Source organism: Pseudomonas sp. D8002 (assembly GCF_013385695.1).
In the GTDB taxonomy this organism is placed as follows: Bacteria; Pseudomonadota; Gammaproteobacteria; order Pseudomonadales; family Pseudomonadaceae; genus Aquipseudomonas.
The window spans coordinates 1-56412 of record NZ_JACAPM010000013.1 but is presented as its reverse complement, the minus strand read 5'-3'; the positions used below and the strand labels follow the sequence as shown (position 1 = coordinate 56412).

Below are 56412 nucleotides of genomic sequence, written 5' to 3'. Positions count from 1 at the left end.
TTGCCGTGCAAGGAATAGTGATGATAGTTATGAATCGCCGCTTTAACACCGCCGGGTGTCGCAATTTTTTCAGGAGGCCTGCATCAGGCTCTTCAGGTAATCACCGAAGCCGCCCTGGGCGCGACAATCCAGGCGGGCACTGGTAATCACCTGGGGCGAGTGGCTCCAGGCAATGGAAGCCCCGCAGCGCTCCAACTGGCGCACCAGCTCCACGTCTTCATGGCAGGGCAGGGGCTCGAAACCGCCGGCCCGCACGTAGGCGCCGGCACTGACGCCCAGGTTGGCGCCGTGGATATGCCGATGCCCGTCCCGGGCGGTGTAGGCCTGGTGATAACGGATCTGCGCCGCCGGGTCGAAGCCCTCGCTCCAGGCGTCCACCGTCACCGTGCCGCACACCGCATCCACGCCCAGGGCCAGTTGCGCCACCAGCCAATCGGGAGCGACGCGGCTGTCGGCGTCGGTGCAGGAAATCCAGCGCGCGCCGTTATTAAGCAGGTGCCGCGCACCCACGCCGCGCACGTGGCCCACGTTTCGCGCCTGCACTTCCAGGCTGTGCACCTGGTATTCGCGGGCGATCTTGGCGCTGCGGTCGCTGCAGCTGTCGAGCACTGTCAGAATCTGCACCTCTTCACCCAGCAGGCCCGGATGACTGGCGGCGACCATCGCAGCTTTCAGGCATTCGGGCAGCAGTTTTTCTTCGTTATGCACGGGTATCAGGATGCCGATCATCGCAGTCCCTCCAGGGTCGCAACCGTGGTGCCGTCGCGGCTCCACAAATCCAGTAGAAAATCGCTTTCGTGATGCTGCGCCAGATGTGGCATGCCCAGGCGCTGGCCGAGGCGCGCATGCACCTGTTCGGCGGTCTGCGGGCAGCCTTCGATGATCGGGCGCCAGTGGCAGGCGAGGATTTGTCCATCAGGCGTCAGGGAGGCGAGCGCGCGATCGATCAGCCCATCGAAATCCTTCGGGTTCAGGTAGTAGCAAAGCTCGCTGAGCACGATCAGCTCGAAGGTATCGCTGGGCCATTGCTGCGGCAGGCGGCTCTGCTGCACGGTGGCATGGCTGAAACCCCGCAGCCGCGCCTGTGCCAGGCTGACCGCCGCTTGTGCCGTGTCACAGCAGAGCAGGCGGTCACAGCGCGGGGCCAGCTCGAAGCTCAGTTCGCCATTGGCGCAGCCGGGTTCAAAGATCGAGGCATAGCGCGGCCGGGTCAGCAGCGCCAGGGTCAGGGCCCGCTTGCGCTGTTCATACCAGCGTTGCCGAAAGGCCCAAGGATCGTCGTTGCCGGCAAACAGCTCGTCGAAATAGGGCGTGGCGACACTCATACGAACACCACTTCAAAAGGTTGCAGCAGGCGCTCCAGCACATAGGGCGCGAGCACCGGCGGCAGGCCGATCTGCGGGTCGCCTTCCAACTGGCTGGCGAAGGCATGGATGGCGTGCCGTTTACGGGCCACGGCTTCAGGTGTCAGGGGGATTTTACGAGCGCGATCCCAGGGCACCTGGCTGTCTTCCGGGGTTGCCCAATGCCAGGTCCACACGGGCAGCTCGAGCAAGGTGGCGCCCACCGCCCGGGTCGCCTTGGCACTGGCACGGCCCACGGCCTCGTGGTCGCAATGGCCGTCTTCGCGCCAGGTGGTGAAGACCACGTCGCCGGGCTTGAGGTAACGCTCGATGAAGCGGCTCAGGTCTTCTTCACCTGCGGCGACCTGGCTGTCGCTGAACCCGGCCCGCAACCATTTCAGGCTGTGCAACGGCAATCCCAGCCGGTGCAGGGCCTGCGCCGACTCTTGCGGCCGCACCACGCTCAGGCGTTCCACCGGCCAGCGGCGCGAGCCGGGATGACTGGCGCTGCCGTCGGTGACGGAGATCAGCAGGATAGGGCGATCCAGCGCGGCAAGGCCTTGCAACAGGCCGCCGCAGCCCAGGACTTCGTCATCCGGATGTGGCGCGATGATCACGGCGCGGCTGCCTTCAGGCACCAGTTCGGCAATGTCTACGCAAGGCAGCTCGGCCAGTCGCGACGAGCTTTGCCACACATGCAAGGGCGTGCCCTGGCCGACGATTGGATTGATCTTCATAGTTCCCATCTCCCTGGGCGCTCATCGGCGACTTGTTGACCAAGGGCGGCCAGGTCGCGCTCGGCGTGACTTTGCCGCAGGTACACCGGCAAGTCGGCCATCAACTGGGCAAAATGCGGGTCCTTGCAATACGGCCCGGCGCCCAGTGCGCGGCCGACATGGTGAATCACCTGGTCGACGGTTTCTTCGATACAGGCCCGTGCCTGTTGTGCCAGCAGCCGGGCATCTGCCTTGGGCTGCCGGTCGATATGGGTGGCGCTGTCGCGCAGCACACAGGCCGCGCTGTGCAAGGCACTGTCGACGCTGCCAAGGTGCGCCAGGGCGTGGGGCTCCGGGCGTTTTGCGCACTGCTCGCGCAAGGCCTCCGCCAGGCGTTGTGCCGCGCCGTACCAGCAGGCGGCGATGCCGATGCCGCCTTGCCAGAAGCCCGGGCGCGCCAAATAGTCCCCAGGCTTGCCGATGGCCAGGCCAACGGTGTCCTGGAAAAGCACTTCAACACTGCCCGTAGCGGCCATGCCCACGGCCGCCCAGCCCTCATCGGTGACGGTTACGCCGGGCTGGTGCATTTGCACTGCAACCAGTTGCTGGCGATCCTCTTCATCCCACGCCGTGAGCAACCCGTGGCTGACCACCGCCGCGCCCGAACACCAGGCCTTGCGGCCCTCCAGCCGCACACGTTGGCCGTCACGCCGGATCCGCACCTTGGCGGTGGGCGGCTCGGCCGCCCACATGCCCCACGTGCTGCCAACCGGCGGCAAGGGGCTGTCGAGTTCAGCGATGATCGCCAGGGCGTCCGTGTGGCCCTCGAACAACTTGCACAACCGCAGGTCATGGCCGGCGACTTGCGCCAGCCGGCTGAAGCGTTCCAACGTTTGCCCGCTGCCCGGCAAGGGCAACTGGTCCAGGCCTTCCTCCACCAAAGCCCTTAGCGTAGCGCCAAGGGCCTGGGTGTCCGGGTATTCCCGGTAGCCGCGAAGAAACTCATGCAAGGCCATGTCACACCTCGTCCTCATGCTGCAATTCAAACAGCAGCAGCGAACGCCCGGTGACCGCGTATTCGTGATCGAAATCGAAGCGTTCCTGGCCACGCACTGCCGGCTGGTTGGTGTCGAGCATGCAGGTCCAGAAGCCGCCATCCGGCACCGGTGGCAGGCGGAAATTGACCATGTCGTGGTGGGCATTGACCACCAGCAACAACGTGGCATCGGCCCCCGGGCGGCGAATCCCGGTTTCCTGGGCGCGGCCATCCATCAGCATGCCCAGGCAACGGCCATGGCTGTCCTGCCATTGCTCGATGGTCATTTCATCGCCGCTCGGCGCGAGCCAGGTGACGTCCTTGACCCCGATATCTTCGTTGTAGTCGCCCACCAGGAAGCGCCCGCGACGCAGGATCGGGTACGCCAGGCGCAACTTGATCAGGCGCTTGACGAACTTGAGCAGGGCCTTGCCGTCTTCATCCAGTTCCCAATTGATCCAGCCGATCTCGCTGTCCTGGCAGTAGGCGTTGTTGTTGCCGTGCTGGGTCCGGGCGAACTCGTCACCGGCTACCAGCATTGGCGTGCCCTGGGCCAGCAGCAGGGTGGCGAAGAAATTGCGCATCTGGCGCAGGCGCAGCGCGTTGATTTCCGGGTCGTCGGTAGGACCTTCGACACCGTGGTTCCACGACAGGTTGTTGTTGCTGCCGTCCTGGTTGTTCTCGTCGTTGGCTTCGTTGTGTTTGTCGTTGTAGGACACCAGGTCGTGCAGGGTGAAACCGTCGTGGGCGGTGATGAAGTTCACCGAGCTGTACGGCCGGCGGCCGCGCTGGTTGAACATCTCGCCCGAGGCGGTCATGCGTCCGGCGAAGTCGGCCAGTTGGCCGTCGTCACCTTTCCAGAACGAGCGCACGGTGTCGCGGAAACGGTCGTTCCATTCCACCCAGCCCGGCGGGAAACCGCCGACCTGATAGCCGCCGGGGCCACAGTCCCACGGCTCGGCAATCATTTTCACCTGGCGCAGCACCGGGTCCTGGCGGCAGGCCACGAGGAAGCTGTGGCGCTCGTCGAAACCGTCGCGGTAGCGGCCAAGGATGGTTGCCAGGTCGAAGCGGAAGCCGTCGACATGCATCTCGGTCGCCCAGTAGCGCAACGAGTCGGTGACCATTTGCAGCACGCACGGGTGGCTCAGGTCGAGGGTGTTGCCGGTGCCGGAATCGTTGATGTAGAAGCGCTTGTCATCGGGCATCAGGCGGTAGTACGAGGCGTTGTCGATGCCGCGCATGGACAGCGTCGGGCCTTGCTCGTTGCCTTCGGCGGTGTGGTTGTAGACCACGTCCAGGATCACTTCCAGCTTGGCTTCGTGCAGGTGCGCGACCATTTCCTTGAACTCGGCGATCTTGCCGCTGGCCAGGTAGCGCGGGTCCGGGGCGAAGAAGGCGATGCTGTTGTAGCCCCAGTAATTGGTCATGCCTTTTTGCAGCAGGTGCTGGTCGTTGACGAAGGCGTGCACCGGCAGCAACTCGACCGATGAGACACCCAACTGGCGAATGTGCTTGAGCACATCGTCGACCATCAGCCCGGCGCAGGTGCCGCGCACTTCCTCAGGCACCGAAGGGTGGCGCATGGTGATGCCGCGCAGGTGGGTTTCATAAATGATCGTGCGATCCCACGGCGTGCGCACTGGCTGGTCGTTGCCCCAGGTGTGGGCCGGGTCGATGACTTTGCACTTGGGCACGAAGGGCGCGCTGTCGCGCTCGTCGAAACTGAGGTCGGCGTCCGGATGGCCGATGGTGTAGCCAAACAGGGCCTCGGACCATTTGAGCTCGCCCACCAGCTGTTTGGCGTAGGGGTCGATCAGCAATTTGTTGTGATTGAAGCGATGACCGTTGGCCGGGTCATAGGGACCGTACACGCGGTAGCCGTAGATCAGCCCGGGGTGGGCGTCGGGCAGGTAGCCGTGGAAGGTTTCGTCGGTGTATTCCGGCAGTTCGATGCGCTCCAGCTCGACTTCGCCGCTGTCGTCGAAGATGCACAGTTCGACTTTGGTGGCGTTGGCCGAGAACAGCGCAAAGTTGACCCCCAGACCGTCCCAGGTCGCGCCGAGAGGGAAGGGCAAACCTTCACGAATCCGCGACGGCTCGTTTTCCGGCGTCGAGTTGGGCTTGTTGGGTTTGCTCATTGAGATGCTCCTGCAAAAGGGTTTTTCCGGGCCGAACGGGGCCATTCCGGCGTGATGCCGGGTAGATATCGGTAGTTGGATAGCCTCCTGCGGTGCGGGCGCACCTGCAGGAGGATCTTTGGGTCAGGGGGCCTTGGGCTTCTTCGCAGCAGGCTTCTTCGCCGCCGGCACTGCGCTCGGCTTGGCTGCCGGTTTCGGCGCTGCCGCTGCGGGCTTGGCTTTTGGCTTGGCCTTGGCGGCGGCCTTCGGTGCCTTGGATGGCGTCAGCGCTTCGGCTTCCGCCAGTTTGCGCGCCATTTCCCAGTGTCGTGCGTCCTCGCCATGGGGTTTACCTTCAGATTCCCAGATCTGATGTGCCAATTCGCGGATGCGTTTGTCTTCAGTACTCATCGCAATGCTCCTCACAGAAAATTTCAGCTTTCTTGATCATCAGGATTGATAAAGACATTGACCGGGAAATCCCCCAGGGCAGCGCTGATCATGAGCTCCTTGTTTGGTGTGACTGCGCCTGTTCGGAAAAGTCCCTTCCAATTTTGGGTTGGAGCGGCGAACGGTAATCGGACCCGGGTATCGCCCCAAATCTGCGCGTTGATCAGGGGATACACACCGTTTTCAAGCAGCCGGTGAGGCCAGCGTGGCACCACCACCAGCAGTTGTTTGCCCTGGTATTCGCGGTAGAAAGCGACCACCCGCTCGGCGTGTTCGCCCACCACTTCCAGAGGCTCGTACGTGCCCTGGCGAAACAGTTGCGGATGCGCCTTGCGCAACCCCAGGACCTGGCTGATCAACGCCTGTTTTATACGCCCGTCATGCCAGTTGAACATCAGCTCGCCGATGTCCGGTGGTGTGTGCAGGCCCTGTCGCCGTGCGGGGTAGTCCACCGGGCGGCGGTTGTCAGGGTCTACCAATGTGAAGTCCCAGAACTCATCGCCCTGGTACAGGTCCGGCACGCCCGGCACGGTGAGGCGAAGCAAGGATTGCGCCAGCCCGTTGAGCGCGCCGGCCGGGGCGATGGCCTGGGCGGCCTCGCCGATGGCATCGCGCAGGGTCCTGCCGGCGTCCTCCAGCAGCAGCCGTGACAGGAACGCTTCGACACCTTGCTCGTACAACTCGTTGGGGGCGCTCCAGCTGCTGTTGAGCTTGGCTTCACGCAGGGCTTTCTGCTGCCACTGCCACAGGCGCTGGTGATAGTCCGCCAGGCCCTCGGTATCGTCGCGGTGCAGGTCCAGCGGCCAACTGCCCAGCAGCACCTGATAGAGGATCAGTTCGTCACCCGCGGACGGCGTGTTGGCATCGCTGCGCAGGCGGGCGGCAAGGGGGCGCCATTGCTCCACCTGCTCGGCATACCAGTCGGCGGCCTCGCTGAGCACCGCCAGGCGCGCACGGGTATCTTCGCCGCGCTTGTGGTCGTGGGTGGCGGTGGCCAGCAGGTTGTCGGGGAAGGTGCGCAGTCGTTGCTGGTTGACCGCGTGGAAGTCTTCCAGCGGGGCGCTGAATTGTTCGGTGCTGAAACCCACGTCATTGCGCGACAACAACACACCCGAGCGGTAGAACGCAGTGTCTTCCACGGCCTTGGCCGCCGCCGGCGAGGTCAGTTGCTGGAAGCGTACGCAGGCGTGCTTGAGCATCTTGCGTTTGCGGCCCAGGGGGCGGTCGCGCCAGGGTTGGCCGCCGAGCCATTTTTCCAGGTAGTCGAGCACCGGCCAGTCGCCTTCGCTCAAGGTGCTGCGGGCACCGGCCAGGGCTTGCAGGAAAAACACGTCATCCAGTTCGCTGCGGCCCCGGGCACTGATGTAGGTGCGGTACACCGGGAAATGCACGATCAGTTCCTGCAACGCGCGGCGAATTGCACCCAGGGTCAGGTCGCGGCTCATCACATCGTCCCGAGCCACTTGCAGCAGGGCCTGGGCCACACTTTCAAAATCCCCGGCCAGGGAACCGTTGAGGATCTGCTGCCGGGCCAGCCAGGCTTCTTCGATAAATGAAGACGGGCGCTCGGTGTGGCGGGTCCATAACTCGGCCAGGGGTTCGAAGCCCTTCGGGTCATGTTGCAGCAATGACAGCTGGTTCATGAATTCGTAGCCGGTGGTGCCGTCCACGCGCCAGTCTTCACGCAAGGTTTCGCCTTCGCCGAGGATCTTCTCGACGAAGATCGGCAAGTGCCGCCCACTCGCCAGCGAGTCCACCCGGCGGCGCAGCTTGCGGCAGTAACCGCGCGGGTCGGCGAGGCCGTCGATGTGGTCGATGCGCAGGCCGTCGATCAGGCCTTCGCTGATCAGCTGGAAGATCTTGCCGTGGGTCGCTTCGAACACTGCGCTGCGTTCAACCCGCAGGCCGCCCAGCTCGTTGACGTCGAAGAACCGCCGCCAGTTGATATCGTCCGCCGCCGTGCGCCAGCTGGCCAGGCGATAGCTTTGTTGTTCCAGCAGGTGGTGCAGGCGGGCGAAACCTTCGGGCTGGCGGGCGTCGTAGAGGTCGAGGTTCGCTTCGATGGCCGTCAGGATTTCGGGGTCGCGGGCGGCCTCGATCAGTTCCTGTTTCAGCGCGGCGGCCTGGGGATAGGCGTCCGGCTGGTAGGCCAGGCTGCTGAAGCGATCGGCCAGTGACTTGACAGGCACCAGCTCGCCATATTCCCGCGGGCAGATCGGAAAACGATGTTCGTAATGCTCGACGTAGAAGCTGCCGTGCAGCGGGTCGAAGCGCAGCGGCAGGGCACCCGACTGCAGGGCTTCGCCGTAGTCGCTGCCCAGGAACGGCATCAGCAGTTGGCCCTTGAGCAGCGGGTCTGGCGAGTGCCATTGAATGTCGAAGAATTCGCTGTAGGGACTCAGTCGACCCCATTCCAGCAAGTCCAGCCACCACAGATTATCGGCACCGCCGACGGCCATGTGGTTGGACACGATATCGAGGATCAGCCCCATGTCATGTTCGCGCAATGCCGCAACCAATCGCCGCAGCGCCGGTTCGCCGCCCAGCTCGGGATTGACGGTGGTGGGATCGACCACGTCATAGCCGTGCATCGAACCGGCGCGGGCGCTCAGCAATGGCGAGGCGTAGAGGTGGCTGATGCCCAGCTCGGCGAAGTACGGCACCAGCGGCACGGCGTCGTCGAGGGTGAAGCCCTTATGAAATTGCAGGCGCTGGGTAGCCCGAAGCGTCAATGCTTTCATCGGTCACGCTCTTGGGCCTGGATGCGCGCCACGGCCAGCAGCTCAAGGCGGCGGGCGGCATTGTCGTCATCGAGCAGGGTGGCGGCATCGCCCGGCAGGCGGCGGCGCCAGTTCGGGTGGGTGTCGGTGGTGCCGGGCAGGTTGGATTGTTCCTCGACCCCCAGGGCGTCCTCCAGCGGCAGCAATACCAAGGGTGCACGGGTGTGGCCCAGGTAGCGCACGCTGGCGTCGATGACGTGGTCGGTTTCGTTGCGCACTTCGTCGATGAAGTTCTGCGGGTCCTGGCTCAAGGCCTGGCGCAGTGCCTGGCGTTCCCGCAGGCGGTGTTCGCTCCATTGCTCGACGGTGGGTGCATCGATCAGGCCCAGCTGGATATTCCAGTCGATATCGCGGCTGTGCCACCAACCGTTGAGGGTCGGCAGGTCGTGGGTGCTGGTGGTGGCCAGCGCGTTGTCCGGCCAATCGAGGATCGGCTTGAACTGGCCGCCGTGGTCTTGTTCGAACAGCAGCACGCGCATCCCAAGGATTGAGCGCGCGATGAGTTTTTCCCGCAGGCCGTCGGGTACGGTGCCGAGGTCTTCACCGAGGACGATCGCCTGGTGGCGGCTCGACTCCAGGGCCAACAGCCGCAGCAGGTCATCCACCGGGTAATACAGGTAGGCGCCGTCCCGTGGCGAGGCGTCCATCGGGATCACCCACAGGCGTTGCAGGCCCATCACATGGTCGATGCGCAAGCCGCCGGCGTGGGCGAAGTTGGCCCGCAGCATTTCGATAAACGCGCGAAAGCCGTTGCGCTTGAGGCCTTCGGGGGAAAACGCGGAAATACCCCAGCCCTGGCCGGCACGGTTGAGGATGTCAGGTGGCGCACCCACGGTCAGTTCCGCCAACAGTTCATCCTGGCGGCTCCAGGCCTGGCTGCCGCCGCCGTCGGCGCCCACTGCGAGGTCGGCGATCAGGCCGACACCCATGCCGCTGCCGCGCGCCGCTTGTTGCGCGCGTTCCAGGCACCGGGCAATCAGCCATTGGCTGAAGGCGTAGAAGCCGATTTCGTCCCGATTGGCTTCGGCAAACTGCACCAGGGCCGGGCTTTGCGGGCTGTGCCAGTCCTCTGGCCAGTGGCGCCAGTCGAGGCTCTCGCCGTTGGCCGCGCGTTCGGCTTGTAAGGCTTCGAAGCGGCAGTGGTTTTCCAGGGCTTCACCGCCAGCCTGGCGGAAGCTCAGGAAGTCGGCATGTTGCGGGTGGTCGCCCTGGCGGAAGTCGTCATACAGGGTGCGCAACAGGCGCTGCTTGGCTTTGGCCGCGGCCGGCCAGTCGATCAGGCTTTGTTGCTCAAGGTCATACAATTCGTCGGCCAGCCCGCTGGCTTCGATGGCACTTTGCACGGCACGTTCGCCGAGGATGCAGCCGGGGGAGGCGTACAGACTGTTGAGGAACAGGCGGCTGGACGGGGAATAGGGGCTGAAGCGCTCGGTGTCGGCGCTGAACATCGCGTGCATCGGGCTGATGGCCAGGGCGTCGGCGCCGCGTTCGGCGGCGGCGCGGGCCAGTTGTTCCAAGGCCTGGGTATCGCCAAAGCCGCCGTCGCCGCTGCGGCGCAGGGAATACAGCTGGGCGCTCAGGCCCCAGGCGCGGGCGGTCTGGGTGTCGACCGCTTCTGCAACGGTGTAGCAATGCGTCGGTGCCACGGCCAGGGTGAAATGCTGGTCGGCAATATGCACTTGTTGGTAGCCGACGGGAATCGAGCCGGGCAACACCGCGTTCTCGTCCAGGCTCAGGTCCAGCACGCTGGAGTCTTCGAGGTGAATCTGGCACGGCGTACCGGGGGCGAAGTAGCGCGCCAGGTCCAGGCCGGCGCCGCTGTCGACGGTCATCAGGGGCGGCAGGTGCTTGTCTTGTTGCACGCGTTCGAGGTCCAGCAGGCTGGCTTCGATCTCGGCGTCGCTGTCGGCCGGGTGGCCCAGGCCTTTGAGCACGGCGCGCAGGGCGTCGGGCTTTACATGTTGCGGGCGGCCATTCGCGTCGATCCAATCGACGGCCAGGCCCGCTCGGCTGGCGAGTATTTCCAATTGCGCGTCGCTCAAGGGTGCTCTCCAACAGGGGAATGGGTGAGGCTGACGCGGGCGCTGAGGGGAGCCAATTGTTCGGCCCCGCTGGCCTGCGTCACGAATAGGAGGTGCTCGGCAGCCGGGTAGTTCAGAGAATTGGCGCTCAGGTTGAGGTCGATCTGCAACAGGCTGCCATTGCCCAGGCGCCAGCGCGCCGTGACCGCGCCCTCCGCCAGCACGTGCGCACCCAGGGCCATGCTGCCGGGCAGGTGCGGCACGATATGTTGGTGGCGCAGGCTCAGCAGGTGCCGGTAGAGCTGCGAGTCGCCGCAGTCGGCGAGGGCGGGTGCCGAGCGGCGGAAGGTTTGCAGGGAGTTGGGGTCGGGAATGCGTTCGCGGCGTTCGGGGTCGCTGAACGCGGCGAAGTCGGCAAACTCATTGCGCCGGCCTTCACGTACCGCCTCGGCCAGTTCGCCGTGATGGTCGGTGAAGAACAGGAACGGCTCCTCGGCGTTGACTTCATCGCCCATGAACATCAGCGGGATCATCGGCGACATCAGCAGCAAGGTCGTCGCGGCGCTCAGGGCCTGGGGCGAACACAGTTGATGCAGGCGTTCGCCCAAGGCGCGGTTACCGATCTGGTCGTGGTTCTGCAGGAACAGCACAAAGGCGCTGGGCGGCAGGTGCCCGCTGGGCTCGCCGCGCGTGTGGCCGTGGCGCGTGGTGTGGCCCTGGTAGATAAATCCTTCGCTCAGGCAGCGCGCCAGTTTTCCCGTGGGGTCCTGGGCGAAATCGCTGTAGTAGGCGTCGGTTTCGCCGGTGAGCAGCACGTGCAGGGCGTTGTGGCCGTCATCGTTCCACTGGGCGTCGAAACCGCTTTCCAGCAGGCTGGCCTGGTTGAATTCGTTTTCCAGCACCAGCCACACATGCCGCCCCGTGTCGACTTGCTGGCGTACTTTTTGCGCCAGCTCCTGCAGAAATTCGGGATCGTTGATGGCGTGCACGGCGTCCAGGCGCAGGCCGTCGAAGCGGTATTCCAGCAGCCACATCAGGGCGTTGTCGATGAAGAAATCCCGGACCTCCCGGCGATCAAAGTCGATGCCCGCGCCCCAGGGCGTGTGCACGTCTTCGCGAAAGAAACCCTTGGCGTAGGTGCCGAGGTAGTTGCCGTCGGGGCCGAAGTGGTTGTAGACCACATCGAGGATTACCGCGAGGCCATAGTGGTGCGCACTGTCGATCAGCTGTTTGAGCTGCTCGGGCGAACCGTAGGAGGATTGGGGAGCGTAGGGCAGGACACCGTCGTAACCCCAGTTGCGTTCGCCGGGGAATTGCGCGATGGGCATCAGCTCAATGGCGGTGACCCCCAGTTCGGCGAGGCGCGGCAGTTGTTTCTCGACCTCGGCGTAGCCCCCCAGTACGCCCACGTGTATCTCGTAGATCACCGCTTCGTGCCACGGCCGGCCTTGCCAGTGGCTTTGGCGCCACTGATAGGCCAGGGGGTCGACCACCACGCTGAAGCCGTGAACGTCCGTGGCCTGTGCCCGGGAAGCCGGGTCGGGAACGTCCTGTTCGCCGTCGATGTTGTAGCGGTAGCGGGTGCCCGGCGGGCATTGCAGCTGCACCACAAACCAGCCATCGGCCTGGGGCAGCATCGCTACCGATTTTCCTTCCTCAAATTCAACGCTGACATAAAACGCGTCTGGCGCCCATAACGCGAAGCGGGTGTGTTCCGCATCCAGCATGATCGCGCCGTGGGGCCAGGTTTCCAGAGTCCGTGACGGCATCTATGAAGACCTCTTTTTACTGTTTCCCCGATCTTCCCAGCGCTTTCGCTACCAGTTGCTCATAAAGTTCGGCATAGGGTTCCACTGCCTGGCACCAGTTGAACGGTGCGGCCATAGCCCGGCAACGCATGGCGTTGAGCAAGCCTGGGAAGGCGAAGACCTTGAACGCGCGGCTCAGGGCCGCTTCGTAGCTTTCGACAGTGGATTCGTTGAACAGGAAGCCGGTGACACCATCCTCGATAGTATCGGCCAGGCCGCCGGTGTTACGTGCAACCGGCAACGAGCCGAAGCGCTGGGCATACATCTGGCTCAGGCCGCAGGGTTCATAACGGGACGGCATCAGCAGGAAGTCGCTGCCGGCGAACATGCGGCGCGCGTCGGTCTCGTTGAAGCCGATGCGCACGCCGATCTGGCCGGGAAAGCGCAGGGCCAGTGCACGCATGGCTTGCTCTTCTTCCGGCTCGCCACGACCGATGATCGCGATCTGGCCGCCGTTTTCGACGATAAAACTGGAGACCGCTTCGGTCAGGTCCAGGCCTTTCTGGTAGACCAGGCGCGATACCACGGCGAACAGCGGGCCGGTGGAGTCATCCAGACCGAACAGGTTGCGTACATGGGCGGCGTTCTGTGCCTTGCCTTCCCAGTCACCGATGTTGAAGGGGTGAGTCAGGTGCGGGTCGGTGGACGATTCCCAGCTTTCATCAATGCCGTTGGGAATGCCGCTGAGCAGGCCTTGCTGGGTCTTACTGGCGAGGAAGCCATCCAGACCGCAGCCAAATTCGGGGGTGGTGATTTCCTGGGCGTAGGTGGCGCTGACCGTGGTGATATGGCTGGAATACGCCATGCCGGCTTTCAGGAATGACAGCTTGCCGTAGAACTCCATGCCTTCTTGCTGCAAGGCGTGTTCTGGAATACCCAGCTCCGGGCACGAGGCGAGGCTGACCACGCCCTGGTAGGCGAGGTTATGAATGGTGAACAGCGTTGGAGTGCGTGACCCACGCCAGTGCATATAGGCTGGCGCCAGGCCGGCGGGCCAGTCATGGGCGTGCACCAGGTCCGGGCACCAGTGGATTTGCGCCAGGTTGGCGGCAATATCGGCGGCGGCCAGGCCCAGGCGGGCGAAGCGGATATGGTTGTCGGGCCAGTCACGGCCGTTGTTGGCGCCGTAGGGCGTGCCTTCGCGCTCGTAAAGCTCGGGGCAGATCAGCACGTAGATAACCAGGCCGTCCTTGAGGTCCATGCGCCCGATCTTGCACGGCGGCAGCGCAGCGTGGCCGCCCAGCTCGCCGATGATATGGATGGGGTTGTCGCTTTCCAGCACCTGCGGGTAGCCGGGGATCAGCACGCGCACATCGTGCAGGTGCGCCATGGCGCGGGGCAGGGCGGCGGACACATCACCCAGGCCGCCGGTTTTCACCAGGTCAGCAATTTCGGAAGTGACAAACAGCACTTTTTTGCGATTGGGATTCACACGTGGGACCGGCCGCACCGTGTTGGGAAGGTCGGCCAATGAGGTCGGCCCGCCAACCGGCTGACTAAAACGCTCTCCCTGAGTATCTACAGCGGCACTGATCATAGTTCTCTCCCGAGTTCTGGTCGGCTGATGGCATATAGCAATCAGCGAAGGTTGACCGCGTCCTGCGGCCAGGCGCACAAGCGCTACACAGACTGGCAAGCCTTATGCCAGTTGTGCTGGAGTCTTAAATAGAGTGGATGGACGGGCGTTCGGTGGGAACCGTCAGCACTCGCCTTACCTTAAACCTGACCTGTGGCAGAGTTGGAAAGTTTCGATTTTTTGCGGGGTTTTTGTTTTGGATCGGACCCATCGGTCATGAGTCTAGGACAGATCCCAGAGCCTGTGGGGTCTGTGGGGTATTTTTGTAGGACAAATTTTTTTCATGAGCCCCGTAGCAGCTGTCGAGCGCGCTCCGGTTCAGGATCGGCAGTGCGCCCGACGCAGCCTCGCTGGGGCTCGACAGCTGCTACGGGGGGAGTGGGAGGTGAAATGTGTGCACTAGCTTAGTGCGCGAAGGGGCACTCCTTTGGCCCAGGCTTGGATGTCTTCGATCATTTGCTGGTAGAACTGGCGGTAGTTCTGCTCGCTGACGTACCCCACATGAGGGGTGGCCAATACGTTGGGCAACTGGCGGAATGGATGCCCGGCTGGCAGCGGCTCCTGGGCGTACACGTCCAGTGCCGCGCCCGCCAGCCGGCCATTGGCCAGGGCGTCAATCAAGGCGGCTTCGTCGACAATCGGCCCGCGTGCCGTATTCACCAGATGCGCCGTAGGTTTCATCCAGCCCAACGCTTCGGCGTCCACCAGCCCGCGGCTGCGGTCGCTGAGCACCAGGTGAATCGACAACACGTCCGCCTGTTCAAACAACTCGCGCTTGCTGACCCAGGTCACGCCGCTTTCGGCAGCGCGCTCTGGAGTAAGGTTTTCGCTCCAGGCAATTACGCGCATGCCGAAGGCCTGGCCAAATTTGGCGACCTTCTGGCCAATGCTGCCCAGCCCGAGAATCCCCAGGGTCTTGCCGTACAAATCGCCGCCCAGGCCCACTTGCCAACCCCCGGCGCGCAGGGAATTGGCTTCGGCCAGCAGGTTGCGGGTGGACGCCATGATCAGTGCCCAGGTCAGTTCCGGGGCCGCGTGCTTGTAACTGTCAGTGCCGCCTACCTGGATACCCAGGGCCTTGGCCGCAGGAATGTCGATGGCGGCGTTGCGCATGCCGCCGGTCACCAGCAACTTGAGCCTGGGCAAGCCTTGCAACAGAGCCTGGTCGAAGGTGGTGCGTTCGCGCATCACGCAGATCACCTCGAACCCCTGCAAACGCTCGATCAACGTGGCGGTGTCCGCCGGGTAATCGTGGAGGAAGTGCACCTGGCCGACCGACGCCAGGACTGACCAGTCCACCACGCCACTGGCCACATTCTGCCAATCATCAATCACTGCGATCTGTACCGACATTCACGCATGCCTCGAAAAAGGTTGGATTAAAGGGCGTTCAGCCCTTGCAACAGTGCCTTGTGAAACTGTGCCGGCTCTTCCATTTGCGGTGCATGGCCCAGGCCCGGGAATTCCACCAGGGTGGCGTGGGGAATCAGCTTGGCCACTTGCTTGCCCAGCACCGCGTAGTTGCCGAGCTTCGCCTTGACCGCCGGTGGCGCCAGGTCTTTGCCAATGGCGGTGTTGTCGGAGGTGCCGATCAGCAGCAGGGTGGGCATCTGCAGGTCCTTGAACTCGTAGTACACCGGCTGGGTGAAGATCATGTCGTAAATCAGCGCCGAGTTCCACGCCACCTGGCTGTGGCCGGGGCCTTTGTTCATGCCGGCGAGCATATCGACCCAGCGGTCGTATTCAGGCTTCCAGCGGCCGACGTAGTAGGTGTCGAGCTCGTATTTGCGGATGCCTTCGGCGGTCAGTTTCAACTCGCGCTCGTACCATTGGTCAACGCTGCGGTAGGGCACGCCGATGGCCTTCCAGTCTTCCAGGCCAATAGGGTTTACCAGTGCAAGTTGTTCGGTTTGCTGCGGATAGAGCAGGGCGTAGCGTGTGGCAAGCATGCCGCCGGTGGAATGGCCGAGCAGGGTAGCCTTCTGAATACCAAGTTTTTCCAGGAGTTGATGGGTGTTGATCGCCAGTTGCTGGAAGCTGTACTGGTAATTGTCCGGCTTGCTGGAGGTGCAGAAACCGATCTGGTCGGGAGCGATCACCCGGTAGCCGGCGTCGCTCAGGGCCTTGATCGATTCATCCCAGGTGGCGCCGCAGAAGTTCTTGCCGTGCATCAGCACGATGCTGCGCCCGCTGGCCTTGCCCTTGGCCGGCACGTCCATGTAGCCCATCTGCAGGGATTTGCCCTGGGACTGGAAGGTGAAGTGCTCTACCGGGTACGGGTATTGGAAGCCTTGCAGCTCGGGGCCGTAGGTCGGACCTTCTTCGGCGGCGAAGGCGGGCAGGGCGCTGCCGAGCAACAGGCTGGCGACGCACAGAGAGCGGATCTTGGACATGGTTAGAGCTCCGGGAACAGTGCCCGGATGCTGTGGCGAGGGGATTAACGGGAGATTAAATCCAGTGCAGGGTGAGCATGGCCAGTACCCCGTAGCGCGCCCCTTTGGCCAGGGTCACCAGCACCAGGAACCGCCAGAACGGTTCGCGCATGACCCCGGCCACCAGGGTCAGCGGGTCACCAATGATCGGCACCCAACTGAGCAGCAACGACCAATGGCCCCAGCGCTGGTAATGAGTACGGGCGTTTTCCAGGTGCCTGGGGCTGACCGGAAACCAGCGTCGATCCTTGAAGCGCTCGACCGAGCGGCCCAGCAGCCAGTTCACCACCGAGCCCAATACGTTGCCGGCCGTTGCAACCCCGAGCAGCAGCCACACGCTGTAATGCCCGCTGATCATCAGCCCTACCAGCACCGCCTCCGATTGCATCGGCAACAGCGTGGCGGCGCCGAAGGCGGCGAAAAACAGTCCCAGGTAACCGGCAAGCATCAATCAGCGTGCCGGATAGTCAGCCACTACCACGTCTTTGCCATCGCGAGTCAGGCCGATGACCTGATAGGCATCGCTGCTGCCGTTCATCTCCATGCCAGGCGAGCCCATGGGCATGCCTGGCGCCGCAATGCCCAGCAAGTCGTCGCGCTTGCGCAGGGCCAAGACCTGGTCGGCTGGCACATGGCCTTCGACGAACTTGCCGTCGATCACGCCGGTATGGCAAGACGCCAGGCGCGGCGCCACGCCCAGGCGTTGCTTGACCTCGCTCATGTTGCTTTCCACATGGTCGTTGACCTTGAACCCGTTGCTCTCCAGGTGGGCAATCCACTTTTTGCAGCAACCGCAGTTGGCATCACGGTGCACGTCAATCGGGATCAGCTCGGCAGCCTGGGCCAGGGTGCTCATGAGCAGGGCCGACAGTGCGGCCAGTCGCAGGGTGGTTTTCATCGTCATCTCATCGGATAAAGGGCAACAGCGGGGCATTCTCCCTGCTTTTTGGAAAAGGGTTTCCCGGGATTGTTACGAGGTTTTACGAAAAACCGACAGCACCAGAATAACCGCCTGGTGCTGTCGGAAAACTGAGAGGGATATGACGGTTTTGTCAGGCTGGCGGGGATTCCAGGCGCTGCTTGAGCTGATCAAGGGCCTGGTTGGACAGTGCGATCATGCGCTCATGCAGGGTGGTCAGTTGCAGTTCGGTTTCATAGGTGAGGATGCGCTTGAACAGCGTGCCGTTGCCCTGTACTTGCAGCAGATAATGAATACAGCCATCGACCGCCAATGAGGTGAACGCGGTCTTGAACTCCCGCGGTCGCTGCGCAATCTGCACGCGATAGCTCATGGGAACCCGCACACCCAGCAGGTCGATGGTTTCAGTGAAACGATGACCGGCAGGCAATGAGCCGGCGATACCGGTGTCGGCGCCCAGGGATGTCGGATGCCATTCATGCCAGCGATCCGGTTGGGTAACGTAGTCGTAAACATCGTCGATAGAGGCTTGTATATAGCGTTCCTGACTGATCCGCTCCAGACGGATCGGGTGCTCAACTGCGTGCATGACACACCTCCTGTGTGGCGGAGCGAACTGTCAGAATAGTCCGGCTCCCGCGCATTGCACGGGAGCTTTCAGGCTATTTTTTCAACGCACCTTGAAGCGACCCATCAATGCAATAACCCGGCCATTGGCATCCAGCAGGCTCTGGGTGTTGTGCTCCGTGGCGTGGCCGCTTTGCACCAGCTCTTCGACCATGTGGCGGATGTGCACCATGCTGCGGTTGATTTCCTCGGTCACCGCGCTTTGCTGTTCGGCGGCGGTGGCGATCTGGGTGCTGAGGTTGTTGATATGGCTGACGGAGCCAGCCATCTCGTCCAATCCCGTGTTCACCCGGGCCGTGGCGTCAGCCGCAGACTGGCAGCTGGCCTGGGTGGCTTCCATGGCCGTCACCGAGGAACTCACGCCCGTGGTCAGGCGCGCCAGCATCTCATTGATCTGCGAGGTGCTGGCCTGGGTGCGGGCGGCGAGGGCGCGGACTTCGTCGGCCACCACCGCAAAACCCCGGCCTTGTTCGCCGGCCCGGGCGGCTTCGATGGCCGCGTTGAGTGCCAGCAGGTTGGTCTGGCCGGCGATGGCGCCGATCACGCCGAGGGTTTCGGTGATGCGGGCGGCATCCTGGCGCATGTTTTCCACGGTGTGGGTGGCGCTGGAGACCTCGCCGATCAACGCGCTGACGCTGCGGGAAGCTTCGCCGACCACCACCCGCGAACGGTCGGCGTGCTCATTGGCGCGCTGGGTGAACGCAGCCGTTTCGGCGGCGTTCTCGGCCACGGTGTCGGCGGTGGAACTCATCTCGGTGATGGCCGTGACGGTCTGGTCGGTTTCCGAGGCATGGCGGACCAGGATCTGGTTGGTCTGGGCCGACGTCTGCTGCAATTGCGCCAGGCTCGACGACATGGCGCCGGTGGCCAGGGTCACTTCTCCAATCATGTTTTGCAGGTAGACGATAAAGCGGTTCACCGAATGGCCAATCGCCCCCAGTTCATCCTCGGCGCGGATGGTGATGCGCCGGGTCAGGTCGGCATCGCCGTTGGACAGTGCGTCGATATTGGTCTTCAGCGCGGTCATCCGGTGCACCAGCTGGCGGATGGCGTACACCGCCAACAGCACCAACAGCAGGATCATCGGGATTTGCAGCATCGCCAACGTGCCCAGTACGTCATCACGTTGGGCGGTGATCAGCGAGGTCGGCAGCGCAGTGGCGAGGAACCACGGCGTGCCTTCGATCGGGCGCATGAAGAACGTGCTGGCCACGCCCTGGTTGTCGAACTCGCTGCGTTGCAGGGTTTGATCACGATGGGCCAGGCCGGCGCTGACCTGGGCGGCAAAGGCCGAGGTGCCGGCCAATTCGCTGATGTTCTTCAACACCACGGGGCCGCTGATGCGCGTGCTGTTGCTGATGATCTTGCCGTCGCCTTCGACGATCAGCATTTGCCCGCCGAGGTCTTTTTCCTTGCTGGCCACCAGGTCATTGAAGAAACCCAGGGTCACGTCGATGGTGGCGACGCCATAGGCTGCGCCGTCACGCTGGATCGCCATCGCGCAGTTGGTGCGTGGCTCCTGGCTGGCGTCATCCTTGTAGGCCGCCGCCCAGGCGCACTGGCCGCGGGGCGAAGCGAGGCCGCCCTTGTACCAGCTCTGGTCGTAGTAGTTGGGGGCCGCGTCGCTGTTCCAGAAGGTATTCACCGCCAGCTTGCCCGAGGCATCGCGGTGCCAGAAGGTGCTGTGCTTGTTGCGCCCCGGGGTGCGCTGGTTGGGCAGGGGCCAGATGCCGCCGCCGAATACTTTCAATTCGCCGTACTGGTCCACCAGGCCTGGCAGCACCTTGTCGATGGCGTCGCTGTCCAGCAGCGGGATGGTTTGGGTGATGCTGCGTTGCTGGGCCTGAACCTTGTTCAGTTCGCCCTGGATCTGCTCGGCCACTTCGGCAATGCGATTGAGGGCCACCTGTTCTTCGGTGTGGCGCAGCTTGGGGGCCACCAACTGCCCGATGCCCACCACCGTCAAGACGAATAACAACAGGACGAACAGCACCAGGAACAGGGTGTAGCGGGCTTGGATAGAGCGCAATGAGGGCATGGGGTCGTCCTTACGAAGCGTTTATTGTGCGACGCGGCTTTGTTAGAGCTTCGAAGGGCTATCGGCTTGGGACGGGCGAGCTTGAGGCGTTATCGTGCAAGAAAACCCAGGGCAGGGATTTAAGGGGCGGAGCTGGCGAACCAGCCCCGATCCGGCGTGGCAGGATTATTTGTCCAGCATCTGCATGACCGCTTCCGGGTAGCGCAGCCCGGCTGTGGCGTTGGCCGGGAATATGGCCTCCAGCGCCGCCAACTCGGTCGGGCTGAGCTTGACCGCCAGTGCCGCGACGTTCTCTTCCAGGTACTTGCGTTGCTTGGTCCCCGGGATCGGGATCAGGTAATCCCCTTGCGCCAGCACCCAGGCCAACGCCAGTTGCCCGGCGGTCACGCCCTTGTCGGCAGCCAGGGCTTGTACCTGTTTCACCAGCAGCAGGTTCTTCGCAAAGTTTTCACCCTGGAAACGCGGGCTGAACCGGCGATAGTCATCCGCCGCAAAGTCATCCGGGCTTTTCAGCGCGCCGGTCAGGAAGCCGCGGCCCAGTGGGCTGTAGGGCACAAACGCGATTCCCAGGCGTTGGCAGGCCGCGAGGCAACCGTTGTCTTCCTGGTCGCGGCTCCATAGCGAATATTCGCTTTGCAGGGCGCTGATGGGATGCACTTTATGGGCGCGCTCCAGGGTGGCCGCCGACGCTTCACTCAAGCCCAGGTAACGCACCTTGCCTTGCTTGACCAGTTCGGCCATGGCGCCAACGGTTTCTTCAATCGCCACTTCGGGGTCGATGCGGTGCTGGTAATACAGGTCCAGGGTTTCCACGCCCAGGCGCTTCAAGGTGCCGTCGATGGCCTCGCGAATGTATTCCGGGCGGCCGTTGACGCCACGCAGTGCCGGGTTCGCCGGGTCGCGCACGATGCCGAACTTGCTCGCGAGGAACACCTGGTCGCGCTTGCCGGCGATGGCCTTGCCGATCAGCGCTTCGTTGGTGTGGGGGCCGTACATGTCGGCGGTGTCCAGCAGGTTGATCCCCAGTTCCAGGGCGCGGTGCAGGGTGTATATGGCTTCAGTGGTGTCGGTGCCGGTGGTGTAGAAATCGGTCATGCCCATGCAGCCGAGGCCGATGGCGGAAACCTGAGGGCCGTTTTTGCCGAGTTGACGTGTGTGCATGGGTCCAGCTCCTGTGTGGGAAGGGCTCCATTGTTGCCCTCGACAAAAGCGGGATAAACCGGCTAAAACCACTATCACTATTATGAAATTCTAAATAATCCCTGAAGGAAACCAGCCAGTGGACCGTTTCAACGCCATGCGCGTATTTGTGCGGATTGTCGAGTTGGGCGGCTTTGCCAGGGCGGCCGACAGCCTGCAACTGCCGCGTGCCTCGGTGACCATCCTGATCAAGCAACTGGAGGCGCACCTGGGGGTGCAACTGTTGCAGCGCACCACGCGCCAGGTCAGCCCGACCCTGGACGGCGCCGCTTACTACCAGCGTTGCGTGAGCCTGTTGGCGGACCTTGAGGAAACCGAGGCGGTATTCTCCACCAGCCGACGAAACCCGCGCGGCACGTTGCGTATCGATATGCCGTCCGGGATCGGGCGTTTCCTGGTGATTCCGGCAATGCCCGAGTTCACCACACGTTACCCGCAGATTGATCTGGAAATCGGCCTCAACGACCGCCCGGTGGACCTGATCCGCGAAGGCGTTGACTGCGTGTTGCGCGGCGGCCTGGCGCTGGATGAGTCGCTGGTGGCACGGCCGCTGGCGATGATGGATCAGGTGACCTGCGCCAGCCCCGGCTACTTGCAGCGGTTCGGCGTGCCATCGACGCTGGATGAGTTGGCCGGCCATCAAGTGGTGGAGTATTTCTCCAGCACCAGCGGCAAACGCTATGGCCTGGAGTTTCAGATCGGCAGCGACATCCGCTTGGTCGACCTGCCCAAGCAAGTGGCGGTCAACAGTGCCGATGGTTACCTGGCGGCCTGTGAGGCGGGTTACGGCCTGGTACAGACGCCGTACTACCACGCCGTTCGCCAGTTGGAAGCGGGCACGCTGGTGGAGGTGCTGGCGCATCAGCCGCCGCCCAGGTTACCGCTGACGGCGCTGTACCCGCCGCATCGCCAGCTGTCGCAACGGGTGCGGGTGTTTGTCGATTGGCTGGTGGAGTTGTGTGCCCGGCCGGGCAATGGGTTGCAGCGTCAACCTTGAGCCTTTCGGTAGGCGCCGGGCTGGAAGCCGGTGACCTTATGGAAGGCCCGGGTAAATGCTGCCACCGATTGATAACCCACGGCGAGGGACACGTCCGCTACGGTCTGGTCCTGCTTGAACAGCTGGCAGGCGTGGCGCACACGCATCATCAGCAGCACTTGCCCCGGCGACTGCCCGCACAGTTCATTGAAGCGCTTGAAGAACGCCGAGCGCGACAGGCCGGTGCAGGCCGCCATGCTTTCCAGGGTCCAGGGCTCGGCCGGGCGTGCGATCAACTGCTCCAGCAGGTTGGCAAATGCCGGTTGCCGAGCCAGCGCCGCCAGGCCGCCGAGGTCGGTGTTGTCCAGCACCTGTTGGCGCAGCACATACAGGAACAGCAGGTGGCACAGGCGCTCCAGCAGGGCGGGCGAGGGCGCCGGCGTGCGCTCGCATTCCTGCAGGATCAGTTCGAACAGGTTGCGCGCGGCGGTCAGCGATGGGTCACCGGCCCGCAGGATGATCCAGGCGGGCAGGGTGTCGACAATCATCGCCGACAGCCCGGACTGGAAGTGAAAGAACCCGCACACCAGGCCCACGCCGTCACTGGCCTGGCTGTCCAGTGGCAGCATCGGTTTGCGCGGGCATTCCTGGGCGCCGGTGGCGGTGCCATCGCTGGACAAGCGGTACGCCAGGTCTCGCAGCAGGAAGACTGCATCGCCGTTGTTCAATGGGTAAGGGGTCGAGTCGCCGTCGATGTGCATCCAGCACTGCCCTTGCACCACCAGATGAAAACTCGCGCTTGCCAGGCCATGGGTGCTGGCGTGCCAGTCGCCGCAGTAACGCCCGACGTGAAACAGGCTGGTGTTGAGTTCAAGGCTATCTAATAACCAATCGACGAGTGAACTGGACGAATTCATCTAACGGAAAGACTCTAGAGCAAGTAATCGCTACTTTAGACTATTGAGCGGATTTTTTATAACCAACAGACTTGGTACACGAATCCATGAGGAGACCACTCCATGTCCCGCGTACCGATGCTAACCCTGGAAACCGCTCCTGAGGCGGCCAAGCCCTTTCTGGAAAATGCCCTGAAGGGTTCCGGGTTCATCCCCAATCTGTTGGCGGTGCTGGCCAATGCCCCGGCGGCACTGGAAACCTACATCACTGTCTCCGGCCTGAATGCCAAATCCGACCTGAGCCTGGCCGACCGCGAAGTGGTGCAACTGATTGCCGCCACGAACCACGGTTGCGATTTCTGCGTCGCCGGGCACACTGCCGTAGCGCGCAACAAAGCCAAGCTGCCGGAAGACGTGATCGACGCCCTGCGCCAGCGTGGCGAACTGCCCAACGAGCGTTATGAGACACTGGCCGCGTTCACCCGTGAAGTGATCGCCACCCGCGGTGATGTCAGCGACGCCGGCTACACCGCGTTCCGTGAGGCAGGCTACACCGACGGTCATGCCCTTGAGGTTATTCTGGGTGTGAGCCTGGCCACCCTGTGCAACTTCGCCAACGTGTTTGCCCGTACCCCGTTGAACCCGGAACTGGCGCAATACCGTTGGGAAAAACCGGCAAGCTGAAGGCGCGCAAGCGTTCGCGATGGTAAACATGCTGCAACAAGGAGAAACATGAATGCTTGACCCAATCTTGAGCCGTTGGCTCGATGTTCAAGCGCAGGCCCTGGATGTGGGCAGTTGCGATCCGCAGGAAGTGCTGCCACGGCTGGCAGAGGCCAATGTATTACGTATCGGTGTGCCCAAGGACCTCGGTGGCCTGGGCGGCGATGTCACCGGCGCGGTGGAAGCTATCGCCGACGTAGCTAGCCATTCCCTGGCGTCGGCGTTTGTATGCTGGGGCCAACGCTCGTTTATCGAATACCTGCTGCAAAGCCCGAACCAGCGCCTTCGCGAGCAACTGCTGCCGGACCTGCTGAGCGGCAAGCTGGCCGGGGCGACCGGGCTGTCCAACGCGATGAAGTTTTTGTCTGGCATCGAGTCGCTGCAAATCAGCGCCGAGCCGACCGACGACGGCTGGAATCTCAATGGCCGCCTGCACTGGGTGACCAACCTGCGCAAGAACGGGTTTGTGGTGGCTGCCGCCATCGAGCATGCCCAGGGCGGCGCGCCGTTTATCCTGGCGATCCCGGACTCGGTGTCCGGCCTGCAACGTTCCCGCGACCTGGAACTGCTGGGCCTGCAATCGAGCAATACCGCGGCCCTCGGCTTTGAAGCCGTGGAGCTGAGCCGCGACTGGTTGCTGCATGAGGATGCGCGCAAGTTCCTGCCGGCCGTGCGCCCGGCATTTCTGGGCTTGCAATGCGGCATGTCCATCGGCCTGGCGCGGCGCTCGCTGGCGGAGGTGGCCAATCACCTGGGCTCCAGCCGCACCGTATTGCGTGAAGAGCTGGAAGTGTTGCGTACCTCCTTGGAACAGGCGGTCAACGACCTGAAGAAAGGCCTGCTGGCCGGCCGCTTCGGCACTGAGCCGGTACCGTTGTTCCGCCTGCGCATCGCCCTTGCGGAAATCGCTGCCAGCGCTGTGCAACTGGAGCTGCAAGCCAGCGGCGGCAAGGCCTACCTGACGGCCCACGGCAGCGGTTTTGCCCGGCGCTGGCGCGAGTCGGCGTTTGTGCCGATCGTGACCCCGAGCCTGGTGCAGTTGCGCACCGAGTTGAACCGTCAGGCCAACCTATGAACCAGGCGGTATTGCACGCCCAGGGAATTTGCCTGGGCTATGCGGGCAACTCGGTGCTGGAAGGTTTCGACCTGCAATTGCAGCCCGGCGAAGTGGTGTCGATCCTCGGCCCCAGCGGCGTTGGCAAGTCCAGCCTGCTGCGGGTGCTCGCCGGTTTGCAAGCGCCCCAGGGTGGCAGCATCCGCCTGCTGGGCGAGCCGTTGAATGGCCCGCACCCGCGGGTGGCGGTGGCGTTCCAGGACCCCAGCCTGCTGCCGTGGCTGAGCCTGGAAAAGAACGTCGCCTTCGGCCTGGACTTTGCCCGCCAGCCGCACCTCAGCCCTGAAGAGCGTCGCAGCCGCGTCGACCATGCGATCCACGCCGTAGGCCTGGAACACGCCCGCCAGCAGTTCCCGGCGGCGCTGTCCGGCGGCATGGCCCAGCGCACGGCGCTGGCGCGTTGCCTGGCACGCCAGCCGCAGGTATTGCTGCTGGACGAGCCCTTCGGTGCCCTGGATGAAGTGACCCGTGCCGACATGCAGCACCTGCTGCTCAAGGTCAATCGCGAGCAAGGTTCGGCGGCGGTGCTGATCACCCACGATATCGACGAAGCGCTGCTGTTGTCCGACCGGATTCTGCTACTGGGTAACCGCCTGGCGCGGACCCTCGGCGAATGGCGCATCGACTTGCCGCAACCGCGGGAAGAACAGGTGGAAGCCATCGGCACCCTGCGCATCGAGATTCTCAAAACCCTACGGCGGGCGAGCCGCACTGACCCCCAACCCCCTGAACTGCTGGAGCCTTGCCATGTGTCTGGATGACCTCACTCACTCGCGCCGTGACTTTCTCAAACTCTCGGCCGTGCTCAGTGCCGCCGGAGCCTTGCCACTGCTGAGCAGCTTGCAGGCCCGGGCGGCCAGTGAGCCGGACGCACCGGTACGCATCGGCTATTTGCCGATCACCGACGCCACGCCGTTGCTGGTGGCCCACAACAATGGCCTGTTCGAGGCCGAAGGCATCAAGGCCGAGCGCCCGGTGCTGCTGCGCAGTTGGGCCCAGGTGATCGAGGCGTTCATTTCCGGGCAGGTCAACGTGATTCACCTGCTGTCGCCGATGACCGTATGGGCGCGGTATGGCAGCAAGGTCCCGGCCAAGGTCGTGGCCTGGAACCATGTGGGTGGCTCGGGTTTGACCGTATCCCCAGGCATTACCGATGTGAAGCAACTGGGCGGCAAGTCGGTGGCGATTCCGTTCTGGTACTCGATCCACAACGTGGTGGTGCAGCAGCTGTTCCGCGACAACGGCCTGACCCCGGTGGCCCGCGCCGCCGGGAGTGCGATTGCCGCCAACGAGGTCAACCTGATCGTGTTGCCGCCCTCGGACATGCCGCCGGCCCTGGCCAGCAAGCGCATCGACGGCTACATCGTCGCCGAGCCGTTCAACGCCCTGGCGGAAAACCTCAACGTGGGCCGCGTACAGCGCTTTACCGGCGATGTGTGGCGCAACCATGCGTGCTGCGTGGTGTTCATGCACGAGCATGACCTGACCAACCGCCCGGAATGGTCGCAGAAGGTGGTGAATGCGATCGTCAAGGCCCAGGTCTGGACCCGTGACAACCGTGAAGAGGCGGTGAAGCTGCTGTCCAAGGACGGCGAGAACCGCTACACCCCGCATGCCGAACCAGTGCTGCGCAAAGTCCTGGCGCCGGCTGCCAGCGACCGTGCGGCTTACCTGGCTGACGGCGCGATCCAGCACGCCAACTGGGACGAGCACCGCATCGACTTCCAGCCGTATCCATTCCCCAGCTACACCGAGGAACTGGTACGCCGCCTGAAAGACACGCTGATCGAGGGCGACAAGAAATTCCTCGCCGACCTGGACCCCGCGTTTGTCGCCAAGGACCTGGTGGACGACCGCTTCGTGCGCAATGCGATCGCGGCGGTGGGCGGCATGAAGACCTTCGGCTTGCCTGAGGGCTTTGAGCGAAACGAGGAGATTGGCGTTTGAACAACGGCAAAACCTTGGGGTTGCCGGGCTGGTTGCTTGGCTTGAGCGGGTTGGCGGGATTGCTGTTGCTCTGGTGGCTGGGGGTGAAGGTCTTTGGCAGCGCGGACGGTTTGTCTGCGCGGTTTTCGCTGTCGGCGACCCTCGCCAGCCTGTGGGAGTTGCTGGGCCGCAGCGAGCTGTACCTGAACATAGCCGTGAGCCTCAAGCGGATCTTCGTCGGGCTGTTCCTGGCATTGCTGATTGGTGTACCGCTGGGCTTGCTGGTGGGCAGTTCGCGCAAGCTGGAGGCGGCAACCACGCCGGCGTTCCAGTTTCTGCGGATGATCTCGCCGCTGTCGTGGATGCCCATCGTGGTGATGTTGATGGGCGTGGGCGACCAGCCGATCTACTTCCTGCTGGCGTTCGCAGCGGTGTGGCCGATTCTGCTGAATACGGCGGCGGGTGTGCGTCAGCTCGATCCGCGCTGGTTGCAACTGAGCAAGAGCCTGAGCGCCACGCGCTGGGAAACCTTGCGCCGGGTGATTATTCCCGGGGTCATGGGGCACGTGCTGACCGGCGTGCGCCTGGCCATCGGGATCCTGTGGATCGTGCTGGTGCCGTGCGAGATGCTCGGGGTCAGTGCCGGGCTGGGTTACTACATCCTCGACACCCGTGACCGGCTAGCCTATTCCGAGCTGATGGCGATGGTGCTGTTGATCGGTCTGTTGGGGTTTGCCCTGGATGCGTTTGCGCGCTGGTTGCATCAGCGCTGGGTGCATGGAGGGTGAACACCTCATGCAAAGGCTCGGAGGCTTTCCGGGCCTTTGCGATGTGCTCAGGGTTTCACGTAGATGCGCAGGTCGCCTGGAATATCGTTGGGCTGTAATGGCCGGTTCGGGTCTGGCGCAGGGTTTTTTGCTTTAAGCCCGATGCTGCTGTGGGTCATGTTCCGGTTGTCAAAAACCCCGATGCCGATGCTTTCCGTCAGTTCCGCCAAGCCCGGAACACCTTCGGAGGTGTTCATGTGCGCGCTTCCCACTAACGCGACCCACTTTTCGGTGCCCGAGTTTGCCTGGATGGTTTCCGCAGCGTAGTAGTTGAACTCCTTGAGCCGCTTTTCAGAGTTGACGCCAGTCCGGGTGCGATCACGGGATTTGTCGTGTCTATGTCGCGTCAGATAATAGTGATCGAGGGGTAAAAGCTCTATTCCATTGTCTTCAAATTTTTTCTTGAGTTGCTCCAGTGTTGGATTCGTGCGGCGAGTGTTGCTGTTTCCGAGCATTCCGATTCCATCATCAACGGGGCCACCGATGTAGTCGATATACCCTTCGAAGTAGACTTTTTTTACACCCTGGTTTCTTAGCGTATCGACGTTGTCGAACAGCATTTTAAAGCTGGCCATCTGCGAGTGAGACTCTCCAAACACCACGCCGTTTGATGCTTTCAATGCCTTTGTGATCAGATCGGCTGCGGGGATCGGTACGGGAACATCGGGGATTGTAGGGCGCGGCGGAAGGCCTCCGTCTTTTATCGCATCGTAATAATCCTCCATTTCCACCCGAAACTTATCCAGCGTTGCCTGGCGTGTGTCGGATTTGAAATGGGATGATTCGAGCCTGCCTTTCAAACTTTCCACGTATTGGCCCTCGGGTAACGGCTTCCTGATTGGAGGTGGGCGGTTGACGGTGTTTATCGGGTTAAACCGGTGAGTGCTCTTGCTCGAAGAGGCATAGGCGTTGGGGGAGGGCTCCAGCGTATCAGCGCTACTGAGCGCTTGCAGGGGGCTGCCGTATGGCTGGTGCTTTTGTGCGTCGAAAGCGTACCACTTGCCCTTGATCTGCACCGCGCTGCCCTCGACCGTCTGCTCGCCCATCTGGAATGAGCCGGTAGCGGCTGCGTCATATCGATTACCGGCGGCGGCGAGCTCCCGACTGTTTGCAGTGCCCTTGAGTGTTTTTAAACCCTGGGTGGCTGCGCTTGCGCCGTCGATGGCGAGTTTTCCCGCGCCGACTACCAGGTCGCCAAGTCCGCTCAGCGGATTGAGTTCCGAGAGTGCGGTAACCCCGAAAATCTTGCTCAGCTTGAGGGCTTTGCTGGCCGCGCTGCTGGCAGTGCTTAGGGTTTTTCCGACCTTCGCGGCGACGCCTGCACCTGCCGTGAGAAAGCCGAACACATCAAATGCCAGGTCAGAGAACCCATCTTTATAGTTGCCATTACTGAAGTTGACGATGGCCGACCTGAGCGGAACAAGGTCGAGAAAAAAGTCGCCGATGGTGCTGGCGACCGTCCTTCTATGCTCATCCGGCGTACTTCCGGCCGCTTGTTGCCTGAAGGTTTCCAGATCGAGCCCCTCGACGATTGAATCCGCAAGGTACTCCGCCCGGAAATTCCTGAACAGGTTGGGATTGGATCCCTCGAGCGGGTTCTCTTGCTTTATATAGTCGCGCTTGGCATCGAAGGTGGAGAACTCTTCTATTCGGGTTACTTCGTTGGCGATCTTCTGGTCCTGGCGAGTGATAATTGCGTTGCTGACTTTCCTGATGCTGCCTTTTTCGGTATCGAACTCATAGGTGGACGGCTTGTTCTGGTGTTTTGTGGTGACCAGTATTTTTTTGCTTGTATGGAAGAGGGTTTCTCCCGCGAATGGTGTCCAGCTGACTCTGTAGGATTTTTCTTTGTAGAAGTTCAGCTTTCCTAACCGCAAGTTTTCTTTATCCTCCGGTGGAAGGTTGGCGAGGGCATTCAAGATGGAATATTTCTTGACGGTTTTATAGTCGCTTATGGTCTGGCTAATGGCTTTGTCAAAGGTGTCGGGGACTTTAAAGCCGGGGCCATGGGTAAAGGCGGCGAAGGCATCAAGATCGACGCCATGCGTTCCAGGTTTGAGCTCCCAGTCTGATGCCGTTATTTTCTCGCCTTGCATGGTCAGGTCCAGCATGGAATAAGGGCCGCGAGTGGGGATCGTCTTGTTGGCGGTTTTGTTGGGCTTGAGCAACACCTTCTCTTCAAAGGGGACGCCTTCGCCAAATTTTTCCTTGAGCAGGTCCAGCGCCATCTGCTTGCGGCTGGGCATCGGGGCGTCAAGCAAGCCGGAGGCGTGTTTCAGCTTGCCCAATTGATAGTTGAACGCGTCCATGGCGGTATCAATGTCTGGTTTTTCGTAAAGCGTGTCGTCTTTCGCCTCAAGCACCCCATTGACCACGGCCCAGTCCAACAATGCCGCAGTTTGGGCAGCTTCGGGCGCGGGCCCACTTGAGTCGGCGGCGATCATCACTTCGGCAAAACTCATTTTCGCTACGCTGCCAGGGGACCTGGCTTCGATGGCGGCCGCCGCGATGCACAGGTTGGCCCAGGCCAGGCTGCCGTAGACCACGCTGTCGGGAATATCCTTGATCAGCAACTGCGGCGCCGCCCGCATCAACAGCAGATGGGTACCCAGCGAGGCGTTGGCAGGTGAGGTTTTGCCGGTATCACTCAAGTGCTCGCGCAGGCCGGCGACGATCGCCGAGGTGGATTTGCCCCAATATTGTTTATGTGACAGGTCGAATCCGGCCACTTTGTTGCGATGCGGTTGGGTGATGGATTCCTGATCCAGATCGAGGTTGATGGCCGCCAGTACGTGATCATTCACACTGCTATCAGTCGGAATGCTCTCCAGTTTGGTCTGCAAGGCCTCTCCCAGCGCCTGGCCTCGGGGGGAACGGATGAGGGCTTCCAGCGTTTTGGCCGGATCGCTCGAGGCGTCGCTGGAGAGCGGCAGGTTACCGTTCGGAAACTCCAGGAGCCCCCACTGCTGGCTTGCTTGCTGAACATCCGGAGCGCCAGCGGCATGTTCTCTGGCGGCGGTGAGCAGTTCGTTCTGCTGAGGTGTGCTCAAGGGCAGGGGCCAGGACAAGGCGCCGCCCAGATTTCCCCATGGATGGGGGTGGGAGCGTGTCAGCGATGTGCGCGCCAGGGTCATCAGCTCATCATGGGTGGTTGGCTCGGGCAGGCCCATAGCCTTGAGAAAGTTTGCAAGACTCACGGCGTTAGCACTATTTGGGGGGTAAGAAGAGTTGGGCGCGAGGTCCATCAGCGTGCTTCCCAGCGCAGATCGCACCACCAGAAACGGCGCGTTCGGTCCTGCCAACGTGGCGACATGAGTGAGCTGCTGCGCCAGTGCCTGCCAGTTTTTTCGGTCAGCCAGCGCGGTCTCCAAGGCTTTCGGGCCATTGGGGGGCGGTGTGTCAGCCGCGGGGTCCGGAATGTCCGTTGCGCTTTGCAATATTTCATCGGGGTATGACGGTATATCGGGGAGTGGTATCGGAGGAGGGGGCGGTGGTGGGTATGCAGTGGAGGAAGGAACCGAGTTGCTGACTATCATCGTGAACACCTTTAGGCACGCTCATTCAGGAATGCGCCTTTCAGGAAAACCTCCCTGCTTCCTGGACGCTCTTGCTGAGTGTCGGAAGCAGGGGGAATGGCTCCGCCTGTAAAGTGTTCAAGATGTCAGAAAATGTACGGATGACCGATCAGCGATGGTAATACCCCGGTCCGCCTTCGCTGTAGCGATGGTCATGCCAACCGCCGCCGTGGGGGAAAATAATGCAGCCGCTCATGCTCAACATGATCAGCAAGGGAATCAGCAGTGTGATTCGACGAAGCATTTCAAAATCCTCTAGGGTGCTCTCAGGTTCAATCAGGCGTTGGGCAAGCCAAAGTTTTTCATCGCCTGTAACATGAGACCCCGCCGACCCCAATCCATCCCCGCTAACAGGTATGTGCTTGGTGTGGTAGTCGATACAAAGTGGACACAATTTTTTAGCTTCAGGAACCTGTCATGACCCAAAAGCAACGTTTGAAATACTCGATTCTGATCTCCCTGCTGGTGCTGGGGACGATGTTTGGCCTGTCCTACTTGCAGAACAACGGGGTCATCAGCGAAAAGACGTTCCAGTACATCGCGATTGCGGTAGCGGTAACCGTGGTGGTGATCAACGGTGTGATGCGTCGCAAGGTCAAGCCCAACCTTTGAGTCAGGCCCGGCCTTCCAGGACTTTGGCAGCCTGCTCGTGCAGGCTGTAGCTCTTGTCGGCGTTCAGGGTGATCACGCCTTCGGTGCACAGGCGCTTGAGCACCTCACGCACGCTGAGAAACGACAACGGGATGCCCAGCTCCAGCAAATGGCTGTGCACGCCGCGCACGCCGAGGGTGCGCTGGTTGTCGGCGGCGGTCAGCAGGGCGTCGATGACCTTCAGCCGGATCAGGCTGGTGCGCAGGCCAAAGCATTTGAGCAAATGACGAATACGCTGGTTGCCATGTTCCGGCGCCTTGCCGAACGCCTGGTTGCCGGTGGCAAAACCTCCGTCATGCATGGGTGAGTGTCCTTCCGTGGGCAGTTGCGAGTTGTACATGCAGAAACTCCTTATCAGAGCCTGATCAGGAAAATGATGGCGCTCTTAGTTAATAAGACGTACGAGCTGCACAAATCATGAAGCGGGGGATGTAGAAATTTTGTCGGTAACATCCTGGAGACATACCGACCTGTCCGAATAAACGCCTGCGGCTGCTAAAATTATTCCCGGTATTTACGTCTTAACTGAGGTGTTGGCGAAGCTGTCCCTCGTCGCGGTGTTTAATTTGGCTGTGGAGTCTGCGTGATTATTTCCAACGGGTTGTTCAGGATGTGTGTGGCAGGGGCGTTGCTGGGGCTGAGTCTTTCGGCCACGGCGCGGGTGCAGGAGCAACAGGCCACCGCCGAGATCCGTCGCACCAGCTTTGGTGTCCCGCATATCCGGGCCAACGATGAGCGTGGGCTGGGGTTCGGCATCGGTTATGCCTATGCCCAGGACAACCTGTGCCTGCTGGCCAATGAGGTGGTAACGGTCAATGGCGAGCGTGCCAGGTACTTTGGTCCCGAGCAGGCGACCCTGGAAGGGCGTAACAACCTTGCCAACGACGTGTTCTTCACCTGGCTGAACACCCCCCAGGCCGTTGCGGCATTCTGGAAGGCCCAGCCCCCGGCGATGCAGCAGCGCATTGAAGGGTATGTTGCCGGTTACAACCACTACCTCAAGGAGCGCACTGCCCAGGGTTTGCCGGCGCAGTGCCAGGCGGCCTGGGTACGGCCGATCACGGCCGAAGACCTGGTCAAGCTGACCCGCCGGCTGCTGGTGGAAGGTGGCGTCGGGCAATTTGCCGAGGCCCTGGTGGGGGCCACGCCGCCCAACACCGTCGCCCAGGTGGACAGCAAGGCGTTTGAGGTCGCGGCGGCCAACCAGCAACGTTTCGCCCTGGACCGTGGCAGCAACGCGGTGGCGGTGGGGCGTGACCGTTCGTTCAACGGCCGCGGCATGCTGCTGGCCAACCCGCATTTTCCGTGGGTGGGCGGCATGCGTTTCTACGAGATGCACCTGACCATCCCCGGCCAGCTGGATGTGATGGGCGCTGCGTTGCCGGGCCTGCCGGTGATCAATATCGGCTTCAACCAGCACGTTGCGTGGACGCACACCGTTGATACGTCCAAGCACTTCACCCTGTATCGCCTGACTCTGGTCCCCAAGGACCCGACTCGCTATTTGCTGGACGGCAAGTCCGTGCCCATGGATAAAACCACGATCAAGGTAGCGGCAAAAACTGCCGACGGCGGTACCCGGGAACAGTCCCGCACGGTCTACAGCTCGCAGTTCGGCCCCATCGTGCAATGGCCGGGCAAACTCGACTGGGACGCCAAATATGCCTTCAGCCTGCGGGATGCCAACCTGGGCAACGACCGTGTGCTGCAACAGTGGTACGCGATGAACCGCGCGGCGAACCTCAAGGAACTGCAAACCTCGGTACACACCCTGCAAGGTATCCCGTGGGTCAACACGGTGGCAGCGGATGACCAGGGTCAAAGCCTGTACATGAACCTGTCGGTGGTGCCGAACGTCAGCGCGAAAAAGCTCGCACAGTGCAGTGACCCACGGGTCGGGCTGCAATTCATCATGCTCGACGGCTCTCGCAGCGCCTGCGCCTGGGACGTGGACCCGCGTGCCGCCCAGGCCGGGATCTTCCCCGCCGAGCAACTGCCGCAACTGGAGCGCACCGACTACGTGCAGCACTCCAATGACTCGGCCTGGCTGGTCAACCCCAAGGCACCCTTGACCGGGTTCTCGCCCGTTATCAGCCAGGACAAGATCGGCTTGGGCCCGCGTGCGCGCTTTGCCTTGCAACGCTTGCAGGAGCTCGACAAGCAACCGATCAAGGTCGCCGACCTGCAGAATATGGTCATGGACAACCAGGTGTATCTTGCCAGCCAGGTGATGCCGGACTTGCTGAAGTTCTGCGCGGGTGCCGATGCCAGCGTGAAATCGGTGTGCGACAGCCTGAAAAACTGGGACCAGCGCGCCAACCTCGACAGCGGCCTGGGCCTGGTGCACTTCATCAACCTGGCGGAGCAACTGGCGCAAGCGCCGGACGCGTGGAAGGTGGGTTTCGATCCGGCACAACCCCTGACCACACCACGTGGGCTGGCGGTCGATCGGGCAAACGTGGCCAAGGCGCTGCATGAAGCGATGCTCGCGTCAGCCGCCGACGTGGCCAAGCGCGGGCTGACGGCGGACAGCCGCTGGGGTGATATTAAGGTCTCGGGCCAGACACCGATCCACGGCGGCCCGCAAGAGCTGGGCGTTTATAACGCCATGCAAAGCGTGCCTCGGGCCGATGGCAAGCGCGAGGTAGTCAGCGGCAGCAGTTACCTGCAGATCGTGACGTTCGACGAGAAGGGGCCCAATGCCGAAGGTGTGCTGGCATTCTCCTTGTCCAGCGACCCCGCGTCGAAATACTTCAAGGACCAGACCCAGGCGTTTTCCGAGAAAAAACTCAGCCCGCTGCCGTTTACCGAACAGCAGATCAAGGCGGACCCGCAGTATCAATTGCAGGTTATCCGTGACAAGGAAGAAGCCGGGCGGTAGGGTAGCCCACCAGGAATGCCTGCCCCTTGAGAGAATATTTTTTGAAATCAAGGGGTTGCAAGCCCTGGCAAATGAGTACATAATTGCGCCCATCGAACGCACTGAAGCATTAAAAACTTCAATGTTTTCAATGAGATAGAGTAGAGGCAAGCTTCACATAGCCCACTCAAGTTTGTATGCGGTGAATGTCGGTTGTAAGGCATTGATCGTTTGAGGCCGAGTAGCAAAATGGTTATGCAGCGGATTGCAAATCCGCCTACGCCGGTTCGATTCCGACCTCGGCCTCCACTCTTAGAAACCCCGTAGATTAACGTCTACGGGGTTTTTTATTGAGCTCGAAAAAAAGAACCGCCACCCGGATCTTTTCCATTTTGTCGTTTAGCGATAGCTCCAACGCAGGCATCAATCTTCTTTGCGGTCTTCGGTCGGCGTCCATGAATTGACCCCGGCAATTCCTTCCACGACTAGGGTACCAGCGCCCTGGCTCCCCAGCCAATCTCGGTCAGACGCTGTTCTTGAATCTCCTTTCTGAGGCATGTCAATATCCTTGTGTCCATAAAAAGGAGTGTGCGGATGAGTGCTTACTGGAGTGAGGTTGCTGACAGGCCTTCGCGCTTCATCAGCTTCAGCTCCCGACGAATCTACTGGGTAGTACATGGCTTGATGTGGAATCGGAGCCACTCGGTTCAGAATCAGTCGCCCTCATTCAATCTCGCGGCCTGAGCCGCGGCCGAAATCTTCTCAACGGCGAATCTTCAGTGTTCCGCGCCTTCCCATTTTCAAACGACAAATGTAGCCAAATGTACCCGACGGTAAATGTTTCGAAATGTGAAAAAAATGTCCGACATAACTTGGTAATTGAGTTAGATTCCTATTAGCATTCTCGAAATGTTAACGCGCTTGACCCACTCGTCGTAGGAATCCTCGTTTTGAAACATCACTTTTCTGCCAGTCTGTTGCTTGCTGGCGCTTGCAGCGCTGCGTCCCTCGTTCACGCCACCGAAGACTTGACGTTGCCGACTACCCAGATCGAAGCGAGTAGTGAACCTATTGACGGTCCAACCGTGGGCTACAAAAGCAACCCGTCGTCCAGCACTACCCGTCTGGGCTTGACGGACAAGGAAACCCCGCAGGCCGTGACCACCATCACTCGGCAAGCCCTGGATGACTTCAAGATCACGGGCATCAAGGATGCGCTGCGTGCTGCGCCCTCGGTGACCGTGGAGCAAACCGAAACCGATCGTACGGAATTCACCTCGCGCGGCTTCGATATCAACAACTTTGAATACGATGGCGTGGGCATGCCCTTCGTGGGAACCGTATTGGTCGGTGATCAGGACTTGGCCGAGTTCGAGCAGATCGACATCCTGCATGGCGCCAATGGTTTGATGAGCGGGGCTGGCAACCCGTCGGCCACGGTCAATTTCGTACGCAAACGTCCGACCGAGACCTTCCAGGCGCAAATCGATACCAGCGTCAGCTCATGGGATGGCCGTCGTGTGGACGTGGACGTTTCCGGGCCGTTGACGGATACCGGCAACGTACGCGGCCGCTTCATTTACTCCCACGACAAGGGCAACTCGTGGATGGATCGATACAGCCATGAGCGCAACGTCGCTGCCGGGTTGTTGGCGTTCGATGTGTCCGATGCCGACACCGTAACCGTGGGTTTCTCCCAGCACGACAGCAATTCAAACGGCAGCACCTGGGGTAACTTGCCGTTGGTGGATAACGATGGCAACGCCATTCACTATGGCAGCCGCAGCTCCAGCATCGGCCAGCCGTGGACCTATTGGAACCTGCGTACCCAGCGCACATTCGCTGAGCTCAAGCATGATTTTGGCAACGGCTGGAACGCTACGGTCACCGCTACGGGCATCACCGAAAAGCAAGACACCAACATGATGTATGTCGCCGGGGTCAGCGGTGATGACGCCTCAGTGTTTGCCGCCAATACCACCAGCGAGGCTCATCAGTTGCTGGGCGAGGCCAAGGTCTCCGGCCCGTTCAGCCTGTTTGGCCGAGAGCATGAGTTGACCCTCGGTGCCGCCTATGGCCGCACCCATCAGAAGGCCCGGGAATACGATGCGGCTGCAGATGGCTACTACGACGTTTCATTCTCGGATGTGCTGGCGGGCAATCTGGCGCATCCGTCGTTCCTGTTTACCAGCGACGCCAATACGCAGAATTTCACGGACACTCAGAAAAGCGTGTACGCCGGTGCCCGATTCAGTCTGGCCGATGATCTTCACTGGATCGCCGGCGCGCGGATGATCAGCCTGGACGCTTCCGGCGACAGCTATGGTTCCGACTACTACACCCGCGCACATGGCAAGGTGACGCCTTACACCGGCCTGGTCTACGACCTGGACAAGCAGTGGAGCGTGTATGGCAGCTGGACGAAAATCTACAGCGCTCAGTACAACCTGGGCAGGGACGGCAAACTGCTTGCTCCGCTTGAAGGCAAAAGCATGGAAGCCGGTGTGAAGGGCAGCTTGCTGGATGACCGCCTCAACGTCACCGCCGCGGCGTTCAAGACCGAACAGCAGAATGTCGCGGAGTATGTCGGCCTGGTGGGTGGCCGGTCCGTTTACGACCCCATGGATTACAAGAGTCACGGAGTAGAGCTGCAAGCCTCTGGCGAAGCGCTACCCGGCCTGGACGTGCTCGCCGGGTATACCTACGTGCGCATCGACAACGACGATGGCGACAAGGCCCGTAAGTATGTGCCAACTCATAGCGTGCGCGGCATGCTCACCTATCGCTTGCCAAGTTTGCCCCAAGCCAAGATCGGTACACGGGTAAGCTGGCAGAGTGCAGTGGAAAACGACACGAACAGTGCCATCCACCAGAACGCCTACGCGTTGCTCGATTTCATGGCCAGCTATGACATCGACAGCAACTGGAGCACGTCGCTGAACCTGAACAACGTCACCGATCGCAAATACCTGCTATCGCTGTACAACAGTGCCACGACCGCCAGCTACGGCGCCCCGCGTAACCTGGTAGCGTCTGTTACCTGGAAATACTGATACCGCCTGGGGGCTCGCTGTGCCCCGTGACGCGCGGCGAGCCTGGCGCTTTAAGGAAAACCACCGAGCATGACTGCACGCACCTTGCGTATCTGGTTTCTGGTCCACAAATGGACCAGCCTGATCGCTACCGTTTTCCTGTTGTTGCTGTGCCTGACGGGGCTGCCACTGATCTTTCATGAAGAGATTGAGCACTACTTCGAGCCGCCGCCGCCCCTGCGCCCGCTGACCGCCGATACACCACGAATCGACTACGACACCGTCATTGCCAGTGCATTGGTGGCGCAGCCGGGGGAGGTCGTGCGTTTTGTCGGTTTCGATCCGGAAAGTCCGCTCGGTACGGTGTACACGGCAACGAGCATTATGCCGCCACCGATCGAGGGGCATTCGCAGTCGTTCGATACACGCACTGGCGAGTTATTTCCTGCGGTACCGCCAGACGATGGGTTCATGAACCTTATGTTGCGCCTGCATACCGATTTATTCATGGGGTTGCCCGGTTATCTGTTTCTCGGTTTCATGGGGCTGCTGTTGGTCGCGGCGCTGGTGTCCGGCGTGGTGGTGTACACACCGTTCATGCGCAAGCTGGACTTTGCCACCGTGCGCAACGGGCGCAGTTCACGCTTGAAGTGGCTGGACCTGCATAACGTGCTCGGCATCGTCACCCTCGCCTGGGTGTTGGTGGTGGGGCTGACAGGCGTGATCAATACGCTGGCATTGCCCATTTTCGACTTTTGGCAGAGTGACCAGTTGGCGCAGATGACCGCGCCCTACAAGGATGCGCCGCCGCTGGAGCGCCTCGGGTCGTTGCAAAAAGCGCTGGATACCGCGCGTAAGGCGGCGCCAGGCATGGAGCCCAGCTTCATCGCCTTTCCCGGTACTCAGTTCAGCAGCCAGCACCATTACGCAGTGTTCATGCGCGGCACCACGCCGCTCACTGCGCGATTGCTCAAGCCGGCCCTGGTGGATGCGAGTACCGGCGAGCTGACCGACATGCGTGAGATGCCGTTGTACGTGAAAACCTTGCTGGTTTCGCAGCCGCTGCATTTTGGTGATTACGGTGGTGTGCCGCTGAAGATCATCTGGACGCTGCTCGATCTCATCAGCATCGTCATCCTCGGCAGTGGGCTCTACCTGTGGCTGAGCCGTCGCAAGGTACCGTTGCAAAAACGCTTGGATGAATTGCATGCCAGCGGGCCGGAAATGGGGGGCCGATCATGAGGCGCGGACTGTGGATGATCTTTCGCTGGCCGCTGTTGCTCTTTGTTTTAAGCCTGTTCGGATTGCTCTCGGCGCTGATCGGTGACGGCGTCTATGACCTGCTTTCATGGCTCAGCCTGGGGGTGCCGTTGGGGCTGGTCGGGGTGGTTTGGCTGCGTTTGCGTTCAGCCAAACGATGATTGGCGCGATCCTCAGCGCCGTCATCAACAGCGTCAGCTTCCACTCGGTTGCAGGTCGATTTTCTCCCAGCGGCAACTCACCCACGGAGTTCGCCAGGGCATTGGGCATGCTCAGCGCCGCGACGAAGTCGTGAATGCCGCTGTACTGGGAAAATCTTCCGCACATGGCCAAGCCCTCAACCTGAAACCTGAGCTTAGACAATGGTTTTCGGGTGAGACATCAGTTCGTTCAGCACACTGCGCAGCCTCTCGGCCTCGCGCGTGCTGAGTCGATCTGAAGTGGTGAGGTTGGCGATCTGCTTCCTCATCGCTGCAGCTTCGGCACCGCGCAGCCTGAGGTATCCGGCAAACTCTTCGTTCTTTGCCTGTGCTTCTGTCAGCATCGCGACCAGGCCGAAGATATCCGCCCGGGCCTTACGCAGTTGCAGGTTCAGTTCCTGGATCTCGTTCTCGAGCAGCCGGGCATGTTGTTTGTGCATTTCGAGAGGCGTGGGGATGCCAAGCCACCCGCAGGTGTCTTCGTCGATATTCATAGGAGGTATTTCGAGTGCTGTATGTGTATACAGTATTCGAGATTGGGTGAAGTGGAATGCTTGAGGCGACGAACTGCAGGGTTACCCGACGATCAGTCGGGCGCGGGCCTCCCACTCTTTACTATTTACCGGCGGTGATACGCGCCATGAACTGACGCGTCAGGCTGGCGATCTGCTCGGTTTTTTCATCGAGCGCGAAATGCCCCGCGTCCAGAATATGAACCTCGGCACCCGGCACATCATCCTTGTAGCGCATGGCTCCCGGCACAATGAACGACGGGTCGTATTTTCCCCACATGACCAACATCGGCGGTTGATTGTCTTTCAACCATTGCTGCCATTTTGGGTAAGAGGCCACGTTGTTCTGGTAGTCCAGCAACAACGCCGACTGTATCGCCCGCTGGCCCGGACGGGATAAGGCGGCAAACTCGTCCTCCCAGGCATCAGGGTTGTAACGCTCGGGATGAGGGCTGGTGCCCAAGTGGCGCTGCTTCGTGCCTTCGTACCCCGTGAACCCATCGACTTGTTCGGGATGTTCGGTGGGAGCCTTCCAGTACTTGGCGATGTTCGCCCACTTGGCACCCAGGCCTTCGTCATACGCATTGGCGTTCTGGATGATGATGCCGTGCAGTTTTTGCGGCGCGTTGAGGATCATCCGAAAGCCTACCGGGCCGCCGTAGTCCTGCATAAACAGGGTGTATTCATGGATTTGCAACTGCGTGAGCAGCTTGCTCATGGTGTCGGCCAGATGGTCAAACGTGTAGGTGTAGGTCGCGGCCGAGGGCGCGTCGCTTCTGCCGAACCCGGGGTAGTCGGGGGCGATCACGTGATACCGGTCAGCAAGCAGCGGGATCAGCGAGTCCCACATGCGCGAGGACGAAGGGTAGCCATGGAGCAGCACCAGGGTCGGCGCGTCCCTGGGGCCGGCCTCGCGATAAAAAACCCTCACGCCGTCCACACTGGACCAATGATAGCCAGTGGACTCGCTGGTATAGGGGACGGACGGCACCGGTTCGCTGGCGTGTGCCGGTGCGGTCATCGAAAGAGTGGTCATAAGTGCTCCCAGCGTGCAAAAGGTGGCGATGTTCATTGAGGCCCTGAGCTCTGATTTGCGCATTTCCCGGTGAAATGCAGCTGCGATCAGAGTGAACGCATCCGGGAACTCACACCATTGGCCCAATGACCATTTTTCATTAGAATCGGGCCAATCTCGATCAGGCTCGCCCTATGAATAAAAGTGTGAAAGTTGCAGTCATCGCCTTTAACGGCATCAGCCCCTTTCACCTTTCTGTGCCGTGCCTCGTATTTGGTAAAGATCGCCGAGTGGGGGATTCGCCCTGGTTCGAATTGGTGGTGTGTGCGGGTGAAGAAGGGGCGCTGGTTACCAACGCCGGTTTCGCGATCCACTGTGACCATGGTTTGGACCAGGTTGCAGGAGCTGACATTGTCATCATTCCCAGCTGGCGGGACGTCACCGAAAGGCCGCCGAGCGCACTCCTCGAAACGCTTCAGGCAGCCCATGAACGGGGCGCGCTGGTGGTCGGCCTGTGCCTGGGGGCGTTCGTGCTTGCCCATGCGGGCCTGCTGTGCGACAAGCGGGCAACCACGCACTGGGCGTGGGCGGCGCATCTGGCGCGAGATTTCCCACGCATTGAAGTGGACCCCAAAGTGCTCTATGTCGAGGCGCAGCAAATCCTGACCTCTGCAGGCGTGGCCGCGGGGCTCGATTGCTGTATTCATATCGTCAGGCGGATCTACGGGCGGGGGGTTGCCAACGCGTTGGCGCGTCAACTGCTGGTTTCCCCCCATCGCGACGGAGGCCAGGCCCAGTTCATCAGCCAGCCTGTTCCTCAAGGCGCAAGCGACCAGCGTCTCGGCCAGTTGCTGGACTGGCTTCGGGCAAACCTGGAACAACCGTTGTCAATCGATCAAGTGGCGACGAGGCTGGCGATGAGTCGACGCAGTTTCACCCGGCACTTCAAGCAACTGACCGGCTCGACGTTTGGAAAGTGGCTCACGAATGAGCGAATCAAGGCCGTCCAACTGCAACTTGAAACCACCGACCATAGCGTCGAGTCGATCGCTGACGCTTGCGGGTTTGGTACAAGCCTGTCGTTACGTCAGCACTTTTTCTCGATCGTGGGCGTGAGCCCCACAACTTACCGGAAGGCTTATCATCGATAGGGGAGGTACCTGTAATTTCCGGGTTTCCACACCCGATTGCTGATGTGCAGCGACCAGGCAAAGACTGGCCAGTGATTCCTGCGGGTACAAGGCCGAAAAATTCTCCAGGCAACCTTCCGCAAGTGAAAGCGATTTGGCCTCGGGCTGGCAGTTTCCTTTTGACTGACTAACCTTCTACGCAGCGGCCATCCTTGTACAAGTGTCAAGGGTTCACCTCAGGGACCTGAACCGGCGCGCTGGGTTGGCAAGTCATAAGGAGAGCTTCATGAATGGACTTATCTCAAGAGTCTTACTGGCGTTGACGACACTGGCCTGGGTGTCCGGCTCCCAGGCCGCGACCACCGTCACCGGGCAAATCAGTGCGTCGCTGATATTGATCAACAGTTGCCTGGTCAACGGCGTGGGAGGCACTACAGGCTTGAATTTCGGTGCGTTGAACTTTGGTACCGCCAACACCCTGTATACCGAGGCTGATGGGCAAGTGCTGGGCGGCGGCGGGGCGCCTTTGTCTATTCAATGCTCGGCGGGTACTTCGCCGGTATTGACCATCACGTCCGGCGCCAATGATGGCAAATCCACCGGTGGAACGCGTGCCCTGGCAGACGGTGCCGGCCACTTTGCGCCCTATGACATCTACACCGACGCCGCCCACACGCAAATTCTTGCCAACAACGGCACTATCAATCTCGCGGCCAGCACCGGGGTTGCGCAAACGGTGAGCATTTACGGTAAATCACCGGGCAAGGTGGGTTTGCCTGCCGGTACTTACACCGACACAATTGCCGTCACGCTGACGTTTTGATTATGAGGCGTGTCGCCTGGGGTAAAGGGGACTGATTTACCTGGACAGTGCGATGCAGAAAAAAGCCCGCAAGCGCGGGCTTTCTGCCGGGCAGCCCGACTTACTTGAACAAGCCGCCAATTGCGTTGATCGCATCCGCAGCCTTGTTCACGTTTTGCTGGCGCTGAGGGTTAGTGTCCACTTGTGCCTGGGTGTTGTAGGTGCTGTTGCTGCAGCTCTTGTTGGTTTGTGTCAGTGCTGCCTGGAACGCGGTCGCGCGCAACGTATCGCCCTTGGCATTGGCCGCATTGATATTGGTCTGCAGGTCGCGGATCTGTTGCTGGCAGGAGGCACTGTTGGCGTTGACGGTGTTGTTGCTGTTGCCGGCACCCCCCAAGGCAGATGACAGGGCACCGGTGAGGGCAGACAGGTCGGCGGCGTGGGCGGGCAAAGTGAACAGGCTGAACAGGGCGGCGGCTGGGGCGAGTTTGGAAAGACGCATGGCAAACCTCAATGTTTTATTGCCTGCGCATCTCCGGGGGCCCGAGCAGGCGCAGAACAATATCCGTATAGAGGTGAGCGCTCGGGTGGGGCGAAATATATTTGGTCAAATTTTGACCTTCAACCGTGAAACTCCATAAATGTGAGTTGTTTCACGTTGTTTGTCTGGCATTGACGACGTATCAAGGTGAGGGCACGAGCCCGAGTGATGCGCGATGCAAGCTGAAACGCCTGGGTGCTTCACTTGGCGCAACAAACACCCGATAGCTTCACAAGCAGTGTCAGCGCGACGATTGCCCAGCCAGAGTTGAGTGCGACAAACATCCATTCCGGCGGATTTGTACCCAGGAAAATCGTCGAGGTAACCGTCAAGAAAACCATCAAAAGACCAATTGGGAGCCAGAACCAGAGGTGTTTCTGGCGCTGGCACACCTCTATGTGCAGCGGGCTATCTTCATGGAGCGTCATGTGTTTTCGGCCTCGGTAACCTGCTGCTTCCCTGCCGATGTTCAGCTCAAGAGCGCTATCCTGAGCAATGAGTCCGGGTGATGCAAGGCTCATTCGCCGTTAGTGTCCATCAATCAGGCGAAGTGCCAGTTCGGCACTGAAGGTGCCTGCCGCCGGGCCTTCATGACAATCGGTTTTCGTCGAAGACGCACCGTCTGAATTGCCCGGGAGTTTGATCCATAGGGCAACCAACCGTGGCGAAAGCACTTGCGGTGGCATGCCCAGTCTGCGCCCCACCGGGTTGCACCAGTCTCCAGGATTCGCACCATTGCCGTTGCGGCTGGTATCCACCGCCACGGCTTTTGTATAGGCGTATTCGCTTAACAACCTGGCATTGATGGCATCACCATAACTGCGCACCTGGGCGAGGGTGTAGAAGTTGGCGATATTCAGGGCAAACCCCCGAATCTGTTTCACCCCGGCTGCATTCAACGCATCGGCCATGGCGCCTGGGGATTTCCAGCCTGGATTGCCAGCGTCCAGATAAACATCGACATGGCGTGCGCGCTGGTTGAACCCCGATACGGCGTAATTGATTAGCCCCAGCCGCTCGGCGCGCTTGTCCTTGTCCAGGCACTGCAGGTCTGCCAGTGCGTCCGGCTCCAAGATAACCAGCGCCGGCTGGTCTCCAATGCCTTTGATCAGTTGGTCTATCCAGCCCCGGTACTCCGCCGCTGCCGGTGCGCCACCCTTCGAGGCGCCACCGCTGCAGTCGCGGTGGGGCAGGTTATAGGCCACCAAAATCGGTGTTTTATCAGCACTGGCGGCAGCGGTTACATAGCGATTGACGCGCTCGGCCAGCGTTCCTATGGCCTGGCTGGTGCCGGTCAGCCACAGGGCACTGGGCACCTCGGCAATGGTTGAGCGGATGCTTGCAGTGGCAGGCGTATCGGGGTGCTGCTGGACCCACTGTGCGGCGGTGGACTGCGGGTTGACGTAGAACCCATCACTCGCCTGGGCAGCAGGCAGCATCGACAAGCAGATAAAGCCGGCGGCAAGGGTGGCGATCTTTAGCACGCTCTACACCAGTAAGAGGGGCGGGTGGCCAAGGTAAGTCGGCTCGCCGCTGACGTCACGTGAAGCTGCATGAAGCTTGCCGGCTAGCCGCGCAGACAGTGCCCATGGCATGCTCCCACGCTCAGCATCCAGTCAAGGAAGAACGATGTCGACCTATGTAATCACCGTCCCTTGCTTTGCGCAGATGTTGCGCTCGCTCAAGGGGCTTTTGTCCAAAGGCGAGGCGCATGCCGGCGAGTTGGGCTATGACCCGCGAAACCTGCTGAGCGCGCGGCTGGCGCCCGACATGCACACCCTCGCAACGCAAATCCGGTTTGTGTGCACCCAGGCCCAGGAATCGGTCCAGCGTCTCACCCATCAACCGCTGCCGGTTCTGAGCACACCCGCAACCCTGAGCGAGGCGCGTGGGTTGATCGAGCAAACCCTGCAAGCCCTTGCCTCGGCAGATCGCGAACTCATCGACAGCAGCGAGCGCGCTATCTCGATAGAACTTCCCGACGGTACTATTTTCGACATGACTGCCTACGAATACGCGGTCAATTGGGCCATTCCACAGTTCTATTTTCACCTGATGACCGTCTATAACATCCTTCGCCATAACGGTGTGCCGCTCGGCAAGGCCGATTACGTGCCGCATATGTTCGCCTTCGTGCGCACGCAATAGGTAGCCACCCGAATGAATAGACCCCGCTCCTGCGCATAAGCGTATGGTGGGTGTTAAACACGTTTATTGAGGTACCCGCCATGGACGATAAACTCGGCATCCGCCTGAAAGAGGAACGCAAGATCCTGGGGCTCTCCCAACAGGAGTTTGGTGCGATTGGCGGTGTGGGTGCGAATGCTCAGGTGCACTACGAAAGTGGCGCGCGGGCGCCCAAGTCCGACTACCTGATTGCCATCCGGCATAAAGGCGTGGACGTGCTTTACGTGTTGACGGGGGAAAGGGCGGTTATCAACCAGGCCACCCTGAGTGACAAGGAGACATTGATCATCAACCACTACCGCACGCTGGACGGGCTGGATCAGGATGCGATTGCGCAGATCACTTCCTCGTTGTCTGACAGCTAGCAACGAGGAAGTCCCGGATTTGCTTCGCGCCAGGCTAGAAGCTGTCGGTCGTCCTGAAGCTGCCGCCGCCTGTACTGCCTGACGTCGAAAAGCTGGCCGTGTTGTTATTGCTGCTTTCGACGGTGGCGACGCCAAGGACGACAGGGCTGATCGATGCGCTGACATAGCCTCGCGTCGCCCCTGCCGCTACCTGACTACGGCGCACGATTTTAAGGCCCCGGCCAAGCACATCCACAACCTGGCCAAGGGTTGCACCCTGAGTCATGTAGCTCTCTACCAGACGCTCGAAGTCAGTCGACAGGTCAAAATAAACATCGCGGCCGGTAAACGCATCGTTGCGAACTTTGCGCTCCAGGTCTTTGGCACGCTGGTAGCTGTTCTGGTGTACCACGGCCTCTTCCTGGGTATCCGCCAGTTGCTGTACCACCGCTTTCAAGCGCAGGTTCAGGGTTTGCAGTTGCTCGACGATCAGGTCGTCGGCGTCGTCCGGGGTGTGGCTGGCCAGGTCGATCAATTCGCCGATGCTGCGGGTTTTCAACTGGTCAGTGAGCAACTGGCGTGCGCGCTGGTACTGCGGGTCTTCGTTGCGTGAGTAGCTGCCGAGTTTTTCCTGGATGGCATTGGCCTGGCGCTTGGCGTTGTCGACTACGCGTTGCAGGGTGTCGAGCTCGGGTTGAATTGCGGCCTGTCCCAACTGGTCACGTGCCTGAGCCAGTTGCGCATCGACGCTGGCACTCAAGGTGCTGATCAGGGCGATGCGCTCGGCCTGCAAGGCCTCGTTTCGCTCACCAAGGGCGATCAGGCTCAGCTCGTTCTTGCGGTTGGCGAGGTAGTTCACCTTGGTCGCCAGCCAGTTGTCCATCCAGCGGTTCAGGCGGTTGCGCCGGTATTGGTCGGTGCCGAAGGCGTGTCCGCGCAGGTAGACGTAGACCAGGTTGGTATCAAAGGTCGGACGCTTCAGTGCGCACTCCTGGCGCAAGTCTTCATAACCGCTGACGTGTTCTCGGTGGGCGGCCTGGGCCAGGTCCAGTTGCTCGACCTGGCGGGCGTAGTCGGGGTTTTGTTCCAGGGATTGCCGGGCTTGCTGGTCGAGGGTGTCGGCTCGCGCTTGCAGTTTTTCCTTGCCCGCCAGCGCCTGGGCCACGGTCTGCTCAGCGTCGCGCAGTTGCTGGTGGAGCAGGTCCTGGGACTGTTGGCGCAGGTTCAGGGCGGCGACGACTTGCTCGTTCTGCGTGTTGCCCTGGTCCAGGTGCAGGGCCGCGATTTTACCCAGGCGCTGGGTAATGTCCTGCTCCAGCGCCAGTTGCTCGCCGAGCAGTTCAGACAGGTGCTGCTCGGCAGTGCGAATCCTCAGCTCGGCGTTGCGGGAGTTACGTTCGGTGATGCCGATCAGGGTGTCAGGCGTCATGTCTTCACCACTCCAATATCGTTTCGAGCGGGTCGGTGGTCCGTTGGCTCAAGTAGGTGACTTCCATCCTGCCGGCTGGCTTGCGGCCGACTACACGGTTGGTCAGGTGGCCGTCGTCGAGTTTGTCGGCCTTGACCTTCAGGTATTCGGCCTGCGGTACCCGCACAGCGAACTGGCTGGCCCACGCGCCGGTGCCGGTCTCACTGCTGACGGTGGGCAGTAGAACCGGTCTGTCCGACAGGTCGACGGCTTCGACAACCAAATACCAGCTCTTGCCCTGGGTCGAACCAGGATTGGAATTACACAGCGCCTTGTCGTAGCAGCGCTCGACACCGGACGGCGTGCCGGGCCGGTCGACAACCCGAATGGTCACCTCCTTGGGGATCAGTTCGGTGTTGGCACGCAGGGCCCTGAGTTGGCCGCCGGCTTTTTCGATCTCGAATTTCCCGATGAGGTCTTTGATCATGACCAGTTCGGCCTGCATGCCCCGCGTCGCTTTACTGTCGGCGGCGGGCAGGTGAATGTCGGCGACTTTGCGGGTCAACTCGTTGAGCTGGTCGGTCATCGGCTGGACTGCCTTGACCTTGGCTAAAAACGCCTCCAGCACGCCGATCTGCTCACTGGCGTAATCGACCCCGGAGGTATCGACCATGGCCAGGGCATGTTCGGCCTTGGTATTCAGGCGGGGCAGGGCACTGAACAGGTCGCCGCCCTCAATATAGGCCGGGTCCTGCTGCACGGCGCTCAGCCGAGCCTTCAGGTGGGCGATGTCTGATTGTTTTTGTGCCGCGTTCGTCTCGACGGCGATGGCCGCTCTTTGAGCCTCTTGGATCTCATGTCTGGCGACCATCACCCGGCTGCATTGCACCACCAGCAAGGTGACCGCAATGAGCTGGATGACGAGTATGCCGCGATGCCGCCTGAGCAATACTTTGCTCCAGAAGCGGTCAAGCGCACTCAGTTCCGGGGCCTCGAACACCAGGCGTTTGGAAAAGAATTCGCGCACGCCCTGATCGATCTGCGCTTCGGTAAATTGAATGCCGTTGTTCTGGTAATACTCGCGGATGCGCGCCGCCACTTCTGCGCGGCGTTGGGGCAGGCTCAAGTCCTTTTCCACCGCCATCTGCTGGTGGCGCAGTTGATCCACCAGCGCCATCGCGCCGAGTTGCTCGGAGAGAAGAATGTCGCTCATCAAGCGGCCTTGGTCAGCAATGCGGCGAACTTGCGTTTGGCCTCTTCGACGGCTTCGGCGATGTCACGGGATGCGTTGCTGGATTCAGCGCGGTAGGTTTCCGTCAGGCCGTGCATGTCCGTCTGGAAACTCAGGGTGGCGTCGGCCAGGGCGCGCACCGAGTCGACCTTGATGGTGGAGCCATAGCTGGCCTTGACCGCTGCTTCCAATTGGGTGTTGCCGGTGCTGCCCAGGGCTTCAAGGCCCTTGCTGATGCCGTCGGTGGTGGCGTTCAGCGTGTTGGTGGCTTCGGCCAGTCCACTGTTGCTGGTGAACGACACCGCGAGGCCGGTCAACACCACTTCGTTGGTAGAGAAGAACGAGACCATGCGCTGGTACTGGCGCTCCTTGATCACATGCACCTGGTTGATCCGGGCGAAGACCATTTCGGCCGTGTTGTAGCCGACCTTCAGGTCATCGGCGATGTCCTTGACGATCTGGTAGCGCTTGTCTTCGTCCTGCAGCGCGCGTACGGCTTCGTCACGGCGCAATTCCAAGGCCGCGCGTTCGGCCGGCGCCAGGGTTTCGGCAGCCGTGACTTGGGCGTTGGCCTCGTTTAACGCCTGGGTACGCTGCTCCAGGACCTGGCCGGCCAGGGCGAGCACTTGTTGGGCATCGACCTCGGCCGCTTTCATGGCCATGCGGAAGTCCAGGTAGGCTTCCAGAATCACCGTTTCCCGGGAGATCTGGTCATTGGCCGACTTGCACACCTGCAGGTAGTTTTCACGGATCTCGCTGAAGCGGCTGGGGATCGAGCCACGACGCAGGTTCATCCAGCTCAGCTTGAGCTTCTCCAGCGTATCCAGGCGCCCGTCATCCATCCAGCCGGCCATGGCGGCCGCGTCTTCGCGGATTGAGGTGAAGCTCTGGGTGATGTCCATGAAGCGTGTGGAGATATCCATGCCGGCAATCTGCTCGCGAACCACGCTGTTGAAGGTGGTCGACTGTTGCAGCACGGCAGCGATAGCGGTGACTTTGGCGGTGTCGTACTGGGCCACGCGGTCCAGCAATACCAGTACCGGTGCATCTGGAACCGGCTGCAGAAGATTGATGCCCAGGGTCCGCAGGCCCGTCAGCGCGCGGTCGAGGTAGTTGCTCATCGAGTGTCCTTTCAGGATGTGTTCAGCACAGTGTGCAGAGAAGGGCGCAAGTATACCGATCAATGAAGGCAAACCAATGGCAGTTTGGTTGGAGGGCGCTTATTGGCGAGCCTGGCGAAGTGTATGACCGTATCTACCCGTAGCTGTACGGGGCGCAGGCTGGCGCAACGTTCTACTGTCACGGCCACAGTACTCGTTCGGATGTCGCGCCATGCTCATGTCTTCAAGCCTGCTTTCAGCCTTCGCGCTGTTCGCCTTTGTGTCCTCAATCACCCCAGGTCCCAATAACACCATGTTGCTGGCGTCCGGGGTGAACTTCGGTTTTATTCGCTCGATCCCCCATGCACTGGGCATCAGCATTGGCTTCATGTTGTTGGTGATCGCCGTGGGCCTGGGCCTGGGAGAAGTGTTCAAGGCGTTGCCGTGGGCCTACACCGTATTGCGTTATGTGGGGGCGGCGTATTTGCTGTACCTCGCCTGGAAGATTGCAACCTCCAGTGCGATGTCCGATGACACCGATGACAAGCGCAAACCCATGACGTTTCTTGGCGCGGCGGCCTTCCAGTGGGTCAACCCCAAGGCCTGGGTCATGGCATTGGGCGCGATCACCACCTACACGCCTGCCGAGGGTTATGTCACCAACGTGCTGTTGATTGCCGCCGTGTTTGCCTTGGTAAACCTGCCCAGCGTTTGCGTATGGGCCGGCTGTGGCAGCGGCTTGCGCAATGTACTGCGCGAGCCACGCTGGTTGCGGGTGTTCAACTGGTCGATGGCGGGGCTGTTGGTGCTGTCGTTGTATCCGATGTTTTTTGCCGGCTGACACGCCCTCTGACCTCCAGCGGGTTGCGTCAGCAGGCCATGGATCCTAGACCGGTGAGATGGTGGCCAGCAGACCAATTGCGATGGTCAGCGCAAGAAAACCGAACAGGAAAAATGCCATCTTAGCCATAAGGCCTCCGAAATGAACGGGCCGGCAGGACGGTTCCTGCCGGGCTCCACGGGCGTGTCGGGAGTGGGAGTATTGTCAGGGCAGGGCGGTTTTCGATACAGGGGCAGATGCAGAAGAAAAAAGCGTATCAGATGGGCCGGAGCGCCGCAGGAGCAGGAAAGCCGGGGATGATCATTTTGGGGTATCAGGGAATAAACAGCGGCTCAGTAACTTGTGGGCGGGACTGCTGAAGGAACTAACCTTTTGCGTGGAGTATCGTATCCACGATTTTCGTGGGAGGTTGAAGGCGAACTGCGTCGTGCGTGGCTATTCTCAAGCGGCGCTGGGAGGGTTCCTTGAAGTGATTTCATCGGGGCGAGTAGGCAAATGGGCAAGACATTGGCTGCGCTGTCGTTTTTGATGACCCTGGTTTGGGTTTCAGTGGTTATTGCGGTAATGACTTATTTTTCCTGATGCACGTGGGGCACGGGTGCGGCACCTGGTGAAGCGGTCGGTATCGCCATTGCCCACTCCCGCCTGCAAAATCTGTAGATGACTGATCTGGCAAGCTTTTTTGTTTGCCAGGGCGCCGCTTGATTGTTTGAAAAAGCCCGCACCCGACCTTGCATCGAGGGGGCTGGATCTATATATTCCCTAGCCTGCTGCAACGCTCAAGGGCTTTTAACGCTGCTTGGCCTGCTGCATAGCGCTACCGCCCGAATGGCGAAACTGGTAGACGCATGGGACTTAAAATCCCCCGCTCGTAAGGGCGTGCCGGTTCGATTCCGGCTTCGGGCACCATCATATTCAAGGGTTTGCGGGGTTTTAGGACTTGGCTGGCTCTTTGTTTTTTTCCGCAATATTCTTCTCCTTTCCGCAATTCACTTCGTCGGCGTAACTTTTTTGCCGATGCGTTTGCGGATGTAGTTCTCTGTCATCACCACGGTTGTGTGCCCAAGCTGATCTCTGGCTTGCAGAATATCTCCGCTTGATTCCGCCTTATCGGTACCAGCCTTTGCGCGCAGGTCCCGCATCTGAAAGTCTGCCTTTTTTACGCCGGCAGCTTCTCTCGCAGCATCAAATCTCCCCCGTAACATACTGCTGGTCATGGGCTGCCCGTTGTCCATTACGATGAGCTTGCTGGAACGGATTTTATGGCTGTTTTTCCTGGCCAGTATTCGGTCGATCACAACCTTCAACTCCCCAACGATCTCAATTCGTCGCTTGGCTTTGGTTTTTCCTTGCTGCACAGCCAGGCGATCTTCCCTGATATCGCGCTCATACGAGTGCAGCCTATCGCGCTCCTGAGTCAATTCATCGATCCGCTCATCCGCTGCGGTCAGGCGCTGTTGCAGGGCGTCACGCTCCAGCTTCAGGATCTCCGCGCGCTTGAAATGCTCGCCGTGGAGCGCCGTCCACTTCTCGATCTGATCCTGTAGATAGGCTTCCCGATCCTGCGCCTGCGTCATCTTCTGATTGAAGTCGCTGGCGTGGACCCAAAATCCCGCTCGGTCAGACGCACCAACACCCTGTCGCGTGAATCGATCTACTCCGCTCATACAGCTTCCCTCGTTACTAGATCATGGGCATTCACAACCGTCATGCCGAGGCGTTCGGCGATCAGGACTTCCAGGCGGGCACCCTTTGAATGCTCCCAGCCGGGCAGGGTGGTCACGGTGTCGCAGTCCATAAGGGCGGCAATGTCTCGGCGCATGCAGTCGTTCCAAGTGCCGCCGTCAGGGTTGAGTTCGGCGGGGTTGGTGACGGTGTGGCCGCCGGCGCGCAGGTTGGTGGTCATGGCGTGGAAGGCGGCGAAGTTGAGGCCGGGTAGGCCGGTAATGGGGCCGCTGAAGTAGATCGTTTGGCGTTTCTCGTTAGGCATGCAAATATCTCTCGATGGAAGCTAAATCACTGCGCGAGGCGATAAAGGAATGGATGGCTCTTGGATTGCTTTTGTTGGTTCGGTACTTGCTTTGCTAGGCACGATCGCTGTTTCTGTTGTGAATCGACGGACTTTGATTCATACGTCTCAGCTACAAATGCAACAGGCGAGGCTCAGCGTGAATGCCTCAAGTTCGCTTGCCCTAATGACACAGCAAGCAGAAAGGTCAGCTGCTTTTTTCTCAGCGATTGAGCAGTTGGATAGGCTTACTCAAGACCCGCAATTTGAAATGGAAAAGATTCGGGTTATCGCTGAGAAGGTGAATATAGAGTCCGCGGTGCTGCAGCCGTTTTTGAATCGGGAGCTTGCATATACGGTCATGTGTTTGGCCCGCTCATATGACCAGCTAGCATCTGCAGAAAGCGCTGAGGCTGTAAGGGCTGCTACCGCGACCATGAAGGCAAAGCGCTCTGAGTTTTTGACTGGCTACGTTGAAAATCGGCAAAGTCTGATGGACGCTGCTAGACCAGCGATGTGATAAAGACGGCCAATTAAGCTGCGACCTTCAGAGCTTCGAGGATTCGCTGTCCGGCCAACGGCGGTACCGCGTTGCCAGTCATGTGCATGGTTAGCCGGTGGTTGTCCGGGCGCTGCGTGTCTTTCGGGAAGGATTGCGCGGCCATGGCCTCATCGGCAGTGATCATGCGCATCCGGTCACCGTCGACCACGGCCCATCGGTCCAGAGTGGTGATGGTGCCGATCGGGCGGTCCAGGCTCCGGCCGGTGAGGCCCGACCCTGAGCCGTAATAGGGCATCACGAATCGCTCGCCGAACCGTTCCCGGCCATTCTTCACGCGGGTCAGCGTCGATTCGGCACGACCTGGCTTGATGATCGGCGACCACTTGCCGGCGTCGAAGTCGATGATCTCGCTGGCTGCCACATGCTGATGCTGCTGGAGCTGCAGGTGGAGCGGAGCCTTGCTACGGGAGCAGACCATGAAGAGGCGGACCCGGTGTTGAGGAACGCCGAGGTCGGCGCAGTCCACGATGTGCGGAGCCAGCGAGTAACCCAGGTGCTGCATCGCGTCGGCCCAGGCCGGGTAGAGAATCCAGTCCATGAACTCCGGCACGTTTTCGATGATGGCGAAGTCGGGTCTGTTGACTTCTGCATTTGCCACCGGTGCCCAGGCCGTTGAGCGCGAGTTGTCGTGCTGCGGGTTGCCTGACGCCTTGCCGCGCGCCTTGGTGTGGCCCTGGCAGCACGGAGAGGCCAGCATCACGTCATGCTTTGGCACCTGAGACCAATCAGCCTGGTGTAGGTCCTGGCACACATGCTGCGTTTCCGGGTTGTTCCTGGTGTGCCACTCCACGGCCGCGGGCCAGTGGTTTGCAGCCCATAGAACATTGAGGCCTGCTGCCTTTCCGCCAGCAGTCCATCCGCCGAAACCGGCAAATAAATCGATAGCTGTGAGCATGTTATTTTCCTTTGTGATGGCGAATTGGTATCTTTTGTCTTTTATCGAACTGGATTTCAGACGTGGGTGTAATGACTTTTTTCGCGGATCCGTCGTGGTGGGTCTCAGTGGTGGTCGTTGGGATAGCAATTAACTTTTTTTCCTCTTACGCCAAGGGGTGGATCGATACCGGCCTGGGCAAGATATCTGAGAAATGGAGGAGTTCCTCCGATAGGAGAAAACAAGCACAGCAGGGCAAGATTGAAGAGTTGGCGCACAGTGAGTACTTACGAATGAAGGCTATGGGGACCGCGACTTATGTCCTCATTCGAGGTGTCAGCTTTCAGGTATTGGCTCTCATTGGAATTTATATGGCCGTATCTGCAGAAAAAATGCTCGCTAAAGAGCTTTTTGTAGGAATTGGGTTGGTAGCGATAGCGTGTCTGTCCATGTCCATGGCCTCCGTAGTGACTGCTGAAAGCATTAGGAAAAGTATTGAATCCGCAGATAAGATCAATCGAAACTAATTAAAGTTAAGTGTTCTTCGTGACCTGCATTCCACTGTTGCTGACTGGCGTGATTAGTTGATATGGGGTATTACGGGTGACCGGCATGGAGCCGGATCAAGCGGTGAGACGTTCGCCAATAACCTTGGTGGTGAACTGAATTGTGTACTCGGTGACAAGTTCGAACTCGCCGCCGCAGGTGTCGCAGGTCATGTTCTTGTCGCCGTAATCTTCAGACTCGATGTGGATGACCGTGGCGCAATGCGGGCATTTGCATTCGTCCTGGCTGCGATAATCCCACTCGTCATAGTCGGTCTCGGCGACCTTGGCCAGCGCGGCGGCTTTCGCAACGGCGTCTTCTGCGTCCTGGCAAGGTTTGCAGGTGAAGCCGTCAGGATGGCCCCACGGTGTTTCCGTGAGCTTCGAGCGGTGAGTGCTGCACAGGCGGCAAACGTCGTGCATGTCGCAGACGCTGTAGCTGTAACGCTCGCCGCTGCCGGTGCATTTGGCACAGCCAGACACCCAATACCAAGCACCATCGATGCGCTCTGCGTACAGCCCTTTCTCGGGGGCGGTGAGTTCTACATAAGGCAGGCCATTGCGGTGGGGCTTTCCGTGCCAGCCGTCATTCCAGATGCACTTCGAACCGCTGCGCGTGCGCTCGGTCCACTCGCCGGGAATTTCCGGGATCAGAATCTTGGTGTCCTTGCCCATGGTTAGTCTCCAGTCAGGCGCCGCCCTCCGTGACCGGTGGTGGCAATTTGGTTGGGGTTGGGGTATGTGTCTTCGGCGAAGGAGTGCGTCACGTGCGCCCCACTCGAAAAGGAGTAAGGATATGGCTGGATCAGTGTGGGAGGCGCTCTCGGCTATTGGCACGTTGGCAGCGGTAGGTGTTGCCTTGTGGTTTTCCGTTCAATCAATGAGGGCAAGTAGCCGGATTGAAACCGATCGAGCTCAGTTGGTGGCCGCCAAGATGCTCAGTCCAATATCAGCTCTTGAGCGAAAGGTGTCTTATCTTTTTCTTTGTTTTGCCGTCAATAATGAAGACCCTCCTGATCAGTACCTAAGCGTTTTGTTTGGTATTCAGGAACTCGACGTGATGGCCAAGGCGATTACCATAGAGGACTTGTATCCTCTACTTCATTTGGACAATCACGCAGCAAAACGAGCAGCAAGGGCGTTAGGTCTGATTCAGACATTTACTAGTGACGCTAACGCGATGCTTTCGCATCACTCTTGGAGCATTGTCGAGGGGCGTGAGATTCATCGCAAGAGATGGATTGTGATGCTCTCTGAGATTCAAGATCACCTGATTGTCGCGGTAAAAGTCTGCGATTTGGCTGCCGCGACGGGGGCACCCAGACCTACATCAGAAGAAATTCACGGGGAATAGCTGTCCATCTTCCGTTACCGGATGCAGCGAGTAGGGTGGGTTATGCTGGTTCGAAGCCGGTCTTACTGAACTCTTCAAGCTGTCGCGACTGCTTTTCTGTTATCTCGAAACCAGGTCGCGACATAGTGGCGAATCTGGCCGACTCATCGGCGGTCGCTGCTGCCAGATTGATCAGGAGGGTTGATACCGTTTCCTGCCATTCCTCAAAGTCATGCCGCTGGCCCAGCACTTGAAGCGCATCATCGAGCGCTTTCGAGACAATCAGCGTTCGCTTCTCGGCGCCGATCCGCTCGAGCAGCGCCTTCTCTTTCGCGCGCTTGTCTCGCTGGATCTGCGCGTTGTCCTTGGCCATGGCCTACCTCTTCGATTTCATGTGCTGGCAAATCAAGCCATGCCTGCCGCCGGCGTCGCACCTGGTTGTTGATGCGGTTCACGTGGGCAACAGGTATGAATTTTTCTATGTGGCTACGTAGTGCCATTGACTTGGATCCGGGTTGACTCGGATCCAGTCTTTTCGGTGCTCGGATATGAGGAACGGTTACCGCTATGAGCGATTGCAGCCAGTTACCGTATCGACCATATTGAGGTAGTGGCATGGGCCTTCTCAGTGCTTTTGAATGTCGGGATGCCACTCCTCGATGGTGTACGAGTGTCAGGCGATGTAGCTTGCATCCGTGATGTTATTCAACGTTTGGGCTGTGGTTGTGGCATCGGGAGCCGCCACTTTAAAACCCACCGTAGAAATGTTGCCGAGCAATGAACACTTTGTTGCACTGCCGATGGTGACAATTGACCCTCCTGATGCAGGCGGAAGATTAAATGTGTTCATCGCGAAACGTGTTGAGCTTGGAT

The 56412-nt window shown here is 60.6% G+C and carries 53 protein-coding genes, 2 tRNA genes and 2 pseudogenes; 21 read left to right on the top strand and 36 right to left on the bottom strand.

Going from position 1 to position 56412, the window contains the following annotated elements:
• Positions 1-69 precede the first annotated feature (69 nt).
• From HX807_RS07515 to HX807_RS07435, 17 genes are all read right to left on the bottom strand, one after another.
• Positions 70-729, bottom strand: a complete 660-nt coding sequence (locus HX807_RS07515; protein ID WP_177049655.1) for a glycosyltransferase family 2 protein — start codon at positions 727-729, stop codon at positions 70-72.
• Positions 726-1325: an SAM-dependent methyltransferase gene (locus HX807_RS07510; RefSeq protein WP_177049653.1), complete on the bottom strand. Its 600-nt coding sequence runs from the start codon at positions 1323-1325 to the stop codon at positions 726-728. Before HX807_RS07510 ends, HX807_RS07515 begins: the two co-directional genes overlap by 4 nt.
• Positions 1322-2080 carry a PIG-L deacetylase family protein gene (locus HX807_RS07505; protein ID WP_003207531.1) on the bottom strand — a complete coding sequence of 253 codons (759 nt, stop codon included), beginning with the start codon at positions 2078-2080 and terminating at the stop codon, positions 1322-1324. Before HX807_RS07505 ends, HX807_RS07510 begins: the two co-directional genes overlap by 4 nt.
• Positions 2077-3075: an acyl-CoA dehydrogenase family protein gene (locus HX807_RS07500; protein WP_177049651.1), complete on the bottom strand. Its 999-nt coding sequence runs from the start codon at positions 3073-3075 to the stop codon at positions 2077-2079. The genes HX807_RS07505 and HX807_RS07500 overlap by 4 nt, the downstream gene beginning before the upstream one ends.
• Before the next feature lies 1 nt (position 3076).
• Positions 3077-5236 carry a glycogen debranching protein GlgX gene (gene glgX / locus HX807_RS07495; RefSeq protein ID WP_003207536.1) on the bottom strand — a complete coding sequence of 720 codons (2160 nt, stop codon included), beginning with the start codon at positions 5234-5236 and terminating at the stop codon, positions 3077-3079.
• A 123-nt stretch (positions 5237-5359) separates the two neighbouring features.
• The gene (locus HX807_RS07490) at positions 5360-5626 is read right to left on the bottom strand and encodes a DUF2934 domain-containing protein (protein ID WP_003207537.1); all 267 of its coding nucleotides are present in this window, start codon (positions 5624-5626) and stop codon (positions 5360-5362) included.
• Between the two features lie 23 nt (positions 5627-5649).
• Positions 5650-8406 carry a malto-oligosyltrehalose synthase gene (locus HX807_RS07485; protein WP_177049649.1) on the bottom strand — a complete coding sequence of 919 codons (2757 nt, stop codon included), beginning with the start codon at positions 8404-8406 and terminating at the stop codon, positions 5650-5652.
• Positions 8403-10487 carry a 4-alpha-glucanotransferase gene (gene malQ / locus HX807_RS07480; protein ID WP_177049647.1) on the bottom strand — a complete coding sequence of 695 codons (2085 nt, stop codon included), beginning with the start codon at positions 10485-10487 and terminating at the stop codon, positions 8403-8405. Before malQ ends, HX807_RS07485 begins: the two co-directional genes overlap by 4 nt.
• Positions 10484-12235 (bottom strand): malto-oligosyltrehalose trehalohydrolase, encoded by a 1752-nt coding sequence (gene treZ / locus HX807_RS07475; protein ID WP_177049645.1) that lies wholly within the window; start codon positions 12233-12235, stop codon positions 10484-10486. The genes malQ and treZ overlap by 4 nt, the downstream gene beginning before the upstream one ends.
• A 16-nt stretch (positions 12236-12251) precedes the next feature.
• Complete coding sequence (gene glgA / locus HX807_RS07470) at positions 12252-13811, bottom strand: glycogen synthase GlgA (RefSeq protein ID WP_177049643.1); 1560 nt, start codon at positions 13809-13811, stop codon at positions 12252-12254.
• Positions 13812-14249: 438 nt separating this feature from the next.
• Positions 14250-15203, bottom strand: coding sequence for a D-2-hydroxyacid dehydrogenase family protein (locus tag HX807_RS07465; RefSeq protein WP_177008557.1), 954 nt, complete (start codon positions 15201-15203; stop codon positions 14250-14252).
• A gap of 26 nt (positions 15204-15229) precedes the next feature.
• Positions 15230-16243: an alpha/beta fold hydrolase gene (locus HX807_RS07460; RefSeq protein WP_177049641.1), complete on the bottom strand. Its 1014-nt coding sequence runs from the start codon at positions 16241-16243 to the stop codon at positions 15230-15232.
• A 55-nt stretch (positions 16244-16298) separates the two neighbouring features.
• Positions 16299-16730 carry a YqaA family protein gene (locus HX807_RS07455; protein ID WP_003207548.1) on the bottom strand — a complete coding sequence of 144 codons (432 nt, stop codon included), beginning with the start codon at positions 16728-16730 and terminating at the stop codon, positions 16299-16301.
• A gap of 3 nt (positions 16731-16733) precedes the next feature.
• Positions 16734-17180 carry a DUF411 domain-containing protein gene (locus HX807_RS07450; RefSeq protein WP_087692368.1) on the bottom strand — a complete coding sequence of 149 codons (447 nt, stop codon included), beginning with the start codon at positions 17178-17180 and terminating at the stop codon, positions 16734-16736.
• Positions 17181-17334: 154 nt separating this feature from the next.
• A complete protein-coding gene (locus HX807_RS07445; RefSeq protein ID WP_003207553.1) occupies positions 17335-17790 on the bottom strand; it encodes an SRPBCC family protein in 456 nt (151 codons plus the stop codon).
• 81 nt (positions 17791-17871) lie between these two features.
• Positions 17872-19866 carry a methyl-accepting chemotaxis protein gene (locus tag HX807_RS07440; protein WP_087692367.1) on the bottom strand — a complete coding sequence of 665 codons (1995 nt, stop codon included), beginning with the start codon at positions 19864-19866 and terminating at the stop codon, positions 17872-17874.
• A gap of 165 nt (positions 19867-20031) precedes the next feature.
• The gene (locus HX807_RS07435; RefSeq protein ID WP_177049639.1) at positions 20032-21027 is read right to left on the bottom strand and encodes an aldo/keto reductase; all 996 of its coding nucleotides are present in this window, start codon (positions 21025-21027) and stop codon (positions 20032-20034) included.
• 118 nt (positions 21028-21145) lie between these two features.
• Here HX807_RS07435 and HX807_RS07430 point away from each other — a divergent pair, with 118 nt between their 5' ends.
• A complete protein-coding gene (locus HX807_RS07430) occupies positions 21146-22063 on the top strand; it encodes a LysR family transcriptional regulator (protein WP_003207560.1) in 918 nt (305 codons plus the stop codon).
• Here HX807_RS07430 and HX807_RS07425 read toward each other — a convergent pair.
• Entirely contained in the window at positions 22054-22959 is a 906-nt protein-coding gene (locus HX807_RS07425) for an AraC family transcriptional regulator (protein ID WP_087692364.1), read from the bottom strand. The two genes, HX807_RS07430 and HX807_RS07425, sit on opposite strands and share 10 nt — an antisense overlap.
• Before the next feature lie 102 nt (positions 22960-23061).
• Here HX807_RS07425 and HX807_RS07420 point away from each other — a divergent pair, with 102 nt between their 5' ends.
• From HX807_RS07420 to HX807_RS07400, 5 genes are read left to right on the top strand one after another with little or no spacing between them, the layout of a single operon-like run.
• Positions 23062-23622 (top strand): carboxymuconolactone decarboxylase family protein, encoded by a 561-nt coding sequence (locus tag HX807_RS07420; protein ID WP_003207562.1) that lies wholly within the window; start codon positions 23062-23064, stop codon positions 23620-23622.
• 52 nt (positions 23623-23674) lie between these two features.
• Positions 23675-24736 (top strand): acyl-CoA dehydrogenase family protein, encoded by a 1062-nt coding sequence (locus HX807_RS07415; RefSeq protein ID WP_003207563.1) that lies wholly within the window; start codon positions 23675-23677, stop codon positions 24734-24736.
• A complete protein-coding gene (locus HX807_RS07410; RefSeq protein WP_177049637.1) occupies positions 24733-25536 on the top strand; it encodes an ABC transporter ATP-binding protein in 804 nt (267 codons plus the stop codon). The genes HX807_RS07415 and HX807_RS07410 overlap by 4 nt, the downstream gene beginning before the upstream one ends.
• The gene (locus HX807_RS07405; protein ID WP_010171568.1) at positions 25523-26722 is read left to right on the top strand and encodes an ABC transporter substrate-binding protein; all 1200 of its coding nucleotides are present in this window, start codon (positions 25523-25525) and stop codon (positions 26720-26722) included. The genes HX807_RS07410 and HX807_RS07405 overlap by 14 nt, the downstream gene beginning before the upstream one ends.
• A 14-nt stretch (positions 26723-26736) precedes the next feature.
• Positions 26737-27489, top strand: a complete 753-nt coding sequence (locus HX807_RS07400; protein WP_172834573.1) for an ABC transporter permease — start codon at positions 26737-26739, stop codon at positions 27487-27489.
• A 47-nt stretch (positions 27490-27536) separates the two neighbouring features.
• Here the strand turns inward: HX807_RS07400 and HX807_RS07395 are convergent, their stop codons facing one another.
• Positions 27537-30899 (bottom strand): membrane-targeted effector domain-containing toxin, encoded by a 3363-nt coding sequence (locus HX807_RS07395; RefSeq protein ID WP_256349376.1) that lies wholly within the window; start codon positions 30897-30899, stop codon positions 27537-27539.
• A gap of 313 nt (positions 30900-31212) precedes the next feature.
• Positions 31213-31347, bottom strand: a complete 135-nt coding sequence (locus HX807_RS31620) for a hypothetical protein (RefSeq protein WP_256349375.1) — start codon at positions 31345-31347, stop codon at positions 31213-31215.
• A gap of 173 nt (positions 31348-31520) precedes the next feature.
• On the opposite strand from HX807_RS31620, the gene HX807_RS07390 reads away from it, so the two are divergent.
• Positions 31521-31715: a hypothetical protein gene (locus HX807_RS07390; protein ID WP_003207574.1), complete on the top strand. Its 195-nt coding sequence runs from the start codon at positions 31521-31523 to the stop codon at positions 31713-31715.
• A 1-nt stretch (position 31716) separates the two neighbouring features.
• Here HX807_RS07390 and HX807_RS07385 read toward each other — a convergent pair whose 3' ends face one another.
• Entirely contained in the window at positions 31717-32094 is a 378-nt protein-coding gene (locus tag HX807_RS07385) for a hypothetical protein (protein WP_032899365.1), read from the bottom strand.
• A gap of 243 nt (positions 32095-32337) precedes the next feature.
• Here HX807_RS07385 and HX807_RS07380 point away from each other — a divergent pair, with 243 nt between their 5' ends.
• The 5 genes from HX807_RS07380 to HX807_RS07360 all read left to right on the top strand — a co-directional run bounded on the left by HX807_RS07380 (position 32338) and on the right by HX807_RS07360 (position 39067).
• The gene (locus tag HX807_RS07380; RefSeq protein WP_177049633.1) at positions 32338-34635 is read left to right on the top strand and encodes an acylase; all 2298 of its coding nucleotides are present in this window, start codon (positions 32338-32340) and stop codon (positions 34633-34635) included.
• A gap of 214 nt (positions 34636-34849) precedes the next feature.
• Positions 34850-34923: transfer RNA gene (locus tag HX807_RS07375), tRNA-Cys, on the top strand.
• A 641-nt stretch (positions 34924-35564) separates the two neighbouring features.
• Positions 35565-37667 (top strand): TonB-dependent siderophore receptor, encoded by a 2103-nt coding sequence (locus HX807_RS07370; RefSeq protein ID WP_003207678.1) that lies wholly within the window; start codon positions 35565-35567, stop codon positions 37665-37667.
• 69 nt (positions 37668-37736) lie between these two features.
• Positions 37737-38888, top strand: coding sequence for a PepSY domain-containing protein (locus tag HX807_RS07365; protein WP_102606116.1), 1152 nt, complete (start codon positions 37737-37739; stop codon positions 38886-38888).
• Positions 38885-39067 (top strand): hypothetical protein, encoded by a 183-nt coding sequence (locus HX807_RS07360; RefSeq protein ID WP_023658797.1) that lies wholly within the window; start codon positions 38885-38887, stop codon positions 39065-39067. Before HX807_RS07365 ends, HX807_RS07360 begins: the two co-directional genes overlap by 4 nt.
• Positions 39068-39127: 60 nt before the next feature.
• Here the strand turns inward: HX807_RS07360 and HX807_RS31615 are convergent.
• The 3 genes and pseudogenes from HX807_RS31615 to HX807_RS07350 all read right to left on the bottom strand — a co-directional run.
• Positions 39128-39233, bottom strand: a pseudogene (locus HX807_RS31615) (DUF159 family protein); the annotation flags it as partial.
• Between the two features lie 28 nt (positions 39234-39261).
• Complete coding sequence (locus tag HX807_RS07355) at positions 39262-39600, bottom strand: hypothetical protein (RefSeq protein WP_008435088.1); 339 nt, start codon at positions 39598-39600, stop codon at positions 39262-39264.
• 121 nt (positions 39601-39721) lie between these two features.
• The gene (locus tag HX807_RS07350) at positions 39722-40654 is read right to left on the bottom strand and encodes an alpha/beta fold hydrolase (protein ID WP_256349374.1); all 933 of its coding nucleotides are present in this window, start codon (positions 40652-40654) and stop codon (positions 39722-39724) included.
• 173 nt (positions 40655-40827) lie between these two features.
• Between HX807_RS07350 and HX807_RS07345 the strand changes: the two genes are divergently transcribed.
• The gene (locus tag HX807_RS07345) at positions 40828-41784 is read left to right on the top strand and encodes a GlxA family transcriptional regulator (protein WP_173883067.1); all 957 of its coding nucleotides are present in this window, start codon (positions 40828-40830) and stop codon (positions 41782-41784) included.
• Between the two features lie 265 nt (positions 41785-42049).
• Positions 42050-42586 (top strand): spore coat protein U domain-containing protein, encoded by a 537-nt coding sequence (locus tag HX807_RS07340; protein WP_102606117.1) that lies wholly within the window; start codon positions 42050-42052, stop codon positions 42584-42586.
• Between the two features lie 100 nt (positions 42587-42686).
• Here the strand turns inward: HX807_RS07340 and HX807_RS07335 are convergent, their stop codons facing one another.
• The 3 genes from HX807_RS07335 to HX807_RS07325 form a co-directional block, all read right to left on the bottom strand.
• Positions 42687-43067 carry a DUF1090 family protein gene (locus HX807_RS07335; protein ID WP_003207691.1) on the bottom strand — a complete coding sequence of 127 codons (381 nt, stop codon included), beginning with the start codon at positions 43065-43067 and terminating at the stop codon, positions 42687-42689.
• Positions 43068-43306: 239 nt separating this feature from the next.
• Positions 43307-43627 carry a hypothetical protein gene (locus tag HX807_RS07330; RefSeq protein ID WP_177049631.1) on the bottom strand — a complete coding sequence of 107 codons (321 nt, stop codon included), beginning with the start codon at positions 43625-43627 and terminating at the stop codon, positions 43307-43309.
• A 6-nt stretch (positions 43628-43633) separates the two neighbouring features.
• The gene (locus HX807_RS07325) at positions 43634-44590 is read right to left on the bottom strand and encodes a glycoside hydrolase family 6 protein (RefSeq protein ID WP_177021942.1); all 957 of its coding nucleotides are present in this window, start codon (positions 44588-44590) and stop codon (positions 43634-43636) included.
• A 145-nt stretch (positions 44591-44735) separates the two neighbouring features.
• On the opposite strand from HX807_RS07325, the gene HX807_RS07320 reads away from it, so the two are divergent.
• Complete coding sequence (locus HX807_RS07320; protein WP_177049629.1) at positions 44736-45254, top strand: DUF1993 family protein; 519 nt, start codon at positions 44736-44738, stop codon at positions 45252-45254.
• An 80-nt stretch (positions 45255-45334) separates the two neighbouring features.
• Complete coding sequence (locus HX807_RS07315; protein ID WP_003207700.1) at positions 45335-45658, top strand: helix-turn-helix domain-containing protein; 324 nt, start codon at positions 45335-45337, stop codon at positions 45656-45658.
• 34 nt (positions 45659-45692) lie between these two features.
• Here the strand turns inward: HX807_RS07315 and HX807_RS07310 are convergent, their stop codons facing one another.
• The 3 genes from HX807_RS07310 to HX807_RS07300 are packed head-to-tail and all read right to left on the bottom strand — an operon-like array spanning position 45693 to position 49397.
• On the bottom strand, positions 45693-47066 hold the full coding sequence (locus tag HX807_RS07310; protein WP_102606119.1) for a hypothetical protein: 1374 nt from the start codon (positions 47064-47066) through the stop codon (positions 45693-45695).
• A gap of 4 nt (positions 47067-47070) precedes the next feature.
• Positions 47071-48258, bottom strand: a complete 1188-nt coding sequence (locus tag HX807_RS07305) for a DUF6384 family protein (RefSeq protein ID WP_008435073.1) — start codon at positions 48256-48258, stop codon at positions 47071-47073.
• Entirely contained in the window at positions 48258-49397 is a 1140-nt protein-coding gene (locus HX807_RS07300) for a merozoite surface protein 3b (RefSeq protein ID WP_102368910.1), read from the bottom strand. The genes HX807_RS07305 and HX807_RS07300 overlap by 1 nt, the downstream gene beginning before the upstream one ends.
• A gap of 211 nt (positions 49398-49608) precedes the next feature.
• Between HX807_RS07300 and HX807_RS07295 the strand changes: the two genes are divergently transcribed.
• Both HX807_RS07295 and HX807_RS07290 read left to right on the top strand, forming a co-directional pair.
• Positions 49609-50217 (top strand): LysE family translocator, encoded by a 609-nt coding sequence (locus HX807_RS07295; protein WP_032899362.1) that lies wholly within the window; start codon positions 49609-49611, stop codon positions 50215-50217.
• A gap of 822 nt (positions 50218-51039) precedes the next feature.
• A tRNA-Leu gene (locus HX807_RS07290) sits at positions 51040-51126 on the top strand.
• Between the two features lie 80 nt (positions 51127-51206).
• Here HX807_RS07290 and HX807_RS07285 read toward each other — a convergent pair.
• Positions 51207-51617: pseudogene (locus HX807_RS07285) on the bottom strand (tyrosine-type recombinase/integrase); the annotation flags it as partial.
• A gap of 263 nt (positions 51618-51880) precedes the next feature.
• A complete protein-coding gene (locus tag HX807_RS07280) occupies positions 51881-52207 on the bottom strand; it encodes a DUF4406 domain-containing protein (protein ID WP_102606121.1) in 327 nt (108 codons plus the stop codon).
• Between the two features lie 49 nt (positions 52208-52256).
• On the opposite strand from HX807_RS07280, the gene HX807_RS07275 reads away from it, so the two are divergent.
• Positions 52257-52745, top strand: coding sequence for a hypothetical protein (locus HX807_RS07275; protein ID WP_102606122.1), 489 nt, complete (start codon positions 52257-52259; stop codon positions 52743-52745).
• A gap of 13 nt (positions 52746-52758) precedes the next feature.
• Here HX807_RS07275 and HX807_RS07270 read toward each other — a convergent pair whose 3' ends face one another.
• Positions 52759-53682: a DNA cytosine methyltransferase gene (locus HX807_RS07270; RefSeq protein ID WP_102606123.1), complete on the bottom strand. Its 924-nt coding sequence runs from the start codon at positions 53680-53682 to the stop codon at positions 52759-52761.
• 62 nt (positions 53683-53744) lie between these two features.
• Here HX807_RS07270 and HX807_RS07265 point away from each other — a divergent pair, with 62 nt between their 5' ends.
• The gene (locus HX807_RS07265; protein WP_146013737.1) at positions 53745-54188 is read left to right on the top strand and encodes a hypothetical protein; all 444 of its coding nucleotides are present in this window, start codon (positions 53745-53747) and stop codon (positions 54186-54188) included.
• A gap of 96 nt (positions 54189-54284) precedes the next feature.
• On the opposite strand, the gene HX807_RS07260 is transcribed toward HX807_RS07265, so the two are convergent.
• Positions 54285-54881: a hypothetical protein gene (locus HX807_RS07260; RefSeq protein ID WP_102606125.1), complete on the bottom strand. Its 597-nt coding sequence runs from the start codon at positions 54879-54881 to the stop codon at positions 54285-54287.
• 121 nt (positions 54882-55002) lie between these two features.
• Between HX807_RS07260 and HX807_RS07255 the strand changes: the two genes are divergently transcribed.
• The gene (locus HX807_RS07255; protein WP_102606126.1) at positions 55003-55560 is read left to right on the top strand and encodes a hypothetical protein; all 558 of its coding nucleotides are present in this window, start codon (positions 55003-55005) and stop codon (positions 55558-55560) included.
• Between the two features lie 40 nt (positions 55561-55600).
• On the opposite strand, the gene HX807_RS07250 is transcribed toward HX807_RS07255, so the two are convergent.
• Positions 55601-55912 carry a hypothetical protein gene (locus HX807_RS07250; RefSeq protein ID WP_102606127.1) on the bottom strand — a complete coding sequence of 104 codons (312 nt, stop codon included), beginning with the start codon at positions 55910-55912 and terminating at the stop codon, positions 55601-55603.
• Between the two features lie 300 nt (positions 55913-56212).
• Positions 56213-56412: hypothetical protein (locus HX807_RS31505; RefSeq protein ID WP_218174049.1), on the bottom strand; the 200-nt coding region annotated here is incomplete at its 5' end.

What these genes read in the sequence shown, in the direction of transcription:
- HX807_RS07335 (WP_003207691.1), bottom strand. Translation starts at nt 43,067, where the DNA reads ATGCGTCTTTCCAAACTCGCCCCAGCCGCCGCCCTGTTCAGCCTGTTC.
- HX807_RS07420 (WP_003207562.1), top strand. Translation starts at nt 23,062, where the DNA reads ATGTCCCGCGTACCGATGCTAACCCTGGAAACCGCTCCTGAGGCGGCC.
- HX807_RS07510 (WP_177049653.1), bottom strand. Translation starts at nt 1,325, where the DNA reads ATGAGTGTCGCCACGCCCTATTTCGACGAGCTGTTTGCCGGCAACGAC.
- HX807_RS07315 (WP_003207700.1), top strand. Translation starts at nt 45,335, where the DNA reads ATGGACGATAAACTCGGCATCCGCCTGAAAGAGGAACGCAAGATCCTG.
- HX807_RS07505 (WP_003207531.1), bottom strand. Translation starts at nt 2,080, where the DNA reads ATGAAGATCAATCCAATCGTCGGCCAGGGCACGCCCTTGCATGTGTGG.
- treZ (WP_177049645.1), bottom strand. Translation starts at nt 12,235, where the DNA reads ATGCCGTCACGGACTCTGGAAACCTGGCCCCACGGCGCGATCATGCTG.
- HX807_RS07415 (WP_003207563.1), top strand. Translation starts at nt 23,675, where the DNA reads ATGCTTGACCCAATCTTGAGCCGTTGGCTCGATGTTCAAGCGCAGGCC.
- HX807_RS07440 (WP_087692367.1), bottom strand. Translation starts at nt 19,866, where the DNA reads ATGCCCTCATTGCGCTCTATCCAAGCCCGCTACACCCTGTTCCTGGTG.
- HX807_RS07345 (WP_173883067.1), top strand. Translation starts at nt 40,828, where the DNA reads ATGAATAAAAGTGTGAAAGTTGCAGTCATCGCCTTTAACGGCATCAGC.
- HX807_RS07435 (WP_177049639.1), bottom strand. Translation starts at nt 21,027, where the DNA reads ATGCACACACGTCAACTCGGCAAAAACGGCCCTCAGGTTTCCGCCATC.
- HX807_RS07515 (WP_177049655.1), bottom strand. Translation starts at nt 729, where the DNA reads ATGATCGGCATCCTGATACCCGTGCATAACGAAGAAAAACTGCTGCCC.
- HX807_RS07300 (WP_102368910.1), bottom strand. Translation starts at nt 49,397, where the DNA reads ATGAGCAACTACCTCGACCGCGCGCTGACGGGCCTGCGGACCCTGGGC.
- HX807_RS07330 (WP_177049631.1), bottom strand. Translation starts at nt 43,627, where the DNA reads ATGAGCCTTGCATCACCCGGACTCATTGCTCAGGATAGCGCTCTTGAG.
- HX807_RS07310 (WP_102606119.1), bottom strand. Translation starts at nt 47,066, where the DNA reads ATGACGCCTGACACCCTGATCGGCATCACCGAACGTAACTCCCGCAAC.
- HX807_RS07485 (WP_177049649.1), bottom strand. Translation starts at nt 8,406, where the DNA reads ATGAAAGCATTGACGCTTCGGGCTACCCAGCGCCTGCAATTTCATAAG.
- HX807_RS07465 (WP_177008557.1), bottom strand. Translation starts at nt 15,203, where the DNA reads ATGTCGGTACAGATCGCAGTGATTGATGATTGGCAGAATGTGGCCAGT.
- HX807_RS07280 (WP_102606121.1), bottom strand. Translation starts at nt 52,207, where the DNA reads ATGCCTAACGAGAAACGCCAAACGATCTACTTCAGCGGCCCCATTACC.
- HX807_RS07260 (WP_102606125.1), bottom strand. Translation starts at nt 54,881, where the DNA reads ATGGGCAAGGACACCAAGATTCTGATCCCGGAAATTCCCGGCGAGTGG.
- HX807_RS07340 (WP_102606117.1), top strand. Translation starts at nt 42,050, where the DNA reads ATGAATGGACTTATCTCAAGAGTCTTACTGGCGTTGACGACACTGGCC.
- HX807_RS07450 (WP_087692368.1), bottom strand. Translation starts at nt 17,180, where the DNA reads ATGAAAACCACCCTGCGACTGGCCGCACTGTCGGCCCTGCTCATGAGC.
- HX807_RS07350 (WP_256349374.1), bottom strand. Translation starts at nt 40,654, where the DNA reads ATGACCACTCTTTCGATGACCGCACCGGCACACGCCAGCGAACCGGTG.
- HX807_RS07455 (WP_003207548.1), bottom strand. Translation starts at nt 16,730, where the DNA reads ATGCTTGCCGGTTACCTGGGACTGTTTTTCGCCGCCTTCGGCGCCGCC.
- HX807_RS07425 (WP_087692364.1), bottom strand. Translation starts at nt 22,959, where the DNA reads ATGAATTCGTCCAGTTCACTCGTCGATTGGTTATTAGATAGCCTTGAA.
- HX807_RS07445 (WP_003207553.1), bottom strand. Translation starts at nt 17,790, where the DNA reads ATGCACGCAGTTGAGCACCCGATCCGTCTGGAGCGGATCAGTCAGGAA.
- HX807_RS07355 (WP_008435088.1), bottom strand. Translation starts at nt 39,600, where the DNA reads ATGAATATCGACGAAGACACCTGCGGGTGGCTTGGCATCCCCACGCCT.
- HX807_RS07255 (WP_102606126.1), top strand. Translation starts at nt 55,003, where the DNA reads ATGGCTGGATCAGTGTGGGAGGCGCTCTCGGCTATTGGCACGTTGGCA.
- HX807_RS07500 (WP_177049651.1), bottom strand. Translation starts at nt 3,075, where the DNA reads ATGGCCTTGCATGAGTTTCTTCGCGGCTACCGGGAATACCCGGACACC.
- HX807_RS07320 (WP_177049629.1), top strand. Translation starts at nt 44,736, where the DNA reads ATGTCGACCTATGTAATCACCGTCCCTTGCTTTGCGCAGATGTTGCGC.
- HX807_RS31620 (WP_256349375.1), bottom strand. Translation starts at nt 31,347, where the DNA reads ATGCTTCGTCGAATCACACTGCTGATTCCCTTGCTGATCATGTTGAGC.
- HX807_RS07405 (WP_010171568.1), top strand. Translation starts at nt 25,523, where the DNA reads ATGTGTCTGGATGACCTCACTCACTCGCGCCGTGACTTTCTCAAACTC.
- HX807_RS07295 (WP_032899362.1), top strand. Translation starts at nt 49,609, where the DNA reads ATGCTCATGTCTTCAAGCCTGCTTTCAGCCTTCGCGCTGTTCGCCTTT.
- HX807_RS07275 (WP_102606122.1), top strand. Translation starts at nt 52,257, where the DNA reads ATGGATGGCTCTTGGATTGCTTTTGTTGGTTCGGTACTTGCTTTGCTA.
- HX807_RS07270 (WP_102606123.1), bottom strand. Translation starts at nt 53,682, where the DNA reads ATGCTCACAGCTATCGATTTATTTGCCGGTTTCGGCGGATGGACTGCT.
- HX807_RS07250 (WP_102606127.1), bottom strand. Translation starts at nt 55,912, where the DNA reads ATGGCCAAGGACAACGCGCAGATCCAGCGAGACAAGCGCGCGAAAGAG.
- HX807_RS07410 (WP_177049637.1), top strand. Translation starts at nt 24,733, where the DNA reads ATGAACCAGGCGGTATTGCACGCCCAGGGAATTTGCCTGGGCTATGCG.
- HX807_RS07360 (WP_023658797.1), top strand. Translation starts at nt 38,885, where the DNA reads ATGAGGCGCGGACTGTGGATGATCTTTCGCTGGCCGCTGTTGCTCTTT.
- HX807_RS07460 (WP_177049641.1), bottom strand. Translation starts at nt 16,243, where the DNA reads ATGTCCAAGATCCGCTCTCTGTGCGTCGCCAGCCTGTTGCTCGGCAGC.
- HX807_RS07365 (WP_102606116.1), top strand. Translation starts at nt 37,737, where the DNA reads ATGACTGCACGCACCTTGCGTATCTGGTTTCTGGTCCACAAATGGACC.
- HX807_RS07390 (WP_003207574.1), top strand. Translation starts at nt 31,521, where the DNA reads ATGACCCAAAAGCAACGTTTGAAATACTCGATTCTGATCTCCCTGCTG.
- HX807_RS07490 (WP_003207537.1), bottom strand. Translation starts at nt 5,626, where the DNA reads ATGAGTACTGAAGACAAACGCATCCGCGAATTGGCACATCAGATCTGG.
- glgA (WP_177049643.1), bottom strand. Translation starts at nt 13,811, where the DNA reads ATGATCAGTGCCGCTGTAGATACTCAGGGAGAGCGTTTTAGTCAGCCG.
- HX807_RS07385 (WP_032899365.1), bottom strand. Translation starts at nt 32,094, where the DNA reads ATGTACAACTCGCAACTGCCCACGGAAGGACACTCACCCATGCATGAC.
- glgX (WP_003207536.1), bottom strand. Translation starts at nt 5,236, where the DNA reads ATGAGCAAACCCAACAAGCCCAACTCGACGCCGGAAAACGAGCCGTCG.
- HX807_RS07305 (WP_008435073.1), bottom strand. Translation starts at nt 48,258, where the DNA reads ATGAGCGACATTCTTCTCTCCGAGCAACTCGGCGCGATGGCGCTGGTG.